Source organism: Niastella sp. sgz303648 (assembly GCF_059587045.1).
The window spans coordinates 1-57671 of record NZ_JCAPSW010000006.1; the positions used below are offsets into that span (position 1 = coordinate 1).

The window sequence follows — 57671 nt, forward strand, 5'->3', positions numbered from 1 at the left end:
TACCCGAATGCTGCGGCAATTCTGCCGGTTGTTGACATTGTTCCTCCGGGTATCTGACTTTATACCATTTGATAAAATGTTTGACTGTCCAGGGGCCTGGAAGCCCATGTTTTAAGGCCAGCTTCTTATAACCCAAATTAGTGGTAAGATATTCTCTTGCAACAGCAATTTTAAGACCGGCTTCATAAGTAGGCGTTTTGCCTGATTGTTTTGATATACTCATATTTGAAAATCAATTATACATACTTAGTACCTAAATATGTAAAGTGATTTCAGGACGAGACAAAAAGACATCTCGTATCCGGGGCTGAAACTTAACGTAACGTACGGCAACGATGAGGCAACAATACGGTAACAATTCAGCATTGGGGCGGAGCAACCCCGGAGCAACCCAGTGGCAACCCGGGGGCAAGGAGGGCGTATCTACGGGTGAAATAGGGATGAAATACGGGCGGGATACGGGGCCGATACAAGTGGGATACAGCAACTACAGGGCAATGATACGGGATTGATAGGGCACCGCATGGATGTCTCGGAAATGTTTCGCTTGTTTCTTTGTGTAAGCCTTCAACAACAAATAGCCATGCGCACCTCGCATAATAAAATTTCTAAAAAAGAAGCACGGAGATATTAAAAATTGATTTATATCAAATTATTTCAATGGGTTATAATCGATTTAGGTGATAATCATGGTGTTCACATATAAGTATAAACATTTATGAATGATTAGCTGAAATAATTTAGAAAAAGAGTCGTTTTTTTGTACGGCAAATCAAACGTACACCATGAAAACTTATTTCCATGTCATCATATCTGCAATCGTTCCTTTCCCCTCCGGTTATATCGATTTCAAAAAAATGTATGGCCTTTAACGGCAAAGTAGCTGTTTAGCCGGAAGCCTGTATCTGAATCTGTCTATCTCAGAAATCTAAAATAAAGACGTGTTGCCATTGTTTTTTGTGTTGTCAAAACAATGGAAGCCGTATGTTGCTCTGATGTGTAAATTATCTTGAACCTTAACCTACCTGTTATTAAGCAAACCTTGTGCACTTGTCCTATCAAAAAAAGAAAGAGCCCTGCTAATGCGGGGCTCTTTAATGTATATGTAATGCATATCTCATGTATATCTGCGGCAGGGTTACGGCATAGAAAAAGTAAGACAATAGCAAGGCAATAGTAAGGCAATAGTAAGAGTGGGATGGTCTAATCCTCTGTATTGTCTTCTTCTATTTTCTCATCTTCCACATTAGCCAAAATAGCCGGAGTTACCTTTTTCACCGGGTTGCGATGGCTTTCGATATAGCCGGCGCGGCGGTTAATGATATCGATACATTCATAAATGGCGGTTAAGAAAGATGAATGATCGGCTTTGTTTTTACCGGCGATATCAAAGGCGGTTCCATGATCGGGCGAAGTACGAACCACCGGCAAACCTGCTGTAAAATTCACCCCTTCGCCAATGGCCAGCGATTTAAAGGGAATCAGTCCCTGGTCGTGGTACATGGCCAGTACGGCATCGAATTTTTCGTAATGGCGGCGGGCAAAAAATCCATCGGCGCTGTAAGGGCCCATGGCCAGCATAAAATGGCGGGCATCTTTTATGGCCGGTTTTATTATTTCTTCTTCCTCGCGGCCGATAAGTCCCTCGTCGCCTGCGTGGGGGTTAAGCCCCAGTACAGCAACTTTGGGTTTATCGATACCAAAATCTTTTATCAGCGAATTATTAATGATGTTGAGCTTTGATAAAATATTTTCGCGGGTAACATAGCGGGCTGCCTCGCTTACAGGCACATGCTCACTTACCAAACCAACCCTGAACGAACCGGCCACCATCAGCATAGCAACATCCTGCACGCCAAAAACATGTTTCAGATAGGGCGTATGACCGGTATAATTGAACTCGGCGTTATGGGTATTTTTTTTATGAATAGGGGCCGTAACAAGGCCATGTATCTTGCCCTCTTTTAAGGCCTGTACCGCAGTGCTCAACGATTTAATGGCATAGCGGCCACCGATATCAGACAACTGGCCGGGCGTAATGCCTACTTCTTCTTCCCAGCAATTGAAAATATTGATCTGTTTGAAATTAACCCGGTTCAGTTCTTTTATACTCTGGTAAGCGAAATTGATGTCGGGCACCGATTTTCGGTAAAAATTGATCACCTTGTTCGATGCAAATATTACCGGGGTACATAATTCAAGCAGGCGGTGATCGTTCAGCGTTTTTATGATAAGCTCTGCGCCAATTCCGTTCAAATCGCCTATTGATATGCCTATAATGGGTTTTTGTTGTTGCACGTTCATTGTGAATATACTATTGAAGCGGCTAATTTACGATATAATGACCAGATAGGGTAAGTTGCTAAATTTTGAGATTTAGAGATTTATAGATTTCGGGATTTAAATCTCAAAATGGCTAAATCGCTAAATCAGAAATTTTTTTCCACATTTCAGGTGTAAGAAACCTTGCTTTATATACAGTTGACTTCTATTCAGATAAATAAAAAATTACATAAATCCCTCCCTCACAACATAAGCATTTATACTTATATAATTTCTGTTTAATTTCTAATTGCGTGCAGCAAAACTGATTACAAAAACATATTGCGTTTGATTCTTATAATATTTTTAATACATTTGTTCTAATCCGTAAAATCAACCTTATGAAAAGACTAATATTATTGTACCCTGTTTGCCTGCGCATATATGCAGGTAAAGCAGCATTGCCGGATAAGATCCCCATTTCCGGCGCCATTCCAATAAAAAATATATTTAATATCAATACGTGCAATAGTTGTTAATCTATTGTGTTATTTATATATATTCCGGTTTAAACCGGAGAGGTTAATGGTTTAGAACTTTTTTGTAAGAAATCCGTATTTATGAAAAAATGTTTACCCTTCCTGTTAATGGTAACTTCTGCCATTTGGGTGAAGGCACAGGTTATCACACCTACTATAGTGGGCAAGTTTGGGGTTGATGGCGAAACGCAGATGAACCTGTTCGGAAGCAGCAACAGTAATACGCCCTGTACCAGTTGTGACGACTGGTATTATAAATTCGTAGTCAGCGCCGGAGGCGGAAGTAGTTACTTCGTAATAGATACCACAGGAGCCGCCGCAATTGTTGCCGGATATGCAAATGCCGCCAACAGAAATATACCGTTTTACCGCAAACAGCATTACGCCGCCTATTACCAGCTCGATGAAAGAACATTCATCGATGCGGTTTTTGTGCGCGATTACCACGGTACTGACCAAACCATATACTCTACTGCCAATAAAAACGGCGACAGTCCGGCAGACTGGACGGGCGCCGAAGGATCGGTTCCTGATAAATGCGAAATCCTGGATTCATATATTCACTTAAGAAGAGATGGCCCCACCTATACCGCATCTGATGAATTGTGGATGTATGGAGGTTTGGCATTGGAGAATACAAACGGTGACCGGTACTTTGATTTCGAAATGTACCAGACAGATATTTTTTACACCCGTAGTACACATAAATTTACAGGGTACGGCCCCGATGCAGGCCATACATCCTGGAAGTTTGATGCAGCAGGAAATGTAACGCAGCCTGGTGATATTATTTTTTCAGCCGAATATAGCAGTTCCGCGCTTTCGGCAATTGTAGCCCGCATTTGGGTTGACACAGCTACCCTTAACAACATAACCCCTGCCACTTTTGATTGGGATGGAAACACTTTATACGGAGCCACTAATAATTCAAAGTATGGATATGCTGCCATTAAGCCACTAAATGGCGACGATTTTTATTATGGTACCGAAAACACTGCCAGTACATGGGCCGGTCCTTTTAAACTGGTACGTGCCGATAATTCTGTAGTTGCTAACTTTCAACCCGGCCAGTTCATGGAATTTGGCGTGAACCTTACCACATTGGGCCTCGATCCGGTAACGTTATTGGGTACAACAAGCTGTGGCATACCTTTCAGCAAGGTTTTAATAAAAACACGTGCCTCGGTTTCATTCGATGCAAATTTGAAAGACTTTATCGGACCTTTCGATTTCTTTATGCCCGATTCGGCACAGGCCGCTGCTGATGTTCCTGTTTTTTGCGGCAGCACCGGTGTGAGCAATATTAGCGTTACTAACGCATACCCTACATCGTCATATACCTGGACAACTCCCGACGGACATATTGTGGGCGCTACCAGCGGATCTTCGATCACGGTAGATCAGCCTGGTTCGTATATAGTAACACAGATTCTCGAAACCGGTTGTCCAACCTATGCAAAGGATACAGTACAGATTGCGTACAGTTCAACCTGTACGGTATTGGCCGATAACCAGGTTACCTTTAAAGGTTTGCTGAACAACCGATCGGTTGATTTAGACTGGACGGTTACCCGAAACCAGGAAATAAAAAGCTTTACCCTTGAAAGAAGTACCGATGGCCAGCATTTTACCCTGGCAGGTACAGTTGATTCGCATAACCCCCAAACCCAATATGGTGTATACGCAACTACCGATGATGTAAGCCATCTCACATCATCGTATGTATATTACCGGTTAAAAATTACCGGCGTTGATGGTCAGGTGCAGTATAGTAAAGTTGTGAAGGTTTCGCTGATGGCAAGCGGTATTTCGGAAGTAGCCTTGCTGCCCAATCCGGTTCGTGATGTATTAAAAATAAATTTTACAGCCAATGCCGGTAAAGATGTGCAGGTGTTTATTTACGATATTACAGGCCAGCTGATGAAAACATTGAATACGCATGTACAAAGAGGCTATTCAACCATTACCCTAAATGGTTTTCAGTCGTGGGCCAAAGGCGTATACGCCGTGAAAATAGTGTCGGGTAAAGACACTTTTGTTGACAGGATGGTGCTCACAAAATAACAGGTATATTCATATATACTACATAAGTGAATTTTCGTGTATGTATTGGTAAGTGTTTATTCGTGGTAAACACTTACCAATATTTTTTTATTTGTTACGTTATAGCATATACAATATCCAGCTATTTATGAAAAAACCGGTACTTGTTTTATTGGTTATTTCCATAATTAATTGTGGTGCCTGGTGCCAGACAATTAGTCCGCAGGTTGTTAATGTATGCGGCGGCAACTATACCCAGGGGTATTACAGCATCGACTGGAGTGTAGGCGAACTGGCGCTGATTGACCAGATGCAATCCCTGGATGGAAGTAGCATCATTACACATGGGTTGTTACAACCATACACCAATCATCCGGGCTCCATTACTTATACCACCACCATAAGGGATGAGGAACTTAAAATACTGCCCAACCCAACACGCAATATTCTCGAAATAGATTATCTCTCCCTTACCAGCGGACCTGTTATGTTTACCCTGTACGATGCAACAGGGCGCGCCCTGTATAAAAAGCAGCGTGCCAGCTATGGCTTTGGTTTTATTGAAAGAATTAACATGACGCTTTTTGCAGCGGGTACCTATATGCTTTATGTTACTGCCAATAGTTCCGATGCCGGCGCCTGGAAAAGGCAACGGGCTTATAAAATAATTAAACTGTAACCTGATTGAGAACCCCTATTCCTAAACCCAAGCTTTTATGAAACAAACTTTACTTCTGGTACTGAGCGGTTTTATAACCCTCGCCTCGTTAGGCCAGGTGCCTGGCCAGATTAACTACCAGGGTGTGGCGCGTAATGTGGTGGGCAATGTATTACCTAATCAAAACATTTCATTGCGATTAACCATTCACGATGGTGGCGCCTCAGGAACGATTGTTTACCAGGAAACCCGGAATATAAAAACGAACTTATTCGGTCTTTTTAATATAGCGATAGGAAGCGTTGGAGCCGATAATGTGCGGGGGTCGCTGAGCGCCGTTGACTGGGCTAACAGTCAGAAGTACCTGCAGGTTGAAATGGATCCTGCAGGCCGGAATGCTTTTGTTGATATGGGTACTGCGCAACTGTTAACCGTGCCTTATGCATTTTATGCAAGCGCCGCACGGCCGGCAGGAGCAGCCGGCGGAAGTCTTACCGGTACCTATCCCAACCCCTCACTGGCCGATGGTTCAGTAACAACAACTACCATTGCCGACGGATCTGTTACTGCTGCAAAACTGGCATCCGGCGTTATTCCAACAAGCATACCACCCGGCGGGCCGGCCGGAGGCGATTTAACCGGCACCTATCCCAATCCTTCGATCAATGCAGGTGCGGTTGGTAACAGCAAAATTGCAGATGGCGCTGTATCAACCAATAAACTGGCCGATGATATTATTACAACCAGTAAAATTGCCGATGCGGCGGTAACGGCCGCCAAACTGGCTCCGGGTGTAATTCCTGCCTCACTGCCTCCTAATGGTGCAGCAGGCGGTGATTTAAGCGGCACCTATCCAAACCCTGTTGTAGCCACTTCGGCTATTGATGGCAGTAAACTGGCCGATAATGCAGTTTCAACCAGTAAAGTTGTTGACAGTTCAATAACAGCAGCAAAGCTGGCGGCAGGTGTTATTCCTGCATCGCTCCCTCCCGGCGGAACGGCAGGCGGCGATTTAAGCGGTACCTATCCCAATCCCGCTGTAAATAAAATTCAGGGCGTAGCAGTTGGCACAACGGCGCCTGTAAGTGGACAGGTTTTAAAATATAACGGCACTCAATGGAATCCGGCTGCCGATAATAATTTTTCATTACCCTACACCGGTACCGGCACTTCGGCTTCCGGTTTATTTAATATTACCAATACGGGTACTGGCATGGCCATTTCGGGCATTAACAGTTCAACCAACCCTGGCGCCTGGGGTGTTGAAGGAAAAATTTCGGGCGCAGCGCCCGGCGATTCATCGGCGGGTGTAAAAGGCACCAATATGTCAAAAATAGCCTGGGGCTTTGGCGTATGGGGTTCGCATGCCGGCAACGGTCCCGGTGTGTTTGGAAGTTCATCGAATGGTCGTGGTGTTTATGGATACAGCAAAAACGGATCGGGCGTATACGGAAAAAGTAATGCCGGCAACTCGGCCCGGTTCGAGATCACGAATACAGCCAATTATTTTGATGCTTTATTATCCACCACCAACGGTGCGGGAAGTGCCATTTCAGGCATGAACACTGGTATTGGCCAGGGGGGCTGGGGAACGCTGGGAGTGGCCATGGACGCTTCGGCGATAGGAGTAATGGGTGTTAACTACGGTGGCGGCGAAGGAATACGCGGCAATTCATTCAGTAATATCTATGCAGCTGTTGTAGGCGAAAATGCCGGTTCCTACGGCGGTGTGGTAGGCGTTAATAAAAATACCGATAATACATTGAGCGGAGCTGGTGTGGTAGGCCGCATAGATGGTGTTAATACAGATGGTTACATCATGTATGGCGATGCAGTAGTGGGTGAAATGCTGGGCGATGCACAGGGTAACCTGGCCGTGTTCAGGGTAGATGGTGTAAATATGGCCCGTATCGATAAAACAGGTGTTGGTTATTTTAATGGCGGTACCGTTAACAGCGGCGCCGACGTGGCTGAATATTTTGATGTTGAAGGTAACCGCAACAGTTACGAACCCGGCGATGTGCTGGTTATTTCGCAAAACAGCGACCGTACGGTTGAAAAATCATCAGACCCTTACTCAACACTGGTGGCGGGTGTGTATGCCACCAAACCAGGCGTATTGCTTACCGAAAAAAATGGTGAGCATGATGATCTCACCGGCGGTGTGCCCATGGGCGTTATAGGCGTTATTCCTACAAAAGTTTGTATGCAGGGCGGCGCTATTAAAAGAGGCGATCTGATTGTAACATCTTCAATACCCGGTGTTGCCATGAAAGCCGAGGCTGGTAAAGTGCAGGTAGGGCAGGTGATCGGGAAAGCCCTGCAGGATTTTAATGGTACGGGCGTTGCTAAAATAAATGTGTTGGTAAGTGTAAAATAATAGTTACAGGTTACCAGTTGCCGGTTACCAGTTTCCGGGAACAGGAATCCGGTAACTGGTACCAGATTCAAACCCCAAATGAAAGATCATGTTCAACTATAAAAAACTACCCATATTACTACTAAGCCTGTTTCTGCTGTGTGCCCAGGTAAAGGCACAGGTAACAGGTAAGCAACCGCAACAGGCTGATCACGGTACACAGCGGGCAACGCCCGCCAAACGCGATTATGCTTCGGTTATAGCCGATTTTAGAAGAAGGTATCCCGACATACCTGTTCAGGCAAAGCCGGAATTAAAGGGTGGCGATAATCATACTAAACCCCATAACAATACATCGTATGAAGCAGTGCGGCAACAGCTGATACAGCGGTATCCCGAATTGCAGCAACAATTAACACAAAGGCCTGTAACAGCAGGTTCTGTTAAGGTTGAACCTCGTTCGTATGAATGGTGTGTAAAGAACCTGTTGCCGGGGATACAGGCTATGCAAAAAGCGGCACAGGAATAGGGTTGCCGGATCCCGGTTCCCGGATCCCGGTTGCCAGTTTCCGGGTATCAGGTAACTGGTAACCGGTAACTTCTTATTTTTGCAAGGTGTACACACTAAAAAAATCCCTGGGGCAGCATTTTCTGAAAGATGAGAATATTTGCCGCAATATTGTGAAAGCATTGCAGGAACGGCCGTTTCAGCGCTTACTCGAAGTAGGGCCGGGTGGCGGCGCGCTCACCAAATATTTGCTCCCCCTGCCCGATATCGATTTTAAATGTATTGAGCTCGACGAAGAAAAGGTAAACTGGTTACTGCAGCAATATCCCGCCATACAAACAAAAATCATTCACCAGGATTTTTTGGCAAGCAGCAAGCCGTACAACGATCCCTTTACCATCGTGGGTAACTTTCCGTATAATATATCTTCGCAAATATTATTTAAAGTGCTTGAGTGGAAGGATAGTGTTGAAACTGTGGTTGGCATGTTTCAGAAAGAAGTAGCACAGCGCGTTGCAGCCCGGGAAGGAAATAAAGTGTATGGCATATTGAGTGTGCTGGTGCAGGCATTTTTTGATGTGGAATATTTATTTGAAGTGCCCGAAAATGCATTTAATCCGCCGCCTAAAGTTAAGAGCGCCGTGATCAGGTTAACGCCTGCTCAACATGTACCCGACATGAAAAGCGAAAAACAGTTTTTTTTACTGGTGAAAACCGGCTTTAACCAGCGCCGTAAGATGCTGCGCAATGCCGTTAAAGGATTGTTTACCGCAGAAGAGCTGCAAAACAGCATCTTTGATAAACGCGCCGAACAATTAACCGTAAACGATTTCGCCCAACTTACTTTTAAAATGAAATAGGTGACCCACCATATTTAAGAGAATGAAGAAAGTTATTATTACCGCCAAAGTACATAACTGGCTTATTGAACAATTACAGAAAAAAGGATTTACCGTTGAATACGTTCCCGCTGTTACCTATGATGAATTGCTCGATACGATTCAGGAGGCAGAAGGGCTTATCGTTACAACTCGTATTAAAATTGATAAACCTCTGCTCGACCTGGCTGCGAATTTAAAATGGATCGCGCGCCTTGGCAGCGGTATGGAGCTTATTGATGTGCCCTATGCCGAAAGTAAAGGCATTAAATGTGTAAGCAGTCCCGAAGGCAACCGCAATGCAGTAGCCGAACATGCGCTGGGTATGTTGCTGAACCTGATGAATAAGATCAACAGCAGTATGCAGGAAGTTCGTGAGGGCAAATGGATACGCGATGCCAACCGGGGTATTGAACTAACCGGTAAAACGGTAGGTATCATTGGTTATGGTAATACCGGCAGCGCCTTTGCCAAATTACTTTCATCGTTCGATGTAACAGTGCTGGCCTGCGATAAATACAAATTTGGGTTTGCAAAAAATTATGTGCGGGAAGCCAACATTGAACAAATAGCCCGTTACGCCGATGTGATCAGTATGCATCTGCCGCTTACCGAAGAAACCTTTCATTATGCCAATGACCACTTTTTTAATGCACTGGAACGGGCGCCTTTCTTTTTAAATACTTCGCGTGGAAAAGTACAGGATACGGCTGCTATTATCAGGGCGCTTGAGCAGGGCAAAATTGGCGGGGCCGGACTCGATGTGCTGGAAAATGAAAAATTAAATACATATTCAGAACAGGAAAAAAAGGAGATCGACTGGTTGCTGAGCCAGCCTAATGTGGTAATTACGCCACATACTGCCGGCTACAGCCACGAAGCTTTTTATAAAATGGCCAGTGTGGTAATGGATAAATTGGGGCTGTAACCCCTGTCCATTGCTTGTCCACCATGGATTTAAAGTCCCTTAAATTGTTGTTAAACCCTGTATTTTCGGCAGGTAGGCAGGAATCTAAAAATTGGCTTAAAAAACAATCGGAGGGAAATTAAACATTCTGAAAAAAACTTTATTTTTGTTTTATACAGTAGTGCAACGCTTCAGCCCAGAGGCGTTGTTCTTTTTTTCTATTTATATAAGCTAATTATATCTGGTTTAAATAAGGAGGTTTTTATGACAAGTGTTTTATATATTACTAAGGAAACGCTGGAGCAAATGAAAGAGGAGCTGATTCGTATGCGTACGGTTGATCGTCCGGCTGCCGCCAGGGCTATTGCAGAAGCACGCGAAAAAGGCGACCTGAAAGAAAATGCAGAGTATGACGCTGCCAAAGAATCTCAGGGTATTCTGGAGGCTAAAATAAAAAAACTTGAAAGCGATATCGCCAGTGTTCGCATACTTGATACTGAAAACGTAGATACCAGCAAAGTATCTATTCTTACCAAAGTAACTATTACCAATCTTTCTAATAAGAAAAAAATTACCTACACCATCGTTTCTGAAAAAGAAGCCGATCTGAAACAGGGTAAAATTTCATTTACCTCCCCCATAGGCCAGGGACTCCTTGGCAAAGTAGTAGGCGATGTGGCAGAAGTACAGGTTCCTGCCGGATTGCTCAAATTCAGAATTGAAGAAATTACTGTTTAACAATCAGTTATCTCTAAAATCCCGACTTTTTTTATTGGCTTGACGAGTTGAAAGTTGGCGGGTTGACAGGTTAATTAGTTGATAGGTTAACAGGTTGATCGGTTAACAAGTTGATCAGTTGGCAGGTTGAATAGTTAACTTTAAAATGGGTTTAACCTGTAAACTTGTTAACTTATAAACTTTTCAACTAATCAACTTTTTAAATAAACGGTGATATGACCATTTTTTCCAAGATCATTGCCGGTGACATTCCGGCCTATAAGATTGCTGAAGATGAAAAATTCTTTGCCTTCCTCGATATTTTTCCGCTCGTAGAAGGCCATGTGCTGGTTGTTCCGAAAATTGAGGTTGATAAATTTTTTGATGTGCCGGATGATTACCTGGCCGATATGCTGTTGTTTGCCAAACCCATTGCCAAAGCCATTGAAAGATCATTTGATTGTAACCGTTGCGGTATGGCTGTAGTAGGGCTTGAAGTTCCGCATGCCCACCTGCACCTGGTGCCAATCAATGGCATCAATGATCTGAATTTTACACGGGCTAAACTGAAACCCACGCCCGAGCAGTTAAAAGCCGTTCAGGAAAAGATAAAGAAGAATTTGAAGGGCGGACCGAGGTAGGAAGTTGTAAGTAGGAAACCCGAAGTCAGATGCCGGAAAACTGGTAACGGGAAACAGGTAACCGGTATCTGGTAACCGGTTACTGCTAACCTGTATTTTACTTATAACTTAAAACTTATTACTTATGACTTATTACTTACTCTGCCAGGGTTCTTCGCAATAAAATCTCCCCATCCATTTAATTTTTTACCGGCGGTTTTCAGCAGTACCGAATCCTGAAAGTGATGGCATACTGCCACTGCCAGTGCATCCGAAGCATCGAGGTATTTTATATCGGTATTGTGGGTAATGGATAATATTCGTTGCAGCATTTGCCATACCTGTTCTTTACCCGCATTACCATTGCCGGTTATCGATTGCTTTACTTTTTTGGGAGAGTATTCAAATACTTCAACACCCGAATTCATGGCTGCGGCAATGGCTACCCCCTGGGCGCGCCCCAGTTTTAGCATACTTTGTACGTTTTTGCCAAAAAACGGAGCCTCGATGGCAAAGCTGTGCGGTTTGAACCGGGTGATCAGCTCGCTTACTTTCTGATGAATCATCTTTAGCCTTTCGTAATTGTCTTTTTTAGCATTCAGCTTCAACACACTCATTTCGAGCAGGGCTATCTGTTGCGATTTTATTACTATAATACCATAACCCATGAACAAAGTTCCGGGGTCGATGCCAAGAATTATTTTTGATGGTGTTTGCAATGAGCGGGTGGATTGGGTTATTTTGCGAACTTATTTTGGTGACGCTGAACAAAAATATCAAAATTCTTCTCAACTATGTGATTGGACCGCTGGTGTTTTGCCTGCTTTCATGGTCGATATACAGCCAATTATTGCGTCAGCATAACTGGCAGGCTTCGCTGAACCATACCTGGCGGGCATTGGCGGGTGGTGAAGCATGGAAACTGGTGGTTACTATTTTGCTGATGTTTGTAAACTGGGGGCTCGAGTCCCGTAAATGGCAGGTGGTTATTAAAAGAATCCAGTACCTGTCGTTTTTTCAATCATGTAAAGCCGTTTTTACCGGTACCACACTCGCTTTTTTTACGCCCAACCGCATAGGCGAATACATGGGCCGAATATTATATCTTGATGAAGGCAAACGAATAAAAGCAATTTCTCTTACTATTGTATGTAGTATGGGGCAGCTGCTGGTGACCTGGTGGGCAGGAATTGGCGGAATTTTATACCTGCAACATTATGGCGATAAAAATTTGCTTCATACGTTTGCCCCGCACATGGGACTTTGGATGAGTATGGTGCTTTATGCTACCGTAGTAGCGGCGGTAATTTTAACATTATTTTATTTTCGATTAGCAGGGCTGGTAAGATGGGTTGAAAAAATACCGCGGATCCAAAAACCGGTTGCTTATGTAAGGGTTTTAGATAATCTTAACGCAACCATCTTATTACGGATCCTGTCTTTATCAGTACTTCGATATTGTGTGTTTATAGGGCAATATTACCTGCTGTTTGATGTTTTTGAAGTGCATGTTACCGCTGCACAGGTTGCCGGCTCTGTAAGTGTTATTTTCCTGGTTTTATCAATTGTGCCAACTATAGCTGTGATTACCGAATTAGGCGTGCGATGGAAAATCGGCATTGAAGTGGTACAACTTTTTAATAGCAATATTACCGGCATACTGGCTACATCACTGGCAGTGTGGATGATTAATCTGGTAATACCTGCGTTGATCGGGAGTTTATTAATTTTAGGTATTAGGTTTTTTAACAATAGAAAATAAAACACCGGCCCCAACGTCAACCTTATTAAATGGATTAATTGAATAGCGTACATGAAAGTATACCGACCACTCGTATTCCTTTTGCTTATAGTTGTTAGTTTTCCGTTGAGAGCGGGAGACGGCTTTTGTGAGATCCGTAACACGGCCTTTTCAAATGGTGAAGAAATTACCCTGAAGGTATTTTATACAGTAGTAGGGGCTTATTTCGGCGCTGGCGAAGCTACGTTTAACACAACGATCGAAAAGCTGGCTGGTAAGCCCGTGTACCATATTACAGGCGAGGGAAAAACATACAGTTTTTACGATAACTTTTTTAAAGTACGTGACAAATATGAAACGTATATCGATACGGCTACCCTGCAGCCTTATCGTTTTATACGCAATGTATATGAGGGTGGGTATAAAAAATATGAGAATGTAACTTTTAATAAAAGCACCAACTCGGCTATTACCAACCAGGGTGTGTATAAAGTGCCTGAATGTGTACAGGACGTGTTAAGCGCGGTTTATTATTCCCGTAATATCGATTTTAATAAATATAAAACGGGCGATAAGATCATGTTTTCGATGTTTCTCGATAACGAGTTGTACGAAATGTACATCAGGTATCTTGGTAAAGAAACCATCAAAACAAAATACGGCAAGTTCAGAGCTTGCAAGTTTAAACCGCTGCTTATTAAGGGTACCATTTTCGAAGGCGGTGAAAAAATGACTGTTTGGGTAAGCGACGACCGCAACCATGTGCCAATTCGTATCGAAAGCCCTATTTCGGTAGGCAGCGTAAAAATCGATATGATCAGCTACCGAAATTTAAGGTATCCGCTTACTTCGTTGCTCAGTTTGTAAAAAAGGCAATAGGAGTAGTGAATAGGCAGTAGTGAATAGGCAACAAGGCATAAAGGCAATGAGGTATAAAAACCCTTTTACCATAAAAAATACATTTCTTTTTAAGCAACTACCTTCGTACTTCTGACTTCCGACTTCGGACCTCGGCTTCCTGCTTCAGGGCTTACAGATCCTGCAGATTAAACACCTCTTTCTGCCTCACACCACGATTGGTTTGCTGAAGCGAGCAACATTCGTTCACGGGATCATGCTCAAAAAATAAAATATAATTGTTTTCAACAGCCTCCGTTAAAAATTCCTTTTTTTCCAGCAGGGTGGTAAGTGGAAACATGTCGTAAGCCATTACATACGGTATGGGCAAATGGGCTACTGCCGGTATCAGATCGGCTGCATATACAATGGTATTACCTTTATAACTGATCTGCGGCAGCATCATGGCTTCGGTATGGCCATAGGCAAAGCGTACAGTCATGGTATCTGAAAAAGCTACGCCGTCGGTAGGTTCAACAAATTTCAGTTGTCCGCTTTGTTCTATCGGTAAAATATTTTCTTTCAAAAAAGATGCTTTTTCGCGGTCATTGGGTTCGGTAGCTGCCTGCCAGTGACGCAGGTTGCTCCAGTAGGTGGCATTTTTAAAAGCAGGCACCAGTTTATCGCCTTCGCGAACGATACTGCCGCCGCAATGATCAAAATGCAAATGGGTAAGAAATACATCGGTAATGTCACTGGCGTGAAAGCCATATTGTGCCAATGACTTGTTTAATGAATCATCGCCATTGAGGTAATAATGACTGAAGAATTTATCATCCTGTTTATCACCCAGGCCATTATCGATTAATATCAGCCGGTTTTCTTCCTGTATCAATAAACTGCGCATAGCCCAGTTGCACAAATTATTTTCATCGGAAGGGTTTAGTTTATTCCAGATTGTTTTGGGCACAACGCCAAACATAGCTCCGCCATCTAATTTAAAATAACCGGTGTTTATGGAATACAGTTGCATGTTCTGAGTTCTTAGTTCTGTGTTCTTAGTTTTGAGTTCTTAGTTCGGCAAACGGCAAAAGTTACTGAAAGTTTAAAGTTGCTTTTTGCCTTTATTTAGGTTATTAGTTTAATCAGGTTGTTTCCTATTCACCATTGACCATTGACCATTCACCATTCACGACCTTGCTTCTTTCATCATTGCCCGCAAAGTCCAGGCCAGCCATACAAATCCGATCATGAAAAATACCATTAAGGCCAGAACCGAATTGCGCATGCCGCCGTGCTTTATGGTCAGCTCCTCAATAAATGCAAATGTAAACATTCCCAAAACAAGCGCTAATTTTTCGGTTACATCATAAAAGCTGAAGAACGAGGCGGTGTCTTTTGTTTCGGGCATCAGGTTGCTGTAGGTTGAACGGCTGAGCGATTGAATACCCCCCATAACCAGTCCTACAACAGCTCCTACAAAATAGAATTGTACATCTGTATGGGTAAAATAAGCAGCGACGCAAACGCCTATCCAAACCAGTACACAGCCCATAAGCGTTTGTATGTTACCATACCGTTCACTCAGCCGGCTTATTAAAATGGCGCCGGGTATGGCTACCAGTTGTATGATCATAATGGTAATGATCAGCTTATCGGTAGGCAGGTGCAGTTCCTTGGCGCCGAACTGGGTAGCTGCCAGAAAAACGGTTTGAATACCGGCGCTGTACCAGAAAAACGAAAGCAGAAACCGTTTTAAAACGGGCCTGTGTTTTACCTGGCTCCATACTTTTTTTAATTCAAGGAAGCCATTGCTGAAAACATTTTTTCGTTCATGCCTTTCTTTTATACTGCTGATGGGAAGATAACGGAATGGCACCTGGGCAAAGCCAACCCACCATATGCCTACCAGTACAAACGATACACGGGCGGGCATATAGTCTTTATCATAGGTGGTATGAAAACCGAATTTTTCAGGAAAGAACACCACAATAAAACACAATATCTGCAAAATAACACTGCCTATATAACCCCAGGTATAACCGCGTGCGCTGATGCGATCGCGCAGGTGCTCAGGCACCAGGTCGGGCAGGTAACTGTTATAAAATACCAGGCTGCCCCAAAAGCCGATGCACGAAAATACCATACAGGCTATACCGATATTTAAACTGGTTGATGTAAGTCCTGCAGCTTTTCCCGCAACCTGTTCGGGTGCAAAAAAATACAGCAATGCGCAGGCTATGGACCCCATGGTGCAAAAGAAACGCATGAAGTTCTTCTTATTGCCCCGGTAGTCGGCGATTGAAGTAAGAATGGGCGAAATAAAAGCAACTACAATAAATGCAGTGCCCAGGGCATAATTATATAAAGCGGTATTTACAAATTTGCGGCCCAGAAAGGTTACTTCATTATTCGGCGTTTGGTTTTTGGTAATTGCCTCATAATAGGCCGGAAAAATGGTAGAGGTTATAACCAGGTTATATGCCGAATTGGCCCAGTCGTACAAGCACCAGGCATTGATTACTTTGCGTGAAGTTAATTTCATGGTGGATTGTAGGTTACTTGTTGAGGGTTATAAATTGCAGGGGTACAGGTTACAGGTTGCAGGTTTCAGGTTTCATAATTCATGTTACGCATTACAGCTTGCAGGGCGGCCTTGTAACCTGTAACCTGCAACTTGTAACGGTATTTATTTTCCAATTACGCCGGTTGCAAACAAAATGATCAGGGTTATGCCTACTATAATACGGTACCAGCCAAACAAACGAAACCCATGCTTCTGTAAAAAGCCAATAAAAAACCTGATGGCGATGATAGCAACAATAAATGCAATGCCGCTTCCCAGCAGCAGCGTATTCAGGTTGCCGGTATTTAACACCTCAGGTTTATCTTTATACATATCATACAGGCTTTTTACCGTAGCAGCCAGCATGGTAGGCACAGCAAGAAAAAAAGAAAATTCGGCGGCCAGCCGGCGGGTTAATTTCTGTTGCATACCACCGATAATGGTGGCGGCGCTGCGGCTTAATCCGGGAAAAACGATCGACAATACCTGGTACAAACCAATGGTGAATGCGGTTTTGTTGGTAATATTTTCTTCCTTATCAATTAATGGTTTTTGAAACCACTTATCTACAAACAACAAAACAACGCCTCCCAGTAACATAATAACGGCAATAATCATTGGCTTCTCCAACATGGCATCGATGTGTTTTTTAAAAAGGGCGCCAAATGCCAGCGCAGGAATAATGGCTATGATAAGCTTTATATAAAATGAGATCTTTTTAAAATCGAAAAACTTGCGCCAGTACAATACAACTACCGATAAAATAGCCCCGAACTGAATAACTATTTCAAACAGTTTGGCAAAATCGCCTTGATCGCCCATGATGGCCGATGCAATGGCCATATGTCCGGTTGAAGAAATAGGTAAAAATTCAGTAAGTCCTTCAATGATGGCGATGATGATAGCGTGCAGGGTGCTCATTTGGTTGATCAGTTAAGTTGACAAGTTGATAGGTTGCCTGGTTAATAAGTTGACATGTTAACAGGTTGATAAGTTTATTAAAACAAAGAAAGCGATACTGTGCAGGCATCGCTTGTATTAACTAATAAACTTTTCAACTGATCAACTAATCAACTATTCTTCGGTTTCTTAAAAATGGCATACACTTCAATGCCCAGTCCCAGCAAAATAAGAATAGGTGCAATGGTTATACGGCGAACGCTGTACACTTCATTTTCTTTGAACATATTGGGATCGTCGCTTTTACCGCCCGACATTAAAACAATTCCAATCAAAACAAGTACTATACCGGCAATCATCCAGATATAGTTGTCTTTCGTAAACAGGCTGGCGGTAGTAGCGGGTTGTTTTTTTTGTTCCTTCATGGGACCAATTTATTAGGTGCGCAATATAACTTGAAATATCGAATGTCGAATATCGAATTTTGAATTTCGAAGCTCGACATTCAATATTCGATATTCAATATTAATAGAGTTCGTCGAGCTTCATTTTCAGGTATTTCACCACGCTGCGGTACGTGCTGAACAAAGTAATACTGATGCCCAGTAATATCAAAAAGCCAAACAGGATCACCACTTTGCTGTTATCGCGCAGGTCGCGCAGATAAGGAAGAAAATATTCCGACAGCAGCATCAATCCGTAAATAAGGCTGATAGATATCAGGGCGGCGATCAATCCGTTTAAAACGGCCCGCATATTCAATGGCCGGGCTATAAACCCACGGGTGGCGCCTACCATTTGCATGGTTTTTATCAAAAAACGGTTGCTGTACATGGCCAGGCGTATAGTATTATCAATAAGTACAATAGATAATATACAGAACAGGGCGGCCAGGGAGGCAAATACGATGAGCCCCGCACGCACCGATGATCCCATTTTTTCAACCACAAAAGCCGGATACTTAACGCTTTCTATTACCAGCTGCCTTTGCTCAAGGTCGGCCTTGATAGCTGCGATCGTATCTTTTTGCACATACATGTTCTTCAGATTGAAGTCGATGGAGGCCGGCAGCGGGTTTTCTTCAAGCAGCTCCTGAAAATCGGTTTCGCCTTTGTCCATCCATTGCTTTTTGGCGGTTTCCTTGTCGATGTATTCTACTGATTTGGTATAGGGGCGCGACTTTATGTACTGCATCAGGGAATCTACGTCGGTCTGCGTTACACTTCGGCGCAGGTATACCTGGATCTTGATATCTTCTTTCAGTTCCTCGGTATAGCGGCTTGCATTAAGTAACAGCCACCCAAAAACGCCTACAAAAAATAGCACGATGGTAACCCCTAAAATGGCCATAAAGTAAGAGGGTTTGGAACGCTTTGCTGATGCTTTTCCGAATTGCGCCATGTAATTTTAGTTTTTGAAGGGATGATAATACACCAAAGAGCGGCAAAAATAACGGTTTTATCCCGGTTAAACGGTTGAAATCCGTATTTTTGACATCCTCCTAAACGATGGAAATGTCCTGAAAATTTCAAAAGTGAATTACTTTTAACGTTTCCTCAACGTTTGATAGTCAATTCAATGTGAAAATGAGCAAAATATGTTCCGCAAATGCGGGATGCAAATGGATTATAGGAGAAACTAAAAACTCAGAACCAAGAACATAGAACTAAGAACTAACATGGAATACAATTTCAGGGATATTGAAAAAAAATGGCAGGCACAGTGGAAGGAATCGGGCGCGTATAAAGTGAGCAACAACTCCCCGAAACCGAAATATTATGTTTTGGATATGTTCCCCTATCCCAGTGGCGCCGGACTACACGTAGGTCACCCGCTGGGTTATATTGCCAGTGATATTTACAGCCGGTTCAAACGTTTAAAAGGTTTCAACGTGCTGCATCCCATGGGCATCGATGCATTTGGGTTGCCGGCCGAACAGTATGCCATAGAGCATGGCGTTCACCCCGCTGTTAGCACCGAACAGAATATTGCCAATTTTCGCCGGCAGCTCGATAATATCGGTTTTTGTTTCGACTGGGACCGGGAATTCCGTACCAGCGACCCCAAATACTATAAATGGACGCAATGGATCTTCCTGCAATTATTCAACGGATGGTATAACCGGAAAACCAAAAAGGCCGATCAAATTTCGAACCTGGTTGCCATTTTCGAAAAGGAAGGAAATGCCGGGTATGAAATTCCAAATGACAAATTTCAAATCCCAAAAACAGGGAAGCGGGTTTTTACTGCAGCAGAATGGAAGGCTTTTTCTGAAAAAGAACAACAGGATATTTTAATGGAATACCGCCTTGGCTATTGCGGTTATGGCGAAGTGAACTGGTGCGAAGCGCTCGGTACCGTTTTGGCCAACGACGAAGTGGTGAACGGCGTAAGTGAACGCGGCGGTTACCCTGTGGTAAAGAAAAAACTGCGTCAGTGGTATTTGCGCATTACCGAATACGCCGATCGTTTGCTCGAAGGGTTGGAGCTGATCGAATTCAGTGACGCGATGAAAGAAATGCAAACGAACTGGATCGGCAAAAGCTATGGGGCGGAAATTGATTTTGACATAGCCAATGCTTCGACTGCCGTTCAGCACAAATTAAGGGTGTACACCACCAGGCCCGATACCATTTTTGGGGTTGACTTTATGGTTATTGCGCCCGAACATGAATTGATTGAAACCATCACAACGGCCGAACAAAAAAAGGCGGTTGAAGAATATATCACCTACGTTAAAAGTCGCAGCGAGCGCGAGCGTATGGCCGAGAAAAAGATCACCGGGGTGTTTACCGGAGCCTTTGCTTTAAATCCGTTCAATGGCATGAAAATTCCCATTTGGATCAGTGAATATGTACTGGCCGGTTATGGTACCGGCGCCATTATGGCCGTGCCCTGTGGCGATGAACGCGATCATAAGTTTGCACAACATTTTGGTATTCCCATCACCAATATTATAGGCTCGCATTATGATGGTAAGGAAGCCAATCCTACCAAAGATGCCATACTCGAACACTCTGAGTTTTTGAACGGCATGGTTATGCGTAATGCCATTGAAGTGGTGGTGAATAAGATCGAAGAAATGGGTATTGGCTTTCGCAAGGTGAACTATAAAATGCGCGATGCGGCCTTCAGCCGTCAGCGGTACTGGGGCGAACCGTTTCCGGTACAATGGAAAAACGGCATCGCTTATCCTTTACCCGAAAGCGAATTGCCATTGGAATTACCGCATGTTGATAGTTATAAACCGGGACCCGAAGGAGAGGGGCCGCTGGCCAACATTCCTGAGTGGACGGAACGCGACCTCGAAACCAATACCATGCCCGGTTATGCCGGTTCTTCGTGGTACTTCCTCCGTTATATGGACCCCCATAACGGGGCTGAATTTTGCAGCCGCCAGGCCAGTGATTACTGGGGCCAGGTTGATTTATACATCGGCGGCACCGAACATGCCGTAGGGCATCTGTTGTACAGCCGCATGTGGACGAAAGTATTATTCGACCTCGGGTATATTGGTCATGATGAGCCGTATAAAAAGCTGGTGAACCAGGGAATGATACAGGGCAGCAGCCGTTTTGTATACCGCGTGCATGGTTCAAATAAATTTGTATCGTACGGTTTAAAAGATCAGTATCAAATAGACGCAATACATGTTGACGTTAACATCGTAGATGGTGTGGAACTGGATATTACGTCGTTCAGAGAATGGCGGGCTGAATATGAAAATGCCGAATTTGTATTGGAAGATGGCAAATATATATGTGGCACCGAGGTTGAAAAAATGAGTAAGCGCTTATATAATACGGTAAACCCCGATGTTGTGGTAAACCGGTATGGCGCCGATACCTTTCGCATGTATGAAATGTTTTTGGGCCCGGTTGAACAAAGCAAACCCTGGGAAACCAAAGGCATTGAAGGGGTGCATCGCTTCCTGAAAAAATTGTGGCGTTTGTTTTACGACGAAATGAAAGGGAAATTATGGAATGAAGAAAAAGCTACGCCGGCCGAATTAAAAGTGTTGCACAAAACCATTAAGAAAATTGAAGACGATACCGAACGGTTTTCTTTCAATACCGGTGTTAGTGCTTTTATGGTTTGTGTAAATGAGCTTAACGAATTAAAGTGCCATAAAAAAGAAATTCTTGAATCATTATTGATATTGCTTACGCCGTATGCGCCGCATATTGCCGAAGAATTATGGCATTTGCTGGGCAATACCACGTCGATATTGGATGCTTCGTTTCCGAAATTGAACGAGAGTTATTTAATCGAAAGCAGCAAGGAATATCCTGTTTCAGTGAATGGTAAACTGCGAACCACCATTCATATAGCGCTCGATACGCCGCAGGAAGATGTAGAAAAGATTGTATTGAGCAACGACGTCATTCAAAAATGGCTCGAAGGCAAGCCGCATAAAAAAATCATTTTTGTAAAGGGCAAAATGGTGAATGTAGTGGTTTAACGAAAAGGTGGGGAACGCTGACCGGGGTGGCTCACCTTTTCGTTAAACAGCTGAAAAATAAAACCTTACTCCAATGAAAAAATATACCGCCTTCACGGTTTTAGCGATACTGGCAGCTTTTTCTTTAAAGGCGCAGGATGCTAATCTGTATAAACCAGCCAGTAAAGAAAGCCAGGCGTATCATGAATACAGGGTGGAATCATCGGAGCCTCCCTATGGCCTGAAGAAGATCAAAAGTCTGATTCCGGGTTTAAAATCAGATGAAGAAGGCATTACAGAACTGCCTGCCAAAGTATACCAGTCTCTTTCTTTTCGTGAAAAGTTTACCTATCACATGACCCATCCTGAATCGTATAGCCAGATCTGCGATGCTTTTCCGCCGATACAGGACGAGCATAAAAAGATCTTTGGGCGGTTGCCGGATTATTATGACGAAGAGGAATGGAGCGACAGGCAGATTGCATTTTTTAAGGCTAATCGCGATTCGGTAATGAAATTGATGAAAGAATGCATTTCGAAAAGCAACCGTATTGGCGTAAACTTCAAAGAGGCGATTGTTGAAATAAATGGCACCGAAATGATCCCTTTTCTTATTGCCACCTATAATAAAGCGGTAAAAAAGGACCATGATATTCTGACTGTTTTGTTGCTGCTGATGGAGAATAACAAATATCCTCCGTTTATGGCCTCCATTTCGCATAAAAAACTGTATAGCGACAACACCGATTTTCAGGCTTTTCTTGTTTACAATAAAGCCAATGAAGACCTGATATTTCAACGTGCTACCGATTTTTATAATGGACTTAAGCATTAGAATAATACCGGTTATGCTGTTAATGGTTTGTGGTGCTACCGTATACCCGCAAAACAGCAAACAGTTTGTATTAATTCCCAAAGGCACCTATACCATTGGCAAAAAAGGATATGTTTTAAATCCCCGTCGCAAGGTTACTGTAAATAGTTTTTATATAGCCGCTACCGAAACTACCAATCAGGAATTTGAAGCTTTTGTAAAAGCAACCGGTTACAAAACCGATGCTGAGCGAATGCACAATGCCATGGTATTTGAACCGGGTTTAAAAGAATTTAAATGGCTCAACGATACCACTGCTTACTGGCGGTTTCCCAATGGCGTTAGCAGGGGTGGTATTGACAATAAAATGAACCATCCCGTAACCTGTATCAGTTACAGCGATATTTTGGCTTATTGTAAATGGGCTGAAGTTCGGTTGCCAACTTTACAGGAGTGGGAGATAGCCTGCCGGGCAGGTTCAGAAGATGATTATTTTTTCGGTAAAACCGATGAAGCTATTAGCAGGTATGCCAACATATGGCTGGGCCGAAATCATGAAGTAGCTGATAGTTCAGATGGCTATATGTACACGGCGCCCGTAGCCAGTTTTACGGCCAATAAATATGGTTTGTACGATATGTATGGAAATGTATTTGAGTTTTGTACAGGCAAACTAACAGCCGATGAACACCCTGCCATTGCTCATGCCCGCGGCGGTTCGTGGTGGTGCAGCCGCAACAGTTGTCACTTCTTCAACAGCGCCGATATCGGCCGCGTTCATATACATGCGTCTTTCAGCAATCAGGGATTTAGGAGTTGTAAGCTATTAAGTTCTAAGTTTTAAGTTGTAAGTTATAAGTTTCGCGGCCTCCATTTAGCATGGGTGCCTGCATTTACTTATGACTTATCACTTATTACTTTTTCGGCTTCTTCTTAATAAACCGAATCAGCGCACTGCTGTTCTCGGTGCTTTCAAGTCGTGCTTCGTAGCGCTGGCCATCTACAACGGCAACCATTAAAGATGTATTTGGTGGTATAGTGCCAAGGTTTTCGGCTACCATTACCATTTCATTATCTTCGCCCAGATCCTGAACTGATAACTTAATAGTATAGGGTTTATTATTCAACCGAACATGTTCAAACACCATGCGGTCGTTCAGGAAAACAGCTATTGAATCGCCATCTACTACCGCATTATCATAAAACTTTAATTCAATTGAATCGCCGGTGATGGGAATAACCGTTGCCAGCTTTTTTTCGCGGTTTGTATATTTTTGTTGCGCTGTGGTGGCCGGGGCAGCCGGTGTTTTCTTTTCAACTACCGGTGGCGCAGTAACCGCAATGGAAGATTCGTTTTTCTTTACCGGTTTCACAGACGTGCTATGAAGCGTACTTTCTTCTCTTTCTTCAGGAATAGCAGCTACTACCTGGTGAAGCCTGGCAATACTGTCGATTATTTCGGGATCATTGGCGCCGTATATATAATTCTCTATCACAAAATCCCATTCATCGGGGAAAGTTGAAGAAGTAACTTTTTGCAGGGTTACCGTTCCTTTGGGTTTGTTTTTGTCATCGCGTTCGGTACTTTCTCCATCAAGCCGCATTTTATCTTCACCCGGACAGTTAAAATCAGCAACGGACAACAATGCTTCCTTATCGGCTCCGAACAGTTTTCCCGATAGTCTGTCTTCGAGCATATCTTCATCCCACCAAACCACACTGTTTGAATTAGGATCGAAATATCCTTTTACAGCATACCTGATGTAATTACTGCGCGAAGTATAATAATAGGAGGTGCCCAACAGGCTGTCGCCTTTTTTAATGAGTTTCAGTTCGGTGTGGGCCGAACCGATTTTTCCTTTCCAGGCGCCGGTAATGGTTTGTGCTTTTGCCGGTAAAATAAAGAAACAAATTGCTATCAGGCCAAACCAACGTGCTTTGGATGTTTTCAAGGCGATTGATTTTTTGGGTTATTGTTTACAACGCCCTGCGGCGGGTAATATTTTGCTTTAGGTTTCATTTAACAGGCCTGAGGGCTTGCGCTGAGCGTAGTCGAAGTGTCGAAGGATCTGATTGAAAGCATTGAGCGTAAGTCGAAATGCGATTTAAATTAGCTCTTCGACTGCGCTCAGAGCCGCTCGACGGCCCTTCGACTCCGCTCAGGGTTTTTAACAGCCGCAGGATGCAATTTTAAACTCGCCCCTTCGACTCCGCTCATGGTTAAACAAATCTTTTAAATAAGCTGTTTTAATAGGAAATTAGCATATGGCACATTCAACACTGGCTTTGATACGGGGCTTGCGCAAAGCCGCCGACGGGCTGAAACAGGGCAATTATTATGCCTGGGGACATCATGGCGCCTGTAATTGCGGACATTTATTGCAGGCCACTACGCAGTTATCGAAGGAAGAAATACTTACATATGCACATTCAGGTATCGGTGAGTGGACGGAGCTGGCTGAAGAAAGCTGTTCGGTATCCAATGCACCCATTGGTGTACTGTTAACAAAACTGCAACAACTTGGACTAACCCCTACGGATATTCACAATATTGAGTACCTCGAAGACCGCGAAGTACTCAATCGTTTACCCGGTGGTTTCAAATGGTTAAAACGAAATATACGCGAAAATGTGATCGTGTATTTCGAAACAATGGCCGATATGCTGGAAGAGAAACTTGTGAAGAATATTTCGATCAATTACGATGAATTGTTTCAAACAGAGCACGTAATGTAATTACAGCTGTGTACCATCTTTCTTATTATCGCTCTTCTCTCCTGTTTCCATAAATTCATTCCGATCTTTTTTATAGTTCATCAGAATGGTATACGAAACAATCGTTGCAGCCAGTACCAAATAAAATATAATCGTCCACGTATCCATGCGCTGCTTATTTTTATTACTAACTACCCAGAAATTATGCCATTTTATAATTTGTAATGCCGTATTTGTGATAAAATGACTGTTTCACGAAATTTTAATCATAAATAAGCTTAGATTTTCGGTTATTAGTGCTTGATTATTAACGAGATGCTGTTTGATGGCCGAACGTCATCAATTTATAAAAAAAATATTTGTTTAATAATACTGATTATTAGTCAATTACAACTCAAAAGCCCGATGTCGCCGCTATCATTTGAAAATATTATCCGAAAGTATCAATCTACATTTCGCCCTGTGGTGCCCTTTAATGCCGCAACCGAACGTTTGTTACCGCTTGATTTTACACAGCAGAATAAAGAGCTTACTGCTGAAATACTGGAGGATGAAAGTATTTTTAGCAACTACATTTCAAAAAAGCTGCAAACTGCCGGGTGCAAATTCGGCATTGGCGGTTATGCCGAGCACAGGACCATTTACAGCGTCAGCCGCCACTTCGATGGCAATCAACCCGGCGAAGAGCCCCGGCGTTTACATTTAGGTGTTGATATATGGGGGCCGGCCGGTACGCCTGTTTACGCCTTTATGGGCGGCATGGTACACAGTTTTGCTTTTAATGATCAGTACGGCGACTACGGGGCAACGTTAATTTTATTGCATCAGTTAGATGGACAACCTTTTTATACTTTATACGGGCATTTAAGCCTGCGCGATATACAAAGCATTTCGGCTGGTCAGTACGTTAGTATCGGCCAGGCCATTGCGCATTTTGGCGAACCAAAAGAAAACGGCCACTGGCCGCCACACCTGCACTTTCAGGTTATACTCGATATGCAATTGAAAGAAGGCGATTATCCGGGTGTGTGCAAATTCTCTGAAAGAGATAAATACCTCATCAACTGTCCCGATCCCGATTATATTTTGCAGTTGAACCGGTACCTGTAGAAGTCGGAAGTATGAAGTCGGAAGTCAGAAGAACCTGCGGTTTTGATCGTGTTTAGTGTTTTGTTCGAAAGTCGGAAAGTCCGGAAGTCCGAAAGAAAAAACCTTAGATAACTTCACAGCTTCTCATCTTCCGGTCTTTCTGTCTTCCGGACTTTCGGACTATTATAGCAATAACCGGGTTGATTTTCGCTGCTACATGACGCAATTTTACTTCATAAATCAGCAATATGAAGAAGTTTAAAATTGTTCCATTATCAAAAGCATATGCGGCGCAAATACGCGCAACCGGTAAAGATGAATTCGGTCATGCTATTGTTGAACAGGTGGCTACCGGATCGGGGCCCTGCAGGGTGTCGTTAAAACCATTCACGAAAGGAGTTGATAAACGTATATTGATTAGTCATAGTCCGTTTGCCATCGACAATGCGTTTAACCAGCCGGGACCTGTTTTTATTAATAAAGAAGATGTAGAAGAGTACACGGATATTTATCGTTTTCCGCCCGAAATAAAAGCCAATAAAAAAAGTTTTCCCTTATCCCTGATCGGGTATGATAGCAATCAGATGATGGTGTTTACCCAACTGGTAGGCGATGATGATGTAGACGAACTGATACCGAGTATATTCGAGCTATATTCCGAAGTGGAATACCTGCATGCACGCAATGCCGAAGCGGGGTGTTATATATGCAAAATTGAGAGAGTGTAATATAAGTCCGGAAGTCCGGAAGTCGGAAAGTCCGGAAGAATGATGTTCAAATAGTATTTGTCTTTCGGACTTTCGGTCTTTTCTGACTTTCGGACTTGTTACAGCATAGCCTTCACAATCTCTTCCCATTCCTGTTCAAGCGAATAACCGGGCATGCGTTTATCGGCTTTGGTATACCAGTAATTGGCGTTCCATACGTCGCCCTCACGGCGATGCAGGTAGGCATGTATCCAGGCTGCCCGCTTATCGTTTACATCCTGAATAAGCGTATGTGCCTGTTCCCAATCGCCTTTGGCATCGTGCCATAGCGATTGAAGATATACGCTGCTGTCAGACGGCGGCGCACCAGTGGTAAGACTTTGATGAAAAGCTTCGAAGTTCATTTATTAAGGTTTCAGGTTACAAGTTACAGGTTACAGGGTATTCAAATGGCAGGGAGTTATTCAAAGTACGTGACCCTGGACCCTGCAACTTGTAACTTGTAACTGTTCATTAAAGCAGTATGCACAATCTAATTTGAATATCACTTTTTTAATAGTTTAAACGCATGCACCCAGTCGTTTCGCAAAAAGCCGGGTATACACCACAAAATACACAACGGTTCAATGGCGCGTGCAGCTTCTATTTTACCCAAATCTTCTGTTTCCCAGCCAAATGAAGTTAAAATATCGGTAACCGTTTTTTTGGCCCCGTCATCGTTACCACAAATAAACATTGTTGGCGTTCCGCCAGGTAAAGCCGGCTTATACATCAGGGCATTACCAACTGAATTAAACGCTTTTACCACTTTGGCATTTGGAATTAACCGTTGAATTCTTTCCATCAGCGATTCGTTCAGATCGGTAAAAAATTTAAGCACACCGTTTTCGGGTGGCGCCGCTGCAATGGGATTGGTAGCATCGATAAGAATTTTATTGGTAAAGTGCGATGTGCCCGCCAGTTTGATGGCCGATTCGGCTGCAGATCCCGCAACTGCCAATACCAGAATGTCGCCAAACTGGGCAGTTACGCCAAAAGTTCCCGTTTGTCCCTTGGGGTTATTTTGTTTCCATTTTTTCACTTCTTCTTTTCCCGGGTTGCGGGTGCCCAGCATTACTTCGTGACCTTCGGCTAAAAAGCCGGCGGCAAGCGTTTGGCCTACATCTCCTGAGCCTATGATGCCGATGTTCATAATGTATTTTTTTATTAATGATTAATGTAGCACAAAGTTAAGGGCAGGAATTAAAGGGGATTTTACCGCATGTATAACATATAGTAAGGTAGTGAATTTCTGTTTCTGTGTACATTTGCGTAGTTTAGTTTTTATAAAGAACATGCACACCAATGGCCAATCCCAATTTGAATAATAATAAAGAAACGCTCAGTGCGGCTGATAAAGAGTTTGAGAATAATATCAGGCCACGCGAAATGATCGATTTTTCGGGTCAGGCGCAGATCATTGAAAACCTGAGGATCTTTATCAAGGCTGCCAAAATACGCGGCGAGGCGCTGGACCATGTTCTTTTTCATGGCCCGCCCGGTTTGGGTAAAACTACGCTCAGCCGTATTGTGGCCAATGAACTGGGAGTAAATATTAAAGAAACCAGCGGACCAGTCATAGAAAAACCCGGCGACCTGGCCGGTTTGCTCACCAATCTTGAATCGCGCGATGTATTGTTTATTGATGAAATTCACCGCCTGAGCACGGTGGTGGAGGAATATTTATACGCGGCTATGGAAGATTACCGCATCGATATTATGATCGATACCGGTCCAAATGCACGCAGTATACAACTTACACTCAATCCGTTTACGTTAATCGGCGCTACCACGCGCAGTGGATTGTTGACCGCTCCTTTATTATCGCGTTTCGCCATTAAATCGAGGCTGGAATATTATACGGCCGAAACCCTGCAAGGGATCATACAACGTTCTTCCGGCATTCTGGGCACTAAAATCACTTCCGATGCATCGGGCGAAATTGCCCGCCGCAGCCGCGGCACCCCCCGTATTGCCAACGGATTGCTGCGTCGTATGCGCGACTTTGCCCAGGTGTTGGGCAACGGTGTTATTGATTTGGGCATTACACAGCATGGTTTGAAGGCGCTGAATGTTGATGAGCACGGACTTGATGAAATGGATAACCGTATTCTGCAAACAATAGTCGATAAGTTCAAAGGCGGCCCGGTTGGTATTACTACCATTGCAACAGCGGTTGGTGAAGAAACCGGCACGCTCGAAGAAGTGTACGAGCCGTTTTTAATTCAGGAAGGTTTCATTAAGCGTACGCCCCGTGGCCGTGAAGCAACGCATAAGGCCTACGAACATCTGGGAAGAAAAGCGCCGGGAAGCGGTGGCGCGGGTTTGTTATTTGAATGATTGTCGTGAATGGTCAATGGTGAATGGTCAATGGTGAATAACTCATCTACATAAAGAAAAAGGTTTAGCCAAACATAATTCAGCTAAACCTTGACCTGTATTTTTCTTGTGTGCCTTGTGTTTTCGACTTGTGCCTTCTTATGCTACCGGAACTACCAAACGGAAGCCGTTACCATGAATATTCACGATTTCGATGCTGTCGTCGTCTTTCAGGTATTTACGCAGTTTGGCAATGTATACGTCCATACTGCGGCCGTTGAAGTAAGTATCGCTGCCCCATATTTTTTTCAGGGCCTGTTCGCGTGGCAACAGGTCGTTCATATGTTCGCACAGCATTTTCAACAGCTCATTTTCCTTAGGCGATAAAGTTTGTGTTTTACCGCTGTGGCTCAGTTCACGTAATTTGGGATTGAAGTGATAGTCGCCCAGATCATATTCTTTATTTTCCTGTTCCTTATTCACTTCTTCGTTACGCTTCAGAATGGCTTTGATCTTAAGTAACAGTACTTCGCTATCAAAGGGTTTGGTTATATAATCGTCTGCACCCAGTTTATATCCCTGAATAATATCTTCCTTCATGGTTTTGGCACTTAGAAAGAATAAGGGAATATCAGGATCAACATCGCGGATTTCTTCCGCCAGGGTGAATCCATCCATATGAGGCATCATTATATCAAGTAAACAAAGATCAAACCTTTCGCGTTGAAAAGCGGCAAGGCCAAGGCGACCGTCACGTTCCAGAGTTACATCAAAATCATTTAATTCGAGGTAATTCTTCAACACCATCCCCAGGTTCGTATCGTCTTCGCATAATAAAATTTTAGGTTTCTTTCCTTCCATTGTGATGTGATTTAGTTCGATAGTGTAAATAAAGTTAAATCATTTACCAAAAATGGCAATCGCCGTCTAATATTTTGTTAATAATCCCCTTGTAATACATCCGATGGGTGTGTTGAACGGTTAGACTCCGCAGGTTACCCATCAGATGCGTTATCTATGTGTTGGCCGCTTATCAGGCCGGCACCGGATGCGTAATTTATTGGTTAATTTTACAGCCTAATTTTGGATTATATGCGATTGACAACTGACAACAAATTCAAAAAACTTATTGTCATTGGAGACAGGGTTTTAATTCGTCCCGCCAAACCGAATGAACGTACTGAAACCGGCTTATACCTGCCGCCCGGTGTGCATGAACGCGAAAAAGTACAGCAGGGTTATGTAATTAAAACCGGCCCCGGTTATGCTATTCCCATGCCGATTGAAGAAGAAACCTGGAAAGGCAGCGACGAACAGGTGAAATATGTGCCCCTTCAGGCTAAGGAAGGTGATCTGGCCATTTTTTTATTAAGCGGCGCTACCGAAGTATTATACGAAAATGAAAAGTATTATATCGTGCCGCAAAGCGCCATACTGATGCTGGAGAGGGAAGAGGATATTTAATTTGAAAATGTGAAAATGTGCAAATTTGAAAATGCATAGTGGTGGCAATCCCTGATTCATTCCCTGATAAAAATAAAAAAGGAGAAGTTTGCACGCTTCTCCTTTTTTATTGCCTATTCACTACTACCTACTGCCTGGCTACTGCTTCTTCAGCGAAAACGTCCCTGACGTCATTAGCGAAGGAGTGAGCCTCGTTAATACACCGCTTTCAATTTTCATATTGTCTTCGGTTAAATTGCCTTCTCCTTTCCATTTGCTGGTAGAGCTTACATCAAAGTAGAAGTATACCTTATTTGAGTTAACCGGTTTGTTCCAGGTTCCGCTGAAAGGTGAAACTCCATTAAATGTAATAGTAGCAGTGCCATCGGCATTAAATACAACCTTAAAGGGATCATACGTGGTGCCACTTACAACAGCTATATCACTCCAGTTAGTGCCACCAAGGTTTGCCGGGGGAGCATCTTTTTCTTTTTTACAGGCTGCGAAAATTAAGGTGCATGCAGCTATCATTAATAGTGTTTTTTTCGGGTTCATTTTTTAATGGTTTTAATTTATTGTAATAAGTTTTACACCTGTACATAAATCAGCCGCATATTTTGTTACCCCGGTTAACGGAATTTTAACAGATGTCGGAGGTTTGAAGTAAGAAGCAGGAGGTAAGATGAGTTGCAGGGTACAGGTATGCAGCTGCAAATAAAGAATATGAAATCATAATGAAAGAAGATCTGTGAAACCTGAAACCTGTGACCTGTAACCTGTAACAGGTAACTGAACACCGGAAACTGCTCATTGCCGTTTGCCGTTTTACGTTTCCCGATTATCGATTGCCGATTCACGACAATCATGTATCTTTCTGCCCTTAAAATTCCGGTATGCCTGGTAAAGATGCATTTGCTCAGTTAGTGAAGGATAGCTACACCTTTAAAGGCGAATCTTTTCGAATTGGTACAGCCATGATAGATGGTGAAGTGGTTGCAGGTGCCAATATTTTTATGCCTCTAAAAACAATGAACCGCCATGGGCTGATTGCCGGAGCTACCGGTACCGGTAAAACTAAAACCCTGCAGCTGATCGCCGAAGCATTGAGCGATGCCAGCGTTCCGGTTTTACTGATGGATATCAAAGGCGATTTGAGCGGCATTGCTGCAGCAGGCACGGCCAATAATGCCGTAACAGAACGGATTGCACATATCGGAGGCGACTACAAACCAACAGCTTTTCCGGTTGAGCTAATGACCCTGAGCAATGAAAAGGGAGTGCGGTTGCGTGCCACAGTTACCGAATTCGGTCCAATACTGTTATCAAAGATTTTAGCGTTGAACAGCACCCAGGAAGGCCTGGTGTCGCTGATATTCAAATACTGCGATGACAATAAAATGCCATTGCTCGATCTGAAAGATTTTATCAAGGTATTGCAATATATAAGCAACGAAGGAAAGAAAGAGATTGAGCAATCCTATGGTAAAATTGCTACAACCAGCACGGGTACCATATTGCGTAAAGTAATTGAATTGCAACAGCAGGGAGCCGATATGTTTTTTGGCGAACCCTCTTTTGAAATAGACGACCTGATGCGCATTGCCGATGATGGTCGCGGGGTTATCAATGTGCTTCGTGTAACGGATATGCAAAGCCGTCCAAAACTGTTTTCGACCTTTATGCTGCAAATGCTGGCCGAACTGTATGCAACCTTACCCGAAGCAGGCGATGTTGATAAACCAAAACTGGTGATGTTTATTGATGAAGCGCATCTGGTTTTTGATGAAGCCACCACTGCATTGCTCGATCAGATTGAAACAGTAATAAAGCTCATACGCTCAAAGGGCGTAGGCATTTTCTTTTGCACCCAAAATCCGCAGGATGTGCCGGCCGGAATATTAAGCCAGCTGGGGCTAAAAGTGCAACATGCTTTGCGTGCTTTTACTGCTGCTGATAGAAAAACCATTAAACAGGCTGCTGAAAATTATCCCGAAACGGAATTTTATAAAACAGAAACATTGCTTACCCAACTTGGTATTGGCGAAGCATTGATCACTGCCCTGAACGAAAAAGGGATTCCCTCCCCGCTTGTACACACCATGCTGGTACCGCCCCGTTCACGAATGGATGTTTTAACCGGTAGCGAAATGGATGCTTTGATCAATCAGTCGAAGCTGGTTAAAAAATATGCCACCGATGAAGACAGGGAAAGTGCCTGCGAAATTTTAACTTCGAAACTCGAAGAAGCCGCTCAAAAATCAGAGCAACAAAAAGAATCGGCCAAACCTGCTGCACGGCAGGAAAAATCGACCCTTGAAAAAGTACTTGAAAATCCTGTTACCCGCCAAATTGGGCGTACAGCTGCCAGTGTTATAACCCGCAGCCTGCTGGGCGCGTTGGGTTTGGGAGGAAGAAGCTCCTCACGCCGCAAATCGAATAGCTGGTTTTAAGAAGAAAGTCCGCAAGACCGAAAGTCCGGAAGACCGGAAGACCGGAAGACGGCAAGTTCGAAACACATCGGGGTTCCACTTACATCCGTAAGCCCACAACCTTACCTTCCTGCGTAATATCCGTAATTGTACCACTGAATAAGTCCGAAAGTCTGAAAGACCGGAAGACCGGAAGAATGAAAGACACTCGCATCATTGGCGGTGATTCTTTCTGACTTTCCGTTTTCAAGCCTTTCACGCTATTTATATTTTCAAATCAAAAACAACAATTATGAAGAAAGCCTTCTTATTGCTTGCTCTTTCAACCGGCATTTTGATTGCCTGTAACGATGCAAACAAAACTGCCGGCACCGATGAAAAAATGAATGCCGATAGCACCGGCACTACCGGAAACAAAATGGAAAACAAAGAAGAACGTAACAAAAAAATTGTCATGGCCAGCTTTGATGCCATGGCTGCACACAACGTAAACGATATGCTGAAAGATGCAGCGCCTGACTGTACCGATTATGGCGATGGCAGCATGCAACCGGTTAAAGGGAAAGACAGCATCGCTAAAATGATACAAACATGGATGAATGCTTTTCCGGATGTTAAAGGCGATAACCTGAAATATGTTGCCGAAGATGATTGGGTATGGGTATGGGGCGAGTGGACAGGCACCTTTAAAAACGATTTTATGGGCATGAAGGCCACTAATAAATCGTTTAAATATAAAGATGTAGATATTTTTAAACTGAATGATGACGGAAAAGTTATTGAACATCATAATATTCAATCGCCTAATACGATGATGATGATGGTAGGGGTGCAGCCGCCAAAAAAATAAGAAAGTAGTTACGTTCCGCTTAAGCCCCGGTCAACGAACGATCGGGGCTTACTTTTTGTTAATGATTCGTAATGATAAAAAATGAATGACCCGTAAAAGTTAATTTCGCCCGCAAAATTGTAATTTTTTAAACTAATGCTATGCGAAATTCCTGGTGGTTATTGCTGTTTTGTTCTTTTCGGCTTGCTGCGCAGGTAGCAACTGATACCACCGGAATAAAGGTTATCGATTCCAGCTCCGCTTCAAAATACCAATATTCAAAACCCGTCGCTTTTGGGTTTATCACACACGTGCCCAACGACTTGTGGCAAATTGCCAAAAGCCCTTTTAAAAAGGAGAATACAAAAGGGCTAATTGCAGTGGCCGTGGCTACAGGTGCGCTTATTCCGTTCGACCAGGCCATAACAGATGGTGTAAAAACCGTTTCGCGTAAAATTGGGTTACATGCGGAAACAGATTACCGGGTAGTATTGAAGTCGGGCGAAACCAAGGTCTTCAAAGTGCCCAGGAATATCAATTCTGCATTATACCAGATGGGCGAAGGGGGTACAAGTATGATGCTGGCCGGTGGTTTATTCGTATATGGAAAATTCGCCAAAGATTACCGGGCATTGCAAACTGCCAGCGATTTAACCGAAACCTTCATTACGATGGGCCTTACTACACAGGTGTTGAAGCGTATTTCGGGCAGGCAAAGTCCTTTTATGAGCACGCATCCGGGCGGCGACTGGCATCCGTTGCCATCCTTTCACGAATACCAGGTAAATACATCCAACTACGATGCATTTCCATCAGGGCATCTGGCTACCATGATGGCAACCGTAACTGTGTTGCGTGAAAATTATCCCGAAAAAAGCTGGATCCCGTTTGTAGGCTATGGGTTTATAGGATTAACCGGCTGGGCCATGATCAATACCGATGTACACTGGATCAGCGATTATCCGCTGGCGCTGGCATTGGGTTATATTTCAGGCAAAATAACCTGTATGCGGCATAAAAAGCGGTCTGAGAAAAAGGTGCTTGCTATGTTGTAAATCAAACCCGCTTAACATTTCCATCTTTATCAACATAAATCTTGTTTTCTGCCTGCAGAAAATCAAGCACTTTCCACAACTTTTCTTTATTGGTATAATTGAGTTGTTGCAACAACTTTTCGCCTGATACCGGTTGATGATCGATGACAGATAAAACAGACTGATAAATATTTTCAAACTCTTCAGTAGAAAGTCCACTGTTTTTTTGTTGTAAACAAGTATCGCAGATCCTGCACGGGTTTGTTTGTTCGTCGCCAAAATATACAGCAATGTATTGACTGCGGCATTGTTTATACCCGATATATGCAATAAGTTTTTGTATGCGCTGAATAAATTGTTGCTTTCTTTTTTCATACCCTGCCATGTTGATGTAAAGGTTTTCGGCCTTCACCCTGTTTACCATCATATACACCTGAGGCGTATCTTTACGGGGTATGTATTCGATAATAGCATTGCCATGCAGTATTTTCAGTTCGCGTATAACAGCTTCTTCTTCTTTGCGTAACAAACCGGCAACGCTTTTTTCATGAACACTCACGGGCATGTCGAATATGCCTTCGTAGGTACGTAACAGTATTTTAATCAGAGGCTCCAGTTGCGGATTGGCATTCTCGAAATCGTATAACCATTGTTTATTGGTTACAAACTGAATGCGTGCAGGTAAAAATATCTGTTCATTATGGCTGAGCCAGCCTTCCTGTTCCAGCGCTTTTATCGCATATATGGCGAGGTGAACATCTATCTTAAATTTTTTTATGAAATCGGTAAAATCAAAATCGTAGTAATTGCCTTCACCGGCACCGGATGGAATTTGCAAAAAATTCATCAGCGATTGATAAACAAGCCGAATGTTATCAAGGGTAGGAAAACGGATATCGGGCAATTGCTGCAGCTCGTCGAGCTCCTTGTGATCGTATAACAGAACTGCATATGATTTTTTTTCATCACGCCCCGCACGTCCGGCTTCCTGATAATAATTTTCCAGGCAATCGGGTACATCGGCATGAATGACCGCCCTAACATCGGGTTTATCGATGCCCATGCCAAAGGCATTTGTGCAAACTATTGTACGAATTTTATTGCCGATCCAGGCGGCCTGCTTACGGCTGCGGGCTTCCTGTTCAAGACCGGCATGATAAAAATCGGCCACAATGCCGTGCATGTTCAGCAGGTCGCTGATCTCTTTCGTACGCCGGCGGCTTTTACAATATACAATGCTGCTGCCGTTTACTTTTTGTAATATCTCTGTGATCTTATTGATCTTTGAATCAACAGTAAACACACTGTACGATAAGTTGGGCCGTTCGAACGTACGGCTGAATACTTTATGATGGGTGAACTGCAGCTTATCGCAAATGTCTTTTTGTACATCGGGCGTGGCCGATGCCGTGAGCGCCAGTACCGGAATATCGGGTAGTTCTTCACGTAAGGCAGCAATACGCAAATAGGGTGGCCTGAAATCGTACCCCCATTGCGAAATACAATGCGCTTCATCTACCGCAATAAGATTGATATCCAGCGCCGGCAGGTATTCTTTAAATAATTTAGTTTCTAACCGTTCGGGCGAAACATACAGGAATTTACAGTTGCTGTTGGTGGCAATTTTTAAAACATTGATCACTTCTTTACGGCTCATGCCCGAGTAAATGGAATGGGCTGTAATTCCTTTTCTACGAAGGTTATCGACCTGGTCTTTCATCAAAGCGATCAGCGGACTAATCACCAGGCATAATCCATTCTTAGCAAGGGCAGGTATCTGAAAGCAGATCGATTTTCCTCCGCCTGTTGGCATCAGCGCCAGCGTGTCGTTGCCTTCTAAAATAGAATTAATGACATCCTCCTGCAAAGGCCTGAAGGAGGAATAGCCCCAGTATTCTTTTAAAATGGAATGAATATTCATGCGTGAAACGTGAAACGGAAAACGTGAAACGTGAAAATCAAACGGTTCAAACCACGGCTTTTTTTGCCGTTTGCCGTTTCACGTTTGCCGATCAGACAACTTTCTTTATAAATAACCTTACCGAATTAAAAGCCAGCACCACATCGCTCAATCCCATTACCAGGGCGCCAAATGTAGGGGTAAGCACGCCAAATGCCGCTACAGGAATGGCGATGATATTGTAAAAGAATGCCCAGAAAAGATTTTGTTTGATGGTAAGAAACGTATGCCGCCCTAACCCCAATGATAAGGGCAGATTTTTAATACCATTGTTCATAAGCACCACATCGGCTGTTTGCATGGCTATTTGCGAGGCTTCGCTCAGCGAAATACCAATGGTGGCCCGGGCAAGCGCCGGCGCATCATTAATGCCATCGCCAACCATAGCGGTTGGTCCCTGCAGGGTAAGATCTTCGATAACCGCCAGTTTTTCGGCCGGCTTTTTTTCGGCAATCACTTCATCAATACCCAAAAAATTAGCCAGCTGACGGCACTTCGATAAACGGTCGCCGCTTAATAATATCGTTTTAATATTTCTATGCCGCAGGTATTGCACTACCGTAATAGCTTCGGGCCTAACCTCGTCTTTAACATCTATCCAGCCCAGCAATTCATCGTTTTTAAGAATGTAAACGTTATGCGATTCGTCGGTGGTGTGCGCCATGGCAGCTTCAAACGAACCGGCAATGTACCGGTCGCCTTCGGCGGTGGCGGCCTTCATGCCCAATCCTTTTACTTCTTCGGTTTTAGTGAATTTTAACGGATCTTTTCGTTTCCATGTTTCCGTTATACATTGCGCTACCGGGTGATTGCTATATTTTTCAAGCGAAAAAGCAATGCGTTTAAACTCGTCGTCGGTTAATCCGTTGACGAGTATTTTATAATTCGCCATGGTGAACCGGCCGGTGGTAAGGGTGCCGGTTTTATCGAAAACTACCTGTTTAATAGTTCTGAACAATTCAAGGCTTTTGGCATTGCGAAACAATACGCCGTTTTTGGCGGCCCGGCCAAGTCCCACTGCAATAGCAGCCGGCGTGGCCAGTCCCATGGCGCAGGGACAGGCAATAACCAGTATGGCAATGCTGCGCATGAGCGAAGCGGTAAAATCATGCAGCACCAGCATATTGATGATGAAAGCAACCAAAGATATTCCCAGTACAACAGGTACAAAAACAGCGCTTATTTTATCGGCCAGTTGCTGAACCGGTGGCTTTTCGCCCTGGGCCTGTTTTACAAGATTAATAATGTTTGATAATACCGAATCCTTTGCTTCGGCCATAACCTGTGCCTTAATGATGCCATCGATCACAATGCTGCCGCCGATCAGTTTGTCTTTACTTTTTTTGGTAATCGGAAGGCTTTCGCCCGTTATGATAGCTTCATTAACTGTTGCATCGCCCGATAATATTTTACAATCGGCCGGCACCTGCTCGCCACTTTTAATGAGTATCAGATCGCCGCTGCGCAGTTGTGTGTTTTCTATTGGGAATATGAGCTCATGGTGATTTTCATCAAAAGCGATCATATTGGCCATTACTTTTTGCGACCGGGCCAGGCTGTTTAATGCCCGTTGGGTGGTTTCAATGGAACTTTCTTCCAGAAAATTACCAAGGAATACTAGAGTGATTATAGAAGCGGCCGTTTCAAAAAACAGGTATTGCTCGCCCAGGTTCAGCAATGCACCGGTTAAGCTATACACAAAGGCGGCAGTAGCGCCTACGGCTACCAGCACATTCATATTTGGCATACGGTTGCGGATGCTTTTAATAGCACTGCGACCGAAGAAATCCATACCAACAATGTAAACAGGCAGGCAAAGGGCCAGTTGCACCCAGGGGTTCATGAGCCAGTGGAAGTGCACCCATTTGTTGAACATATGCAACATCAACGGAAGAGTAAATACCAGGCAGAATAAAAAACGCTGTTTGTGCGTGGTCAGCAATTTCTTTTTGCGATCTGCTGCCAGTACTTCATCGGCCTGCACGTTATAGCCGAGCGATTCAATGCCGTTTATAATTTGCTGCTCGCTTTTGCCATCGATATCGAAGCTTACCTCACCGCCCATCAGGTTTACTTTCACATTATTCAATCCTTCGTTTTTCAGATATTGCTGAATGGTTAGTGCGCAATTCGAGCAGCTCATGCCTTCAACTTTCCAGTTCACTGTTTTCATGTTCTTCCTTTGGGGGTTGTGTGTAGGGGCAAATTTACCGCTGAATAGCTATATGAACCGGCTATCGGGCCAATAATATGTACACAGGGTTGCAAAAACCGAGGTTCGAAGTCAGAAGTCAGAAACAGGAAGTTTGATGGGTACAGGAGTAGTGTATAAATTTAGGGTTATTCAGACATCTGACCTCAGACCTCCGACTTCTGGTTATCTTTGCGCCGTATGGAAATGCAATGTACATTGAACAATATCAGGGAAACGGCCCGCCGGTTCTGGCAGCATGTTGATGGGCGTAAGGTGATAGCCTTTTATGGTGATATGGGGGCCGGCAAAACAACGCTTATTCATGCCTTATGCGACGAAAAGGGAGTAACCAGTACAGTCGGCAGTCCTACATTTTCAATAATAAATGAATATAATTATCCGGAGGGCAAAATGTACCATATCGATCTGTACCGCCTGAAAGATGAGGAAGAGGCAGTACGGGCAGGGGTAGAGGACTGTTTGTATTCGGGCAATATTTGCCTGGTTGAATGGCCTTCCCGTGCCGAAGCGATTTTGCCTGAAAATACTGTTAAAGTGCAGCTACAGGTGGTTGATAAAGATACCCGCATCGTTCGTTTGTCTGAAGTCTGATGCCAGAAGCCGGGAACGGGAAGTTTAATAAGTATAATTGTAGTGTATAAATATAGGGCTCTTCAGACGCCTGACCTCCGACTTCCGACTTCAGATATAGGTTTCTTCAGACTTCATACATCAGACTTCAGACTTCCGATTAAAGTTGTAACTTGTGGCCCCGATTTCGGGAGTAAAACCATTTACTGCTACATGTCGCAGCAAAAGCCGATTATCAGCACTTCTTTTAGTTACGAAACACTCGAAGAAACTCTGGACATTAAACCCAAGGGGGCTGAATTACATATTGGTATTCCTAAAGAAACCGCTTTTCAGGAAAACCGCATAGCGCTTACGCCCGAGGCCGTGGGTGTTTTGATCAGCAACGGACATAATGTAATTATTGAACATAATGCAGGAGAAGCTGCGCATTTTCGTGACCGCGACTACAGCGAGGCCGGCGCCAAAATAGTATATGATAAGGCGGCCGTATATAAAGCCCCGATACTGGTAAAAAGCGCCCCGGTGGTTGAAGAAGACCTGCCGCACCTGCAATTTAACCAGGTAATCATTTCACCCATCCACCTGTCGGCCATGAAAGCCGAGTTTCTGCAGAAGATGATGGAAAAGCGCATTACCGCCATTTCATTTGAAAATCTTAAAGACGATAGTGATAGCTTACCAATAGTTCGCAGCATGAGCGAAATTGCCGGAAGCGCAGTAATGCTTATTGCAGCCCAGTACCTCGGCTCGGCCAATCATGGAAAAGGCGTGTTGCTGGGTGGTATATCGGGCATTCCGCCTACCAAGGTAATTATCCTGGGGGCAGGCATTGTTGGCGAATTTGCAGCGCGTGCAGCATTGGCACTTGGCGCTTCGGTAAAAGTTTTCGATAACAGCGTATACCGGTTAAAACGGTTACAGAATAATATCGGTCAACGTATGTGGACCTCTGTCATGGAGCCGCGCATACTGGCCAAACAGCTTAAAACCTGCGAGGTGGCTGTAGGGGCCCTCGGTTCGCAAAGCGGTCGCACGCCCGTAGTGGTTACCGAAGAAATGGTAAGCAATATGAGGCCCGGAAGTGTAGTCATTGACGTTAGTATCGACCGCGGCGGTTGCTTTGAAACGTCTGAGATCACCAGCCATGAACAACCGATTTTTATGAAGTATGGGGTGATTCATTATTGCGTGCCCAATATTCCATCGGGTTTTGCGCGTACTGCATCACAGGCCATAAGCAATGTACTGATGCCTTTGTTACTTGAAGCTGGAGAGGAAGGTGGCTTCGAAAATCTGGTATGGCATAAAGTGCATTTGCGCAGCGGCATTTATCTTTTCAAAGGAGCGCTTACCAATTTTCACCTCAGCCAGCGCTTCGATTTAAAATATACTGATCTTAATTTGCTGATCGCAAGTCAGAGATAGTTACCTGTTTCCTGTTTCCTGTTTCCGGGTAACTGGCCACTGGTAACCGGCAACTTTATAAAGATTCTTTTCAATGAGTAAATGCTTTACAGCAAACTGCTTAGTTAATATTTCAATTAATAATACCTGGGGCTTTGCACTTTCTCCACTTTCAACTTATTTTTGCGCCATTCTGAACCGAGCAATTTACCGGCACGTTCTTCTAAAGCAGAAGACGTACATTTTCGTAATAAAGTAGTATTTCTTACGTTTTCTATGGCCCGAAAATTGCTCAGTTGGGAAAAAACATCCTCTATGAAGACAAGGCCCTATCTGTTGTTAGTTTTGTTTTTTTTGTTAAGTGTTTTAACCTCTGTTGCCCAAACATCTGTTCAGCCCATGGCGGGTTGGAATATGGAAGAAAAGGATGGCGGCTACGTTTTTAAGCCCGAAAAAACACCGGGAGATACAAAGGAATTTATATATGAAATAATGGCCCTTTCAAGAAATGAAGGCCAGACATTCGCCGATTGGTTTACAGGCGCTATCGATAAAGATCTGCAACAGGCAGGTTTTTCTTTACCGGCCAACACCGACAGGAAAAATATTACTACTAATCAAACTATTTCATCTTTCTCTTCCGAAGTAACCGATAAAAAAGGCAAATCGTGGTATGTAACTTATATCTCCTATCAAACAGGCAGCAGTGAGTTCAGGCTTGCCCGCGTAATGAGTTCAACAGATATAAAATTTTATGCTGCGAATATGCGGCCGGTAGCTACCCATTTTGGCAATCTGGCAAAGCAGGATGGTGGTAATAATACAAAAACTGCAAGAACGGTTGCTGTACAAAATGACGATAACATTGTTGTTCAGGCCGACAATACCGGAACCAAAGGATTAAAAACACCCGATATTAATGGAATTTTAATTCATCTTGAATACAACTATGCACCCGACGGTAAAATGATAAGAACGTATTATCCGTATCTCGTTTTGAACGACGGTAGCATATACAGCGAGCCTGTTACAAGTCCTTATGTGTTCGACGTAAATCTTTCAAAACAAAAAGAAATTAAGAAATGGGGCAGCTGGAAGCTGAAAGGAAATTCATTTATTGTTGAGTGGAACGGCCGCAACGAAACCGAAAAGTGGTATAAGAACTGGTTTTGGGCTACTCCCTCAATAAGCAACGAACGAATTGAAGGTTCGTTTATGACGGTAACGGGTAAGGGCAATGATGCATTAAAGATCAGCGGCGCTGCACCCAAAACCATCACCTTTACCAATGACGGACAGTTTACCATCAGCTCAGTAACCGACGCCACCGGAAATACACCTGCTTCGGAGTTTGCGAAAAGAACTGAATCGGGTACTTATATGCTGAACGATTATTCAATTGAGCTTCATTTTAATAACGGTACCGTACTTCGCCAAACGTTTTATTTTTACCTGCAGGGTAAAACGCACTTTGGCATCGGCAACTTAGTATATGTGCCTAAACGTAATGATCAGTAAGCTTGGAACCTATTTAATATCTCTCTGAATTAAGGGTAGCAGTTGGCCCCGGCTCAGCCGGGGCCAACTGCTTTATATAACTGCCAACTGCTAACTGGCAACCGCCGGCAGCCCTCTACTCCCAACTCGTGCAACCCTGTATATATGTCAAAAACCTTTCTACGTAAAAGTTTTGAACATGTGAGAAAGTTTTGAGGCCCGTAAACCTTCTTTCTTTTCTATGGCCCGAAAATTGACACAGGGGGGGAGTAAATAACCTGCTATGAAAAATAGGCTCCTGGTTATCGCCTTATTAATGGGTTTGGGTATTCCCGACGTTCACTCTCAAACACCTGTACAGCCTATGTTAGGCTGGAAGATGGAAGAAAGTAAAGGACGCTATACATTTAAGCCAACTGCTGTATTCAGCGACGAAAGAAAGGAGTTCAGCTATGAGGTAATGCCGCTTGAAAAAGCCGACGGAAAATCATTCGACGACTGGTTTACCGGTTCAATAGATAAAAATATGCGGGGATCGGGCTTTTCCCTGCCAAAAAGCAAAGACAAAAAGAATATCAGCTACAGCACCCTTTCGTCATTTTCGAGCAAAGTGGTTGATAAAAACGGCAAGATCTGGTATGTTGCGTATATGGCCTACCGTACCAGCAACCAGCAATATCGCCTGGCGAAACTGTTCAGCTCACCCGACATTACTTACTATACCAACTGTATGAAGCCCGCCGCCATGCACTTTGGCAAACTGGCCAAACAGGAAGGGGCATTTGAAACTTCGGGTATGGTTGATATTGCCAAAAGCAACCCGGTAGCGCCTGTTGTACCGCCAACGGTTGATAAAGATTTGCCCCGCAACTCAATTGTAAATACCGATAATGTTACCAACCCGGTAAAAGGATTAAAGGCAACCGATATAAAAGGCATTGTTATCAATCTTGAATACAGCTATGGGCCGGGTGGCGCTGTAGTGAGTGAATACACGCCTTATCTTTTACTGAACGACGGCAGTTTGTTCAGCAACCCGGTAATTAGTCCGTACGAGTTTGACGTAGCCTTATCCAAACAAAAAGAACCTAAAAAATGGGGTAGCTGGAAGATCAGCGGTAATTCGATAACCGTTAACTGGCCTGCCCGCAATAAATCGGAACGTTGGGATAAAAACTGGTTCTGGGCACGCCCCGCAGCCGGCAACGAAAAAATCGAAGGCGCCTTTACCAGCGTTTCGAGTGGCGGCAGCACAGCTATAGGCGGTAACGTAACAACTGTATCATCGAAAAATATTCTGTTCAATACATCAGGCCGGTTTGCTTTAACCAGTGTGGCCGTTGGAAATAATTATGCTGATTATGGTATTTCTACCTCGGCCTATTCAAAGAAAGATGAAGCAGGAGCCTATGCACTGAACGGGTATTCGATTGAGTTGCATTTTAATAACGGAAGCACTATGCGCCGGGCATTTTATTTCTATCCAAAAGATAAAGTGCATTTCGGCATCGGCAACCACGTGTATACACCCAAGAGGTAAATGGTTTGATGGTCAAATTGTTCGATGGTTATCGTTGAGATGGATTCCTGATGCTATGTGACCAGCAACCAGAAACCTGGAACCTGTTGCGTCGCTACTTATTACTTAAAACTTAAGACTTATAACTTAATATATCGATCTTCTCTTTGCAAAACGAATATTCCTGCTCGTCGTTTGAACTAACGATCACAAGACGGTTAGTGCAGTAATTGTCAATCAACCGGTGATACAGGGCAATGCCAACGGCATCGAGGTTGGTGCAGGGTTCATCGAGCAAAACACAGGGAACATTACTAAAAATGGCCTGGGCCAGTTTTACCCGCTGTTTCATACCACTTGAATAATAACGGATCTGCTTATGAGCAGCGTTTTGTAAGCCAATTTCATCAATGATTTTTGGGATGGTAAGTTCGGGCAGAAAGGATTTGAATTGCCCATGGAACTGAAGAAATTCAGTAACGGTCATTTCTTCGATCACCTCCAGATAAGGCGCCGCTATAGCAATGTATTGGTAGGCCTGATCAACCGTTATTTCTTTGGAAGGGTTTTCAGCTTCACGGGTTTCATTGCCGTTTGCCGTTTGCCGTTTGCCGACTTCATACTTCACCTTCCCTTCGCTCATCATCATAGCGCCGCCGATTACCTGCAGCAGGGTAGATTTGCCCGATCCGTTGGGACCGGTTATAGCATATGCAGTGCCTGCAGAAAACCCGTAATTAAAGTTGCGGAAGATCCAATCGCGGTTAAATCGTTTACCGGCATTAATCAGCGATATCTTCATCCACGCTATTTTTTGAAAAGCGTTTAATGATGCCGCGACCACTTTCGCGAATAAAGGTTACAATTTCATCGCGTTCGTCGGTTGCTGAAAATTCCTCTTCCAGGTGTTCGAGGGCCTGGCTGGTATTCAGCCCTTTGTTGTAGATAATGCGGTAAATATCAAGAATATGATTGATTTTATCTACCGTAAAGCCGCGTCTTTTTAGACCTACAGAGTTTACGCCTGCGTAGCTCAAAGGCTGGCGTCCGGCCTTTATGTAAGGAGGAATATCTTTTCCTACCAGTGAACCGCCGCTGATAAAAGCGTGCTGGCCAACCTTTACAAACTGGTGAACGGCGCACATACCGCCCAAAATAGCCCAGTCGCCCAGTACAACGTGACCGGCTACCTGCGAGTTATTGCTCATGATCACATTATTGCCGATGATGCAATCGTGGGCAACGTGGCTGTAGGCCATGATCATGCAATTTTTGCCTATTTGGGTTTTCCATCTGTCTTTCGTACCACGATGAATGGTAACAAATTCGCGGATGGTGGTATTATCACCTATTTCTATAATGGTATCTTCACCTTCAAATTTAAGGTCTTGTGGAATAGCCGAGATCACTGCACCCGGGAAAATGCGGCAGTTTTTGCCGATGCGGGCGCCTTCCATAATGGTTACATTACTTCCGATCCATGTTCCTTCGCCAATTTCCACATTCTGGTGAACAACCGTAAACGGATCAACCTTCACATTCGTGGCTAATTTGGCATTGGGGTGAATATAAGTATGCGGATGAATCATTTTGTTTACATTCTTAAGGGTTGCAGCAGGATATTCATTCATAGGTGTTACAGACATCCCATCCCCTGTGGGGTTTTGCTGGTGATTATCACCTAAACTGTGCTTATGGATAGATTGACGTTTGATGTTGATTAATCTGCTAAAATAGACAAAGTTGTTTCAAAATACCCCCATGACCCGAATTAATTTTATTCCTAAAAGGAACTTTTCGGACATAATAACCAATTATTTACCGTTTTACCAGCTGTGCCATCAGGTCAGCTTCGGTGGCAATTTTATTTCCCACATATACCGTTCCCCGCATTTCGCAAATACCACGCCGTACTGGAGCCATTAACTCCATTTTAAGGATCATAGTATCTCCGGGTACCACTTTTTGCTTGAATTTACAATTATCGATTTTCAAAAAGTAGGTATCGTATTCTCCGGGAGGCAATGCATTAATACAAAGAATACCACCTGTTTGTGCCAATGCTTCTACCTGTAAAACTCCTGGCATTACCGGGTTACCGGGAAAATGACCCGTGAAAAAGGGTTCATTAATAGTTACATTCTTAATACCTACAATATGTTTGTCGGTAAGTTCTATGATCTTATCTACCAGTAAAAATGGGTAGCGATGGGGCAGGGTTTTTTCAATTTGCTGTGAAGTGAATACCGGTGGCAGATTAGGGTCATAAACCGGCACGTCTTTCACATGCTTGTTTTTTTTTATATACTGCTTGATTTTGCGGGCAAAATCAACGTTGGAACTGTGACCCGGACGGTTGGCAATGATATGGGCCTTGATGGGGTAACCGATCAGGGCCAGGTCGCCAACTACGTCGAGCAACTTATGGCGGGCCGGTTCGTTCGGAAAACGCAATTCCAGGTTATTCAGGTACCCTTCGTTCTTTACTTCCATGGTTTTGCGGCCGAAAACTTTAGCCAGCCGGTCCATTTCGTCTTTGGTAACCGGTTTATCAACCACCACAATGGCATTGTTCAGGTCGCCCCCCTTGATAAGATTATGCGCGAGCAACATTTCGAGTTCGTGTAAAAAACAAAAAGTGCGGCAGGGAGCAATTTCTTCTTTAAAATCCCGCATGCTTTTTAAACCGGCATGCTGGGTGCCTAAAATGGGGCTATTGAAATCGATGAGTGTGGTGATCTTATAATCAGTAGCAGGCAGGGCTGTCATTTCAACCCTTTTCTGTTCATCGTAATGGGTAATATTGGTATCGATGCTGTACCAGGCTTTGGCTGCATCCTGCTCAATAACACCTGCTTCTTCGATTATTTCAACAAAAGGGGCCGAACTGCCATCGGCGATGGGAATTTCGGGGCCGTTCAGTTCAATCAGGCAGTTATCTACGCCCATACCTACCAGGGCGGCCAGAATATGCTCAATCGTACTCACTCTGGTATCGCCATCCTGTAAAGTGGTACCACGTGAAGTATCGGTTACCAGGTCGCAGTCGGCCTTGATGAGCGGTTGTCCGGGCAGGTCAATTCGCTGAAACTGAAATCCAAAGCCTGGATTGGCAGGTTTCAGAGTCATATCGACATTTATCCCTGTGTGTAAACCGGTTCCCGAAATGCTTACGGCAGATTGCAGTGTATGTTGTTTATCTGGATTGAAATTGAGCATCATGTACTATAACAGATTGACTGTTTTTTATATGCGTAAATAGTAAAGCCGGGCAAAGATACAATTCGGAGGGGAAATGGAAACAGGGGGAGGGCAAATATATGGGTGTAACAAACTAAAAGCAGTTTAGCGGAACCGGAGGCTCCGCTAACAATTTTCCTGACCAGCCAGCGTAACCGGCAGGCACGACGCTACATTATTTTACTGTGCGTTATTTTGCTGCTTTTAATTTTTCATATTCTTTGCTTAAGGCAGTACAGGCTGCTTCACATATTCCTTCTTCAACTACGGGCAGCGTACGCCACGAAGAATGGCCGGTATAACTGAGAATATTAAAAGCCGATGAAAAGCCGCCTGCAAACGGTACCCTACGGCCAAACACCACCCTACCGATGCCATAGTGCCTGATAGCATAGGCACACATTACACAGGGTTCGTGTATTGTATATAGAATGGTGTTTGCCCATTTTATTTCTTTGTGTACTGATACAGCTTTGCGCAGGGCGATAATCTCTGCATGGTCGGTAACATCGAGGGTGGTATGCGCCTGTTCTTCTCCTTCTCCTATCACTTTGTTATCATACACGATCACAGACCCTACGGGTGGGTTGCCATTTTCCATGGCTTTGCCGGCTAACTGAATGCAATACTGCATCCAATGTTCATGCATATTTTCCATTAATTATTAAATTATTCTTCTTTCCTTTTCCTCAATTGGATAATCATTGGCGCTCATGTCGCGGCGGCGCATCAATCCATCTTCATCAAATTCCCAATGTTCATTGCCATGAGTGCGATACCATTGAGTTGGGTTATCGGCGTCGCGCCATTCATATTCAAAACGAACCGAAATGCGGTTGCCCGAAAAACACCACAATTCTTTTTTCAGCCGGTAATCCAGCTCCTTTTTCCATTTACGTGTGAGGAATTGTTGAATGGCTTCGCGGCCTGTAAAAAAATCTGTGCGGTTGCGCCAGTTTGAGTTGATGCTATAGGCCATGGATACTTTTTCGGGATCCCGGGTATTCCAGGCATCTTCGGCCAGTTGTACTTTAGCCAGCGCGGTTTCTAAAGTAAATGGCGGTGTGATGGTTTTACTCATATAATGGTTGATTTATTTAACGGAAGTATTTTGGTTAGGATTTCGAAAGAAAGCCATCGATCAGTCCGGCTATTGCGGAACATGTGCGAGGAAGTGGGAAAACCATGCAACAATAAAATGGCGGGGTTTTCTTTGGAACCGGCTTCACGATAAAAGATCTCTAAACCGTTAATCATTACTTTTCTGTACCTGATCATATGCTGTAGTTTATTGTTTTTTTATTTTGTATCATTTGGTCAAAAATTGGGCAAAAAAATAGGCTGGTGTGTCAGATCAGAATTTTCAGATTCAAATCAATAAGCTTTTCAAGTTCTTTTTCGCTGTAAAGTCTTCTTGAAATATTTAACCCGTTCCACAAATTCACCAGGTATTTGGCCAAAACAGCAGGTTGAACCGTGTTTTTTAATTGCCCGTCTTTTTGCGCTTTGGTAAGCTCTCTGAAAAATAATTTTTCAACCTCAAGCAATTTTTCTTTGGCAATTTTTTCCAGTTCAGGATCTACGCCGGTTGTTTCGCCAAGTATGTTCACATAAAAACATCCTTTGGTGTGATCCAGCGGGTCATTAGGATAGGCCACATGCAGAAATATTTCCCTGATCGCTTCAACTATGTTTTTTTGTTTTAAAAACACCTGCATCATATTTCGGATGAAGCGTTGCGCAAACCATTCAAATACCCGAACAAACAGCTGCCGCTTGTTGCCGAAGGCATTGTACATACTGCCTTTATTAAGATCCATGGCCGCCAGCAGATCTTCGGTAGAAGCTGCTTCATAGCCTTTGATCCAAAATACTTCTGCTGCCTGCGACAGCGCTTTTTCTTCGTCGAATAAACGGTTTCGTCCCGACATAGTGAATGATTACTGCACAAAAATAGTATTTTGTACCGATTGGTCAAAAATAAAAATTTAAATTTTCTTCAAGCTATTTTGCGCTTTTAAATCCCGGTTTCGATGCCTTTTATGCGGTTATAGCTTTACGCCTCACCGTAAATAGCAACCAGCATGATCACGAAAATTTTAAAATATACAGAAATTGAATGCGTTGATAGTATCTGTTACAAATAATTCCTTACAGCTATATGCCGTGGATTTCGTTTAAACGTATAAGTGATAATGATCTGAAGGCGATCTATAATTTTCTGAAGAGTTTGCCGGTGGCGAAAATGGGGCAGTTGAAGTAAAGGCACAAGGAAAACAAGGAGCAAGCATGCAAGGCAATAAAAAGGCAACAAGGTATTGGGCATCGGAAAAAAACAATAAGGCATTACAAAGGCAACAAAAGGCATAAAGGCAACGAAGCATCGGGAAAAATAGACGCAGTAAGGCATAGAGGCAAAAAGAAAACAAAAAGAAAAAAGCAAAAAGGCAACGGGAAAAAGAAGAGATAAACCTCCTGTAACCTCGTTGCCTATGTGCCTCGATGCCTTGTATTTAAGAAATTTTCTCAGTCAGCAACTGCTGCACCAGCTTCTCCAGCTCCTTAATTCTTTTTTCCAGATCGGGCAGTTTGCGGCTAACGGCCTGGCTGCGTAAGGCACTGGTGTATTCAAAAGCAGGGCTGCCGGTTACAGCTGCATTGGGTGTTTTGATCGATTTGCTTACACCGCTTTGCGCGTTGATTTTGCTGCCATCGGCAATTTGTATGTGACCAACAATGCCGGCTTGTCCGCCGATCATTACATTATTACCAATTTTGGTGCTGCCGCTAACGCCGGCCTGTGCAGCAATAACTGTATTGTTGCCAACCTCAACATTATGCGCAATTTGTATCAGGTTATCGAGCTTGGCGCCTGATTTAATAAAGGTTGAACCAATGGTAGCGCGGTCGATAGTAGCATTGGCGCCGATCTCTACAAAATCTTCAACCACTACATTGCCAATCTGCGGCACTTTTTTAAAGCTGCCATCTGCCTGTGGCGCAAAACCGAATCCATCGCTGCCCACTACAGTACCTGCATGTATGGTTACATTTTTCCCGATCACACAATCGTGATAGATTTTTACACCCGGATGTATAACAGTATTATCGTTGATCTTTACGTTATCGCCCAAAAACACATTGGGATAAATTTTTACATTATCGCCCAGTACCACATTGTCGCCGATGTAAGAGAAAGCACCTATAAAAATCTGTTGCCCTACTTTAGCCGATTTGCTGATGTAGGATGGCTCCTGAATACCGGTCAGTTTCTGCTTTACCATTTCCTGGTATTGGGAAAGTAAAATGGCAAAAGCCGAATAGGCATCGGGTACCCTGATTAGGGTTGCGTTTACCGGTTCTTTTAATTCCTGCGATTCATTGATAATTACCAGTGAAGCCTGGGTACGGTACAGATATTCTTCGTATTTGGGGTTGGCCAGAAAGGCAAGCTGACCCGGCTGGGCTTCTTCAATTTTTCCGAAAGAATGCACCGACGTTTCAGGATTTCCTTCCACTTTGCCACTAATGAGCATTGCTATTTGTGCTGCGGTAAATTGCATAATAATTAGGCGTTAAGACAGATAAAGTCAATAAAAGTGTTGAGTATCAAAATAACAAATGTAATATTTTTTCACAGGGCTTGCCAATGCCTGATGGATCAATGCATTGTCAACTTTTGAAATATCTTTTACGTTCCCGTTCTTAAATAAAATGTTGATGCGCTCCTCATCAGGATCGTACGTTGTATTTTCAGCTTCGCCGGTAAAAACAAAATAATCACAGTCGGATGAATTTATTTTTAATTTGTGGCAAATGTTGTTCCGCAGTTCATTGATCCATTCCTGATCAAATGGTTCGGCCTGCAATTTAACTTTTAATAAACGGCGTTCGATCAAACTGCGGCAAAGCGTGCTCAATACCGGGTCGGCATGAAAACTCCAGTTTTTTATTGTGGCCAGCACATCGTAATCGTCGAGCATGCAAAATTTATTGAGCTGTTGTTCAATCAGGGCCGGGCTGGTAGTATTTTTTAAAAAGAAGTCAAAAGTAACAGAAGCTGCTGCCACTTCATAGCCCTCCCTGATCAGCTTTTTGGCACGTTCAATGATCTTTACGAGCATTTTTTCGGCGCCCAGCACTGTTTTGTGCAGGTAAACCTGCCAATACATTAATCGGCGCGATACCAGAAATTTTTCAATGGAATAGATGCCTTTTTCTTCTACCATCAAATCGCCTTCATGCACCGCAAGCATTTTTAAAATGCGGTCGTACCCGATCACGCCCTCCGAAACGCCGGTATAAAAACTATCGCGCGTGAGGTAATCCATGCGATCAACATCCAGCTGTCCGCTGATGAGCTGATGCAAAAAGGGCTTGGTATAATTATTGGTAAAAATGTCGATGGCTTTTTGCAATTGCCCGTTCAATTGTTCATTCATCACACGCATGATCAAAATACTAATGGTTTCGTGATGTGTATTTGTGATCAGCACATTTTCAAGGGCATGTGAAAAAGGCCCGTGGCCTATATCGTGTAACAGAATAGCAATTTTAGCGGCCGTTTCCTCTTCGGGAGTAATAGCTACTCCTTTACTTTTCAGTTCAGACAAGGCATTGCACATCAGGTGGTATGCGCCTAACGAATGGTGCAGGCGGGTATGCACCGCGCCGGGATATACCAGGTGGGCAAAAGCCATTTGGTGAATGCGTCGTAAGCGCTGGTACCAGGGATGCGAAATCACCTGAAATACAAGTGGATCATCAATGGTAATAAATCCATATACGGGGTCATTAATGATCTTTCTGATTCTATTTGCCATTCGCTGCCTGCTAATTTGTTAAAATTGCTGCCAAAAGCAGCGGGCAAAAGTACAAAGGACGGGCTGATAAATTAAATTTGGTTAGATTTAGATGGTTTGAAAAAATAATTAATAAGGTTCCGAAACCAGTAAAAACTATATATAATATAAACAATTATACATGCCATTAGGAAAAATACTTTGGGTAGACGATGAAATAGAAAGTTTACAATCACAAATTCTTTTTTTACAAAATAAGGGCTACGAGGTAACCGCACTAACCAATGGTTTTGATGCCGTTGACTTTGTGAAAGACAACCCGCTCGACGTGGTTCTGCTCGATGAAACGATGCCGGGTATAACCGGACTCGAAACCCTGGCGAAAATAAAAGAGATCAATTCGCAGGTACCTGTGGTGATGATCACCAAAAATGAAACCGAAAACCTGATGGATGAGGCCATCGGCAGCCAGATCACCGACTACCTCATAAAGCCGGTGAACCCCAACCAGGTGTTGTTGAGCCTGAAAAAGATCATCGACAACAAAAGGCTGGTGGCCGAAAAAACCACCACTGCCTATCAACAACAGTTTCGCAATTTGTTTATGGCGCTGAACAGCAATCCCGATTACAACGAGTGGATGGATATTTATAAAAAACTGGTGTATTGGGAACTGGAAATGGAAAAGAGCGACAGCCCCGAAATGCAGGAAGTATTGCAAACACAAAAAAGCGAAGCCAATACCGAGTTCTTTAAATTCATAAGCAGGAATTATGCACGCTGGGTAAACCCCAAAAGCGACGACGGCCCTGTTATGTCGCATAGCTTGATTAAGTTTAAGGTTATGCCGCATATCGAAAAAGGAACACCTACCTTTTTTGTGCTGCTCGATAATCTGCGGTTTGATCAATGGAAAGCCATACAACCCATTTTTGCAGAGAGTTTTCGGATACTCGAAGAAGACAGTTTTTACAGTATTTTACCTACAGCTACTCAATACGCCCGCAATGCCATTTTCAGCGGCCTGTTGCCGATTGAAATAGAAAAACACTTTCCGCAACAATGGAAGAACGATGATGAGGAAGGCGGAAAAAATTTGCATGAAGAAGAGTTTTTCAGAGCTCAGTTGAAACGGCTTCGCCGCGATGATCTGAAATTCTCCTATACAAAAATTCTCAACAACCAGGCAGGGCAGGACCTGGTGAACAATATGCACAACCTGCTGACTAACGATTTGAATATTATCGTTTACAACTTTGTTGATATGCTCAGCCATGCCCGCACCGAAATGGAAGTGCTGAAAGAGCTGGCGGGCGATGAAACCAGTTACCGCAGCGTTACCCGCAGCTGGTTCGAACATTCGCCTTTGCACCAGGCGCTGAAAAAAATTGCCGATAAAAAGTTCAATCTTATTCTGGCTACCGATCATGGCAGTGTACGGGTAAAAACACCGGCAAGGGTAATTGGCGATAAACAAACAACCACCAATTTGCGCTACAAACACGGCCGTAATTTGAATTACGAAGCCCGCGAAGTACTGGCCTTCCGTGATCCGAAAGAGGCGGGGTTGCCGGTACCAACTGTAAACTCATCCTATATTTTCGCAAAGGGAGATATGTTTCTGTGTTATCCGAATAACTACAATTATTACGTAAACTATTACCGCAATACCTTTCAGCACGGTGGTGTAAGCATGGAAGAAATGATTGTACCGATTATTAAGATGACGAGTAAGTAGGTGAGTGGTCAATAGTGAATGCTTCGCCAGCAGAAACCTCCGGCGCAAGAAAGGTGCCTAATAAGCAATTGGCCTGCTCTGTTTGAGCTGAATTTCAAACAATTAGCAGCTTCAATCACCGAAAACAGCATTTTTGACCCTGTTTTGGCTACGAAACTGTAATTGTCAACGTTTTGTGTGGAAAAGTTGAGTTTATCTATTTCCAGCACTAAAATTGTGAATGTTAACTTTGTGGATAATTAATTCATCCACATCCAGACTATGAAATATACGCAAGCGACATTAGATAAAATTGAAGCGATACTTGATGCGGCGGAATATGTGCTACGTTATGAGCGGGGCAATTTTCAAAGTGGATATTGCATTTTGGAACAAAAGAAAGTAGTTGTACTAAATAAATTTCTGCAGCTCGAAGGGCGTATCAATACGCTTATTGATCTGATTCCGCAATTAAAACTCAATCCCGATACGTTTGCATCTGATGTACGTAAAACGTATGAAGATGTATTGGAGAGGCATGCTTTGGCGAATACGAAAGAGGAGTAATGTTCAGGCTTTTTTTATGTGCTCTGCATTCCGGTGATTTTATTGCCAATTGTCAGTTGCTGATTGACTGATGGTTTTCCTTTTGTCTTGTTTCCTTGCCTTGTAACTTGCATCTTGTTTCTTCTTATTTTTACCGCGTGAGCTATCCTTCATTAACCATTACTTTTTTAGGAACCGGTACAAGCGCCGGTGTACCGATGATTGCCTGTGAATGCCCGGTTTGTACTTCGCCCGATAAAAAAGATAACCGGCTTCGTTCGAGCATTATGGTACAATCAGAAAAAACCACGCTGGTGGTAGATTCAGGCCCCGACTTTAGGTACCAGATGTTACGGGCAGGCGTTAAACACCTTGATGCCATCATTTTTACCCATGCACATAAAGACCATGTAGCCGGACTGGATGATGTGCGGGCCTTTAATTTTTTTTCGCAACAACCCATGAACGTATATGCCAGCGATATGACGCAGGAAGTGATCATTCGCGAATTTCCCTATGCGTTCTATGAATCGAAATATCCCGGGGTACCCGATATACAGCTGAACACCATTGCACTGGAACCGTTTATGGCAGGCGATATTCCGGTTACTCCCATACTGGTTTGGCATTTAAAAATGCCTGTACTGGGTTTTCGTTTTGGCAGGTTTACTTATATTACCGATGCCAATCGCATCGAGGATAGTGAAAAGGAAAAAATAAAGGGAAGTGATGTAATGGTGCTGAATGCCCTTCGGAAAGAAATACATATTTCTCATTTTTCGCTCGAAGAAAGTGTTGCAATAGCCAAAGAATTAAAAATTCCTCAGAGTTATTTTACGCATATAAGTCATCAGTTAGGCAGGCATGCCGATGTTGATGCCGAGCTGCCCGATGGAGTGAATCTGGCGTATGATGGATTGGTGATTAAGGTGTGATCGTAAAACGTACGTTTTACGTTTGCCGATTGTCGACTGCCGTTTCACGTTTCCCATACTTAAATATCATCTCATACAACTCTCCCGGTTTAAATGGCTTGGCCAGGTAATCTGTCATCCCAAATTCGCGGGTCCTGTGAACGATGTCGGGCGAGGCAGAGGCGGTTAATGCAATAATAGGAATAGCTTCGTTAAAATTCCTGATGTGCTGTGTGGCATTGTATCCATCCATAACCGGCATTTGCAGGTCCATCAGTATAATATCATAATCAGTTTCGCGCGTTTTACTCACTGCCACCGCGCCGTTTTCGGCAATATCTACAGCACCATTCCAGTTGGTGATCATTTTGCGGGCCACCATAATATTAAATTCAACATCTTCGACCAATAGAATTTTAATGCCCGATAAATCACTTGTGCCCGCTGCTACCTGCTTTTGAATTTCTGATTTGCCTTTTTTGAAAGTAATGGTAAAATGAAATACCGAACCACGGCCCTGTTCGCTATTCACATAGATATCACTGTTATGCAGCGCGATCAATCGTTTAACAATAGCCAGGCCTAATCCCGATCCGCCAAACTCGTGTGCAATGTTATGATCGGCCTGTGTAAAGCGATCGAAGATCAGGTTTTGTTTTTCTTTTTCAATGCCTATGCCTGTATCTGATACAGAAAAGAAAACGGTTACGCTGTCGTTCTGTATTCTTTTTAACACCAACTGAATGGTTATATCCCCGTTGCGGGTAAATTTAACGGCATTTGAAACCAGGTTGTGCAATACCTGTCCTAACCGGCCTTCATCGCCCAAAACAAATTCAGGCAGGGAAGGATCGGTTTTCAGGCTGATGGTATTTCCTCTTTCGGCTGCCCGTATCTGGTATGCCGTTTTAATATTTTCGGCAAGTTGCTGCAATGCTACATTCTTTTCGGCCAATACAATTTTGCCTTCCTCAATTTTACCAAAATCAAGAATATCGTTGATTAGCCGTAGCAGGTTTTCGGCCGAAATATTCAGCGCTTTCAGATTCTCGAGCTGACAGGGCAATAATTTATCCTGCAGCAACAGGTGAGCGATGCCTATAATAGCATTTAATGGTGTACGTATTTCATGGCTCATTACCGATAGAAAATCGCTTTTTGCGCGTGCTCCATCTTCGGCCTGTTCTTTGGCGCGTATCAGTTCGGCTTCGGTTTCTTTTCTTTTTTGAACCTGTTTTTCGAGATAAGCTATAATGGTTATCAGTTCAGTATCTTCTTTATCAATGATCAGCGCAGCATTGGGGTCAAGCGATATAATAGCATCCTTTAACTTTTTTACCGACTGAATATAAATGTTATTCCTGCTTTGCAGATTGTGCAGCACATCCTGGTATTCTTTTTCACTGATCAAAAAAGCATGTTCGGTTAGCTGATGATCGCTCTCGAAATTTTTATACGATGTATCGACCAGCTTCAACAACTGCTGAATGTTGGGGTCATTCAGTTGTTCGGCCGATAGCGTTTTTTGAATTTGTTTTTCGAGTGTTTTATGCATGGGGTATGCGATTATAATTCTGTAAATGTGGTAATGGTCATTGTTTGGTTATGCAAACCACAATGACTTTTAGCATTGAAAGGAGATATTTCTCCATACGAATAAAAACCTGTGGTACAGGTTGTCTTACCCAAAATTTCATTTACAGCATGTACTTCTTCTTCGGTTCTGTCGCGTAATATCAGCTTGCGGCCAATACAACTGATCAATATAGCCAGTTCGGGTTTTGTATTTAAAGTAGAAACTGTATCGCGGGCTGCTATGGTAAAACCGTCGATCAGGTTATTAAAAGTGGCCCTCATCAACCTTACCTTACTGCCCGATGGCATGTTGCC

At 43.5% G+C, this 57671-nt stretch carries 56 protein-coding genes (1 of these 56 running past the window's edge); 29 read left to right on the forward strand and 27 right to left on the reverse strand.

All coding sequences use genetic code 11. From position 1 onward, the window contains the following. Positions 1–223, reverse strand: a 223-nt coding sequence (locus tag AC59IL_RS18185) for a hypothetical protein (protein ID WP_496553601.1), incomplete at its 3' end; no start/stop codon positions are given. A gap of 980 nt (positions 224–1203) precedes the next feature. Then, the gene (gene pdxA, locus AC59IL_RS18190; protein ID WP_496553602.1) at positions 1204–2304 is read right to left on the reverse strand and encodes a 4-hydroxythreonine-4-phosphate dehydrogenase PdxA; all 1101 of its coding nucleotides are present in this window, start codon (positions 2302–2304) and stop codon (positions 1204–1206) included. Between the two features lie 359 nt (positions 2305–2663). Between pdxA and AC59IL_RS18195 the strand changes: the two genes are divergently transcribed. The 9 genes from AC59IL_RS18195 to AC59IL_RS18235 all read left to right on the forward strand — a co-directional run bounded on the left by AC59IL_RS18195 (position 2664) and on the right by AC59IL_RS18235 (position 11512). Continuing rightward, entirely contained in the window at positions 2664–2801 is a 138-nt protein-coding gene (locus tag AC59IL_RS18195) for a hypothetical protein (protein ID WP_496553603.1), read from the forward strand. A gap of 81 nt (positions 2802–2882) precedes the next feature. Further along, positions 2883–4865, forward strand: coding sequence for a T9SS type A sorting domain-containing protein (locus tag AC59IL_RS18200; protein ID WP_496553604.1), 1983 nt, complete (start codon positions 2883–2885; stop codon positions 4863–4865). A 127-nt stretch (positions 4866–4992) separates the two neighbouring features. Then, entirely contained in the window at positions 4993–5523 is a 531-nt protein-coding gene (locus tag AC59IL_RS18205; RefSeq protein ID WP_496553605.1) for a T9SS type A sorting domain-containing protein, read from the forward strand. Positions 5524–5560: 37 nt separating this feature from the next. Further along, a complete protein-coding gene (locus AC59IL_RS18210; protein WP_496553606.1) occupies positions 5561–7882 on the forward strand; it encodes a DUF8740 domain-containing protein in 2322 nt (773 codons plus the stop codon). Positions 7883–7970: 88 nt separating this feature from the next. Continuing rightward, positions 7971–8390: a hypothetical protein gene (locus tag AC59IL_RS18215; protein WP_496553607.1), complete on the forward strand. Its 420-nt coding sequence runs from the start codon at positions 7971–7973 to the stop codon at positions 8388–8390. 86 nt (positions 8391–8476) lie between these two features. Continuing rightward, entirely contained in the window at positions 8477–9229 is a 753-nt protein-coding gene (gene rsmA, locus AC59IL_RS18220; protein ID WP_496553608.1) for a 16S rRNA (adenine(1518)-N(6)/adenine(1519)-N(6))-dimethyltransferase RsmA, read from the forward strand. Positions 9230–9251: 22 nt separating this feature from the next. Then, positions 9252–10175, forward strand: a complete 924-nt coding sequence (locus AC59IL_RS18225) for an NAD(P)-dependent oxidoreductase (RefSeq protein WP_496553609.1) — start codon at positions 9252–9254, stop codon at positions 10173–10175. 243 nt (positions 10176–10418) lie between these two features. Then, positions 10419–10892 (forward strand): transcription elongation factor GreA, encoded by a 474-nt coding sequence (greA, locus tag AC59IL_RS18230; protein ID WP_496553610.1) that lies wholly within the window; start codon positions 10419–10421, stop codon positions 10890–10892. Positions 10893–11107: 215 nt separating this feature from the next. After that, a complete protein-coding gene (locus tag AC59IL_RS18235) occupies positions 11108–11512 on the forward strand; it encodes an HIT family protein (RefSeq protein ID WP_496553611.1) in 405 nt (134 codons plus the stop codon). Between the two features lie 122 nt (positions 11513–11634). On the opposite strand, the gene ruvC is transcribed toward AC59IL_RS18235, so the two are convergent. Further along, the gene (gene ruvC, locus AC59IL_RS18240; protein ID WP_496553612.1) at positions 11635–12210 is read right to left on the reverse strand and encodes a crossover junction endodeoxyribonuclease RuvC; all 576 of its coding nucleotides are present in this window, start codon (positions 12208–12210) and stop codon (positions 11635–11637) included. A gap of 77 nt (positions 12211–12287) precedes the next feature. Here ruvC and AC59IL_RS18245 point away from each other — a divergent pair, with 77 nt between their 5' ends. Beyond that, entirely contained in the window at positions 12288–13253 is a 966-nt protein-coding gene (locus AC59IL_RS18245) for a lysylphosphatidylglycerol synthase domain-containing protein (protein ID WP_496553613.1), read from the forward strand. A 51-nt stretch (positions 13254–13304) separates the two neighbouring features. Beyond that, the gene (locus tag AC59IL_RS18250) at positions 13305–14099 is read left to right on the forward strand and encodes a DUF3108 domain-containing protein (protein ID WP_496553614.1); all 795 of its coding nucleotides are present in this window, start codon (positions 13305–13307) and stop codon (positions 14097–14099) included. A gap of 163 nt (positions 14100–14262) precedes the next feature. Here AC59IL_RS18250 and AC59IL_RS18255 read toward each other — a convergent pair whose 3' ends face one another. From AC59IL_RS18255 to AC59IL_RS18275, 5 genes are all read right to left on the reverse strand, one after another. Continuing rightward, positions 14263–15102, reverse strand: coding sequence for an MBL fold metallo-hydrolase (locus tag AC59IL_RS18255; RefSeq protein WP_496553615.1), 840 nt, complete (start codon positions 15100–15102; stop codon positions 14263–14265). A gap of 156 nt (positions 15103–15258) precedes the next feature. Continuing rightward, the gene (locus AC59IL_RS18260; RefSeq protein ID WP_496553616.1) at positions 15259–16614 is read right to left on the reverse strand and encodes an MFS transporter; all 1356 of its coding nucleotides are present in this window, start codon (positions 16612–16614) and stop codon (positions 15259–15261) included. Between the two features lie 144 nt (positions 16615–16758). Continuing rightward, positions 16759–17556, reverse strand: a complete 798-nt coding sequence (locus tag AC59IL_RS18265) for an undecaprenyl-diphosphate phosphatase (RefSeq protein ID WP_496553617.1) — start codon at positions 17554–17556, stop codon at positions 16759–16761. A 149-nt stretch (positions 17557–17705) separates the two neighbouring features. Further along, a complete protein-coding gene (locus tag AC59IL_RS18270; protein WP_496553618.1) occupies positions 17706–17960 on the reverse strand; it encodes a DUF3098 domain-containing protein in 255 nt (84 codons plus the stop codon). A 100-nt stretch (positions 17961–18060) separates the two neighbouring features. Then, the gene (locus tag AC59IL_RS18275; RefSeq protein WP_496553619.1) at positions 18061–18936 is read right to left on the reverse strand and encodes a cell division protein FtsX; all 876 of its coding nucleotides are present in this window, start codon (positions 18934–18936) and stop codon (positions 18061–18063) included. A 277-nt stretch (positions 18937–19213) separates the two neighbouring features. Here AC59IL_RS18275 and leuS point away from each other — a divergent pair, with 277 nt between their 5' ends. From leuS to AC59IL_RS18290, 3 genes are all read left to right on the forward strand, one after another. Beyond that, positions 19214–21997, forward strand: a complete 2784-nt coding sequence (gene leuS / locus AC59IL_RS18280) for a leucine--tRNA ligase (RefSeq protein WP_496553620.1) — start codon at positions 19214–19216, stop codon at positions 21995–21997. 73 nt (positions 21998–22070) lie between these two features. Beyond that, positions 22071–22811, forward strand: coding sequence for a hypothetical protein (locus tag AC59IL_RS18285; protein ID WP_496553621.1), 741 nt, complete (start codon positions 22071–22073; stop codon positions 22809–22811). 13 nt (positions 22812–22824) lie between these two features. Further along, positions 22825–23634, forward strand: coding sequence for a formylglycine-generating enzyme family protein (locus AC59IL_RS18290; protein ID WP_496553622.1), 810 nt, complete (start codon positions 22825–22827; stop codon positions 23632–23634). A gap of 70 nt (positions 23635–23704) precedes the next feature. Here the strand turns inward: AC59IL_RS18290 and AC59IL_RS18295 are convergent, their stop codons facing one another. Continuing rightward, positions 23705–24742: a hypothetical protein gene (locus AC59IL_RS18295; RefSeq protein WP_496553623.1), complete on the reverse strand. Its 1038-nt coding sequence runs from the start codon at positions 24740–24742 to the stop codon at positions 23705–23707. Positions 24743–25055: 313 nt separating this feature from the next. On the opposite strand from AC59IL_RS18295, the gene AC59IL_RS18300 reads away from it, so the two are divergent. Beyond that, positions 25056–25526, forward strand: a complete 471-nt coding sequence (locus AC59IL_RS18300) for a hypothetical protein (RefSeq protein ID WP_496553624.1) — start codon at positions 25056–25058, stop codon at positions 25524–25526. On the opposite strand, the gene AC59IL_RS18305 is transcribed toward AC59IL_RS18300, so the two are convergent. Continuing rightward, positions 25527–25673 (reverse strand): hypothetical protein, encoded by a 147-nt coding sequence (locus AC59IL_RS18305; RefSeq protein WP_496553625.1) that lies wholly within the window; start codon positions 25671–25673, stop codon positions 25527–25529. Positions 25674–25910: 237 nt separating this feature from the next. On the opposite strand from AC59IL_RS18305, the gene AC59IL_RS18310 reads away from it, so the two are divergent. Next, complete coding sequence (locus AC59IL_RS18310) at positions 25911–26615, forward strand: peptidoglycan DD-metalloendopeptidase family protein (RefSeq protein WP_496553626.1); 705 nt, start codon at positions 25911–25913, stop codon at positions 26613–26615. A gap of 227 nt (positions 26616–26842) precedes the next feature. After that, positions 26843–27322 (forward strand): DUF1203 domain-containing protein, encoded by a 480-nt coding sequence (locus AC59IL_RS18315; RefSeq protein WP_496553627.1) that lies wholly within the window; start codon positions 26843–26845, stop codon positions 27320–27322. Positions 27323–27420: 98 nt separating this feature from the next. Here the strand turns inward: AC59IL_RS18315 and AC59IL_RS18320 are convergent, their stop codons facing one another. Further along, the gene (locus tag AC59IL_RS18320) at positions 27421–27705 is read right to left on the reverse strand and encodes a hypothetical protein (protein ID WP_496553628.1); all 285 of its coding nucleotides are present in this window, start codon (positions 27703–27705) and stop codon (positions 27421–27423) included. 140 nt (positions 27706–27845) lie between these two features. After that, positions 27846–28493 carry an NADPH-dependent F420 reductase gene (locus tag AC59IL_RS18325; RefSeq protein ID WP_496553629.1) on the reverse strand — a complete coding sequence of 216 codons (648 nt, stop codon included), beginning with the start codon at positions 28491–28493 and terminating at the stop codon, positions 27846–27848. Positions 28494–28645: 152 nt separating this feature from the next. Here AC59IL_RS18325 and ruvB point away from each other — a divergent pair, with 152 nt between their 5' ends. Then, a complete protein-coding gene (ruvB, locus tag AC59IL_RS18330; RefSeq protein WP_496553630.1) occupies positions 28646–29680 on the forward strand; it encodes a Holliday junction branch migration DNA helicase RuvB in 1035 nt (344 codons plus the stop codon). 138 nt (positions 29681–29818) lie between these two features. Here the strand turns inward: ruvB and AC59IL_RS18335 are convergent, their stop codons facing one another. Continuing rightward, entirely contained in the window at positions 29819–30520 is a 702-nt protein-coding gene (locus AC59IL_RS18335; RefSeq protein ID WP_496553631.1) for a response regulator transcription factor, read from the reverse strand. 231 nt (positions 30521–30751) lie between these two features. Between AC59IL_RS18335 and AC59IL_RS18340 the strand changes: the two genes are divergently transcribed. Continuing rightward, positions 30752–31123: a co-chaperone GroES gene (locus AC59IL_RS18340; RefSeq protein WP_496553632.1), complete on the forward strand. Its 372-nt coding sequence runs from the start codon at positions 30752–30754 to the stop codon at positions 31121–31123. Positions 31124–31261: 138 nt separating this feature from the next. Here AC59IL_RS18340 and AC59IL_RS18345 read toward each other — a convergent pair whose 3' ends face one another. Next, positions 31262–31657: a hypothetical protein gene (locus tag AC59IL_RS18345; protein ID WP_496553633.1), complete on the reverse strand. Its 396-nt coding sequence runs from the start codon at positions 31655–31657 to the stop codon at positions 31262–31264. A gap of 338 nt (positions 31658–31995) precedes the next feature. Here AC59IL_RS18345 and AC59IL_RS18350 point away from each other — a divergent pair, with 338 nt between their 5' ends. From AC59IL_RS18350 to AC59IL_RS18360, 3 genes are all read left to right on the forward strand, one after another. After that, the gene (locus AC59IL_RS18350) at positions 31996–33552 is read left to right on the forward strand and encodes a helicase HerA-like domain-containing protein (protein ID WP_496553634.1); all 1557 of its coding nucleotides are present in this window, start codon (positions 31996–31998) and stop codon (positions 33550–33552) included. A 271-nt stretch (positions 33553–33823) separates the two neighbouring features. Beyond that, positions 33824–34381 (forward strand): ester cyclase, encoded by a 558-nt coding sequence (locus AC59IL_RS18355; RefSeq protein ID WP_496553635.1) that lies wholly within the window; start codon positions 33824–33826, stop codon positions 34379–34381. Between the two features lie 140 nt (positions 34382–34521). Continuing rightward, complete coding sequence (locus AC59IL_RS18360; protein ID WP_496553636.1) at positions 34522–35415, forward strand: phosphatase PAP2 family protein; 894 nt, start codon at positions 34522–34524, stop codon at positions 35413–35415. A 1-nt stretch (position 35416) separates the two neighbouring features. Here the strand turns inward: AC59IL_RS18360 and AC59IL_RS18365 are convergent, their stop codons facing one another. Together AC59IL_RS18365 and AC59IL_RS18370 are read right to left on the reverse strand one after the other, a co-directional pair. Further along, positions 35417–37315: a RecQ family ATP-dependent DNA helicase gene (locus tag AC59IL_RS18365; protein WP_496553637.1), complete on the reverse strand. Its 1899-nt coding sequence runs from the start codon at positions 37313–37315 to the stop codon at positions 35417–35419. Positions 37316–37406: 91 nt separating this feature from the next. Further along, positions 37407–39527 (reverse strand): heavy metal translocating P-type ATPase, encoded by a 2121-nt coding sequence (locus AC59IL_RS18370; RefSeq protein WP_496553638.1) that lies wholly within the window; start codon positions 39525–39527, stop codon positions 37407–37409. 219 nt (positions 39528–39746) lie between these two features. On the opposite strand from AC59IL_RS18370, the gene tsaE reads away from it, so the two are divergent. The 4 genes from tsaE to AC59IL_RS18390 all read left to right on the forward strand — a co-directional run bounded on the left by tsaE (position 39747) and on the right by AC59IL_RS18390 (position 44583). After that, the gene (gene tsaE, locus AC59IL_RS18375) at positions 39747–40160 is read left to right on the forward strand and encodes a tRNA (adenosine(37)-N6)-threonylcarbamoyltransferase complex ATPase subunit type 1 TsaE (protein WP_496553639.1); all 414 of its coding nucleotides are present in this window, start codon (positions 39747–39749) and stop codon (positions 40158–40160) included. A gap of 192 nt (positions 40161–40352) precedes the next feature. Continuing rightward, on the forward strand, positions 40353–41567 hold the full coding sequence (locus AC59IL_RS18380; protein ID WP_496553640.1) for an alanine dehydrogenase: 1215 nt from the start codon (positions 40353–40355) through the stop codon (positions 41565–41567). A gap of 294 nt (positions 41568–41861) precedes the next feature. Beyond that, positions 41862–43064, forward strand: a complete 1203-nt coding sequence (locus AC59IL_RS18385; protein WP_496553641.1) for a hypothetical protein — start codon at positions 41862–41864, stop codon at positions 43062–43064. Between the two features lie 262 nt (positions 43065–43326). Then, entirely contained in the window at positions 43327–44583 is a 1257-nt protein-coding gene (locus tag AC59IL_RS18390; RefSeq protein ID WP_496553642.1) for a hypothetical protein, read from the forward strand. A 112-nt stretch (positions 44584–44695) separates the two neighbouring features. Here the strand turns inward: AC59IL_RS18390 and AC59IL_RS18395 are convergent, their stop codons facing one another. The 9 genes from AC59IL_RS18395 to AC59IL_RS18435 all read right to left on the reverse strand — a co-directional run bounded on the left by AC59IL_RS18395 (position 44696) and on the right by AC59IL_RS18435 (position 52625). After that, a complete protein-coding gene (locus tag AC59IL_RS18395; RefSeq protein WP_496553643.1) occupies positions 44696–45364 on the reverse strand; it encodes an ABC transporter ATP-binding protein in 669 nt (222 codons plus the stop codon). Beyond that, positions 45345–46208: an acyl-ACP--UDP-N-acetylglucosamine O-acyltransferase gene (lpxA, locus tag AC59IL_RS18400; protein WP_496553644.1), complete on the reverse strand. Its 864-nt coding sequence runs from the start codon at positions 46206–46208 to the stop codon at positions 45345–45347. The genes AC59IL_RS18395 and lpxA overlap by 20 nt, the downstream gene beginning before the upstream one ends. Positions 46209–46380: 172 nt before the next feature. Beyond that, a complete protein-coding gene (locus AC59IL_RS18405) occupies positions 46381–47784 on the reverse strand; it encodes a bifunctional UDP-3-O-[3-hydroxymyristoyl] N-acetylglucosamine deacetylase/3-hydroxyacyl-ACP dehydratase (protein WP_496553645.1) in 1404 nt (467 codons plus the stop codon). 208 nt (positions 47785–47992) lie between these two features. Beyond that, positions 47993–48460 carry a nucleoside deaminase gene (locus tag AC59IL_RS18410; RefSeq protein ID WP_496553646.1) on the reverse strand — a complete coding sequence of 156 codons (468 nt, stop codon included), beginning with the start codon at positions 48458–48460 and terminating at the stop codon, positions 47993–47995. Between the two features lie 6 nt (positions 48461–48466). After that, positions 48467–48883 carry a nuclear transport factor 2 family protein gene (locus tag AC59IL_RS18415; RefSeq protein WP_496553647.1) on the reverse strand — a complete coding sequence of 139 codons (417 nt, stop codon included), beginning with the start codon at positions 48881–48883 and terminating at the stop codon, positions 48467–48469. After that, positions 48880–49080, reverse strand: coding sequence for an alpha/beta fold hydrolase (locus AC59IL_RS18420; protein WP_496553648.1), 201 nt, complete (start codon positions 49078–49080; stop codon positions 48880–48882). The genes AC59IL_RS18415 and AC59IL_RS18420 overlap by 4 nt, the downstream gene beginning before the upstream one ends. Before the next feature lie 71 nt (positions 49081–49151). Further along, positions 49152–49733, reverse strand: a complete 582-nt coding sequence (locus tag AC59IL_RS18425) for a TetR/AcrR family transcriptional regulator (protein WP_496553649.1) — start codon at positions 49731–49733, stop codon at positions 49152–49154. A gap of 582 nt (positions 49734–50315) precedes the next feature. Further along, complete coding sequence (gene lpxD, locus AC59IL_RS18430) at positions 50316–51365, reverse strand: UDP-3-O-(3-hydroxymyristoyl)glucosamine N-acyltransferase (RefSeq protein WP_496553650.1); 1050 nt, start codon at positions 51363–51365, stop codon at positions 50316–50318. Positions 51366–51392: 27 nt separating this feature from the next. Beyond that, on the reverse strand, positions 51393–52625 hold the full coding sequence (locus AC59IL_RS18435; RefSeq protein ID WP_496553651.1) for an HD domain-containing protein: 1233 nt from the start codon (positions 52623–52625) through the stop codon (positions 51393–51395). A 160-nt stretch (positions 52626–52785) separates the two neighbouring features. Here AC59IL_RS18435 and porX point away from each other — a divergent pair, with 160 nt between their 5' ends. The 3 genes from porX (at position 52786) to AC59IL_RS18450 (ending at position 55802) form a co-directional block, all read left to right on the forward strand. Continuing rightward, on the forward strand, positions 52786–54342 hold the full coding sequence (porX, locus tag AC59IL_RS18440) for a T9SS response regulator signal transducer PorX (RefSeq protein ID WP_496553652.1): 1557 nt from the start codon (positions 52786–52788) through the stop codon (positions 54340–54342). Positions 54343–54603: 261 nt separating this feature from the next. Continuing rightward, positions 54604–54888: a hypothetical protein gene (locus tag AC59IL_RS18445; RefSeq protein ID WP_496553653.1), complete on the forward strand. Its 285-nt coding sequence runs from the start codon at positions 54604–54606 to the stop codon at positions 54886–54888. Positions 54889–55025: 137 nt separating this feature from the next. Next, positions 55026–55802: an MBL fold metallo-hydrolase gene (locus AC59IL_RS18450; protein ID WP_496553654.1), complete on the forward strand. Its 777-nt coding sequence runs from the start codon at positions 55026–55028 to the stop codon at positions 55800–55802. Positions 55803–55818: 16 nt separating this feature from the next. On the opposite strand, the gene AC59IL_RS18455 is transcribed toward AC59IL_RS18450, so the two are convergent. Both AC59IL_RS18455 and AC59IL_RS18460 read right to left on the reverse strand, forming a co-directional pair. Continuing rightward, entirely contained in the window at positions 55819–57336 is a 1518-nt protein-coding gene (locus AC59IL_RS18455) for an ATP-binding protein (RefSeq protein ID WP_496553655.1), read from the reverse strand. 11 nt (positions 57337–57347) lie between these two features. After that, positions 57348–57671, reverse strand: the 3' end of a protein-coding gene (locus AC59IL_RS18460) for an FIST signal transduction protein (RefSeq protein ID WP_496553656.1). Its footprint extends 816 nt past the window's final position; the window shows 324 of its 1140 coding nt (coding positions 817–1140); its start codon lies beyond the right edge, outside the window — the gene reads right to left on this strand; the stop codon is at positions 57348–57350.

What these genes read in the sequence shown, in the direction of transcription:
- pdxA (WP_496553602.1), bottom strand. Translation starts at nt 2,304, where the DNA reads ATGAACGTGCAACAACAAAAACCCATTATAGGCATATCAATAGGCGAT.
- AC59IL_RS18195 (WP_496553603.1), top strand. Translation starts at nt 2,664, where the DNA reads ATGAAAAGACTAATATTATTGTACCCTGTTTGCCTGCGCATATATGCA.
- AC59IL_RS18200 (WP_496553604.1), top strand. Translation starts at nt 2,883, where the DNA reads ATGAAAAAATGTTTACCCTTCCTGTTAATGGTAACTTCTGCCATTTGG.
- AC59IL_RS18205 (WP_496553605.1), top strand. Translation starts at nt 4,993, where the DNA reads ATGAAAAAACCGGTACTTGTTTTATTGGTTATTTCCATAATTAATTGT.
- AC59IL_RS18210 (WP_496553606.1), top strand. Translation starts at nt 5,561, where the DNA reads ATGAAACAAACTTTACTTCTGGTACTGAGCGGTTTTATAACCCTCGCC.
- AC59IL_RS18215 (WP_496553607.1), top strand. Translation starts at nt 7,971, where the DNA reads ATGTTCAACTATAAAAAACTACCCATATTACTACTAAGCCTGTTTCTG.
- AC59IL_RS18225 (WP_496553609.1), top strand. Translation starts at nt 9,252, where the DNA reads ATGAAGAAAGTTATTATTACCGCCAAAGTACATAACTGGCTTATTGAA.
- greA (WP_496553610.1), top strand. Translation starts at nt 10,419, where the DNA reads ATGACAAGTGTTTTATATATTACTAAGGAAACGCTGGAGCAAATGAAA.
- AC59IL_RS18235 (WP_496553611.1), top strand. Translation starts at nt 11,108, where the DNA reads ATGACCATTTTTTCCAAGATCATTGCCGGTGACATTCCGGCCTATAAG.
- AC59IL_RS18250 (WP_496553614.1), top strand. Translation starts at nt 13,305, where the DNA reads ATGAAAGTATACCGACCACTCGTATTCCTTTTGCTTATAGTTGTTAGT.
- AC59IL_RS18255 (WP_496553615.1), bottom strand. Translation starts at nt 15,102, where the DNA reads ATGCAACTGTATTCCATAAACACCGGTTATTTTAAATTAGATGGCGGA.
- AC59IL_RS18260 (WP_496553616.1), bottom strand. Translation starts at nt 16,614, where the DNA reads ATGAAATTAACTTCACGCAAAGTAATCAATGCCTGGTGCTTGTACGAC.
- AC59IL_RS18265 (WP_496553617.1), bottom strand. Translation starts at nt 17,556, where the DNA reads ATGAGCACCCTGCACGCTATCATCATCGCCATCATTGAAGGACTTACT.
- AC59IL_RS18270 (WP_496553618.1), bottom strand. Translation starts at nt 17,960, where the DNA reads ATGAAGGAACAAAAAAAACAACCCGCTACTACCGCCAGCCTGTTTACG.
- AC59IL_RS18275 (WP_496553619.1), bottom strand. Translation starts at nt 18,936, where the DNA reads ATGGCGCAATTCGGAAAAGCATCAGCAAAGCGTTCCAAACCCTCTTAC.
- leuS (WP_496553620.1), top strand. Translation starts at nt 19,214, where the DNA reads ATGGAATACAATTTCAGGGATATTGAAAAAAAATGGCAGGCACAGTGG.
- AC59IL_RS18285 (WP_496553621.1), top strand. Translation starts at nt 22,071, where the DNA reads ATGAAAAAATATACCGCCTTCACGGTTTTAGCGATACTGGCAGCTTTT.
- AC59IL_RS18290 (WP_496553622.1), top strand. Translation starts at nt 22,825, where the DNA reads ATGCTGTTAATGGTTTGTGGTGCTACCGTATACCCGCAAAACAGCAAA.
- AC59IL_RS18300 (WP_496553624.1), top strand. Translation starts at nt 25,056, where the DNA reads ATGGCACATTCAACACTGGCTTTGATACGGGGCTTGCGCAAAGCCGCC.
- AC59IL_RS18305 (WP_496553625.1), bottom strand. Translation starts at nt 25,673, where the DNA reads ATGGATACGTGGACGATTATATTTTATTTGGTACTGGCTGCAACGATT.
- AC59IL_RS18310 (WP_496553626.1), top strand. Translation starts at nt 25,911, where the DNA reads ATGTCGCCGCTATCATTTGAAAATATTATCCGAAAGTATCAATCTACA.
- AC59IL_RS18315 (WP_496553627.1), top strand. Translation starts at nt 26,843, where the DNA reads ATGAAGAAGTTTAAAATTGTTCCATTATCAAAAGCATATGCGGCGCAA.
- AC59IL_RS18320 (WP_496553628.1), bottom strand. Translation starts at nt 27,705, where the DNA reads ATGAACTTCGAAGCTTTTCATCAAAGTCTTACCACTGGTGCGCCGCCG.
- AC59IL_RS18325 (WP_496553629.1), bottom strand. Translation starts at nt 28,493, where the DNA reads ATGAACATCGGCATCATAGGCTCAGGAGATGTAGGCCAAACGCTTGCC.
- ruvB (WP_496553630.1), top strand. Translation starts at nt 28,646, where the DNA reads ATGGCCAATCCCAATTTGAATAATAATAAAGAAACGCTCAGTGCGGCT.
- AC59IL_RS18335 (WP_496553631.1), bottom strand. Translation starts at nt 30,520, where the DNA reads ATGGAAGGAAAGAAACCTAAAATTTTATTATGCGAAGACGATACGAAC.
- AC59IL_RS18340 (WP_496553632.1), top strand. Translation starts at nt 30,752, where the DNA reads ATGCGATTGACAACTGACAACAAATTCAAAAAACTTATTGTCATTGGA.
- AC59IL_RS18345 (WP_496553633.1), bottom strand. Translation starts at nt 31,657, where the DNA reads ATGAACCCGAAAAAAACACTATTAATGATAGCTGCATGCACCTTAATT.
- AC59IL_RS18350 (WP_496553634.1), top strand. Translation starts at nt 31,996, where the DNA reads ATGCCTGGTAAAGATGCATTTGCTCAGTTAGTGAAGGATAGCTACACC.
- AC59IL_RS18355 (WP_496553635.1), top strand. Translation starts at nt 33,824, where the DNA reads ATGAAGAAAGCCTTCTTATTGCTTGCTCTTTCAACCGGCATTTTGATT.
- AC59IL_RS18360 (WP_496553636.1), top strand. Translation starts at nt 34,522, where the DNA reads ATGCGAAATTCCTGGTGGTTATTGCTGTTTTGTTCTTTTCGGCTTGCT.
- AC59IL_RS18365 (WP_496553637.1), bottom strand. Translation starts at nt 37,315, where the DNA reads ATGAATATTCATTCCATTTTAAAAGAATACTGGGGCTATTCCTCCTTC.
- AC59IL_RS18370 (WP_496553638.1), bottom strand. Translation starts at nt 39,527, where the DNA reads ATGAAAACAGTGAACTGGAAAGTTGAAGGCATGAGCTGCTCGAATTGC.
- tsaE (WP_496553639.1), top strand. Translation starts at nt 39,747, where the DNA reads ATGGAAATGCAATGTACATTGAACAATATCAGGGAAACGGCCCGCCGG.
- AC59IL_RS18380 (WP_496553640.1), top strand. Translation starts at nt 40,353, where the DNA reads ATGTCGCAGCAAAAGCCGATTATCAGCACTTCTTTTAGTTACGAAACA.
- AC59IL_RS18385 (WP_496553641.1), top strand. Translation starts at nt 41,862, where the DNA reads ATGAAGACAAGGCCCTATCTGTTGTTAGTTTTGTTTTTTTTGTTAAGT.
- AC59IL_RS18390 (WP_496553642.1), top strand. Translation starts at nt 43,327, where the DNA reads ATGAAAAATAGGCTCCTGGTTATCGCCTTATTAATGGGTTTGGGTATT.
- AC59IL_RS18395 (WP_496553643.1), bottom strand. Translation starts at nt 45,364, where the DNA reads ATGAAGATATCGCTGATTAATGCCGGTAAACGATTTAACCGCGATTGG.
- lpxA (WP_496553644.1), bottom strand. Translation starts at nt 46,208, where the DNA reads ATGTCTGTAACACCTATGAATGAATATCCTGCTGCAACCCTTAAGAAT.
- AC59IL_RS18405 (WP_496553645.1), bottom strand. Translation starts at nt 47,784, where the DNA reads ATGATGCTCAATTTCAATCCAGATAAACAACATACACTGCAATCTGCC.
- AC59IL_RS18410 (WP_496553646.1), bottom strand. Translation starts at nt 48,460, where the DNA reads ATGGAAAATATGCATGAACATTGGATGCAGTATTGCATTCAGTTAGCC.
- AC59IL_RS18415 (WP_496553647.1), bottom strand. Translation starts at nt 48,883, where the DNA reads ATGAGTAAAACCATCACACCGCCATTTACTTTAGAAACCGCGCTGGCT.
- AC59IL_RS18420 (WP_496553648.1), bottom strand. Translation starts at nt 49,080, where the DNA reads ATGATCAGGTACAGAAAAGTAATGATTAACGGTTTAGAGATCTTTTAT.
- AC59IL_RS18425 (WP_496553649.1), bottom strand. Translation starts at nt 49,733, where the DNA reads ATGTCGGGACGAAACCGTTTATTCGACGAAGAAAAAGCGCTGTCGCAG.
- lpxD (WP_496553650.1), bottom strand. Translation starts at nt 51,365, where the DNA reads ATGCAATTTACCGCAGCACAAATAGCAATGCTCATTAGTGGCAAAGTG.
- AC59IL_RS18435 (WP_496553651.1), bottom strand. Translation starts at nt 52,625, where the DNA reads ATGGCAAATAGAATCAGAAAGATCATTAATGACCCCGTATATGGATTT.
- porX (WP_496553652.1), top strand. Translation starts at nt 52,786, where the DNA reads ATGCCATTAGGAAAAATACTTTGGGTAGACGATGAAATAGAAAGTTTA.
- AC59IL_RS18445 (WP_496553653.1), top strand. Translation starts at nt 54,604, where the DNA reads ATGAAATATACGCAAGCGACATTAGATAAAATTGAAGCGATACTTGAT.
- AC59IL_RS18455 (WP_496553655.1), bottom strand. Translation starts at nt 57,336, where the DNA reads ATGCATAAAACACTCGAAAAACAAATTCAAAAAACGCTATCGGCCGAA.